General features: G+C 62.5%; 53 protein-coding genes and 1 pseudogene (2 of these 54 cut by a window edge). 21 read left to right on the top strand and 33 right to left on the bottom strand.

Annotated elements, in window-relative coordinates; all coding sequences use genetic code 11:
• Positions 1–1,263 carry the 5' portion of an NAD(P)H-dependent oxidoreductase gene (locus tag P3C39_RS23020; protein WP_275954315.1) on the bottom strand. 66 nt of this gene lie to the left of the window's left edge, so only the first 1,263 of its 1,329 coding nucleotides appear in the window; the start codon lies at positions 1,261–1,263; its stop codon lies off the left edge, out of view.
• Between the two features lie 365 nt (positions 1,264–1,628).
• Between P3C39_RS23020 and P3C39_RS23015 the strand changes: the two genes are divergently transcribed.
• A complete protein-coding gene (locus tag P3C39_RS23015) occupies positions 1,629–2,528 on the top strand; it encodes a hypothetical protein (protein ID WP_024503030.1) in 900 nt (299 codons plus the stop codon).
• Between the two features lie 36 nt (positions 2,529–2,564).
• Here the strand turns inward: P3C39_RS23015 and P3C39_RS23010 are convergent, their stop codons facing one another.
• Positions 2,565–3,353 (bottom strand): 3-hydroxybutyrate dehydrogenase, encoded by a 789-nt coding sequence (locus tag P3C39_RS23010; protein ID WP_275954316.1) that lies wholly within the window; start codon positions 3,351–3,353, stop codon positions 2,565–2,567.
• A gap of 223 nt (positions 3,354–3,576) precedes the next feature.
• On the opposite strand from P3C39_RS23010, the gene P3C39_RS23005 reads away from it, so the two are divergent.
• Together P3C39_RS23005 and P3C39_RS23000 are read left to right on the top strand one after the other, a co-directional pair.
• Complete coding sequence (locus P3C39_RS23005; protein ID WP_027163143.1) at positions 3,577–4,323, top strand: acetoacetate decarboxylase; 747 nt, start codon at positions 3,577–3,579, stop codon at positions 4,321–4,323.
• A 47-nt stretch (positions 4,324–4,370) separates the two neighbouring features.
• A pseudogene (locus P3C39_RS23000) lies at positions 4,371–5,529 on the top strand (patatin-like phospholipase family protein).
• A gap of 426 nt (positions 5,530–5,955) precedes the next feature.
• Here the strand turns inward: P3C39_RS23000 and P3C39_RS22995 are convergent.
• Together P3C39_RS22995 and P3C39_RS22990 are read right to left on the bottom strand one after the other, a co-directional pair.
• Positions 5,956–7,557, bottom strand: coding sequence for an inorganic phosphate transporter (locus P3C39_RS22995; protein ID WP_063170349.1), 1,602 nt, complete (start codon positions 7,555–7,557; stop codon positions 5,956–5,958).
• Positions 7,558–7,681: 124 nt separating this feature from the next.
• The gene (locus P3C39_RS22990; RefSeq protein ID WP_024503025.1) at positions 7,682–8,215 is read right to left on the bottom strand and encodes a TetR/AcrR family transcriptional regulator; all 534 of its coding nucleotides are present in this window, start codon (positions 8,213–8,215) and stop codon (positions 7,682–7,684) included.
• A gap of 145 nt (positions 8,216–8,360) precedes the next feature.
• Here P3C39_RS22990 and P3C39_RS22985 point away from each other — a divergent pair, with 145 nt between their 5' ends.
• The gene (locus P3C39_RS22985) at positions 8,361–9,692 is read left to right on the top strand and encodes an efflux RND transporter periplasmic adaptor subunit (RefSeq protein WP_027163144.1); all 1,332 of its coding nucleotides are present in this window, start codon (positions 8,361–8,363) and stop codon (positions 9,690–9,692) included.
• Positions 9,689–12,772, top strand: a complete 3,084-nt coding sequence (locus P3C39_RS22980) for an efflux RND transporter permease subunit (RefSeq protein WP_013529306.1) — start codon at positions 9,689–9,691, stop codon at positions 12,770–12,772. Before P3C39_RS22985 ends, P3C39_RS22980 begins: the two co-directional genes overlap by 4 nt.
• A gap of 199 nt (positions 12,773–12,971) precedes the next feature.
• Here P3C39_RS22980 and P3C39_RS22975 read toward each other — a convergent pair whose 3' ends face one another.
• Positions 12,972–13,427, bottom strand: a complete 456-nt coding sequence (locus tag P3C39_RS22975) for a L,D-transpeptidase (protein ID WP_013529305.1) — start codon at positions 13,425–13,427, stop codon at positions 12,972–12,974.
• Between the two features lie 353 nt (positions 13,428–13,780).
• Between P3C39_RS22975 and P3C39_RS22970 the strand changes: the two genes are divergently transcribed.
• Together P3C39_RS22970 and P3C39_RS22965 are read left to right on the top strand one after the other, a co-directional pair.
• Entirely contained in the window at positions 13,781–14,113 is a 333-nt protein-coding gene (locus P3C39_RS22970) for a hypothetical protein (protein ID WP_024503024.1), read from the top strand.
• A 37-nt stretch (positions 14,114–14,150) separates the two neighbouring features.
• The gene (locus P3C39_RS22965) at positions 14,151–14,318 is read left to right on the top strand and encodes a hypothetical protein (RefSeq protein WP_013529303.1); all 168 of its coding nucleotides are present in this window, start codon (positions 14,151–14,153) and stop codon (positions 14,316–14,318) included.
• 72 nt (positions 14,319–14,390) lie between these two features.
• Here the strand turns inward: P3C39_RS22965 and P3C39_RS22960 are convergent, their stop codons facing one another.
• Positions 14,391–15,092, bottom strand: a complete 702-nt coding sequence (locus P3C39_RS22960; RefSeq protein WP_275954317.1) for a response regulator transcription factor — start codon at positions 15,090–15,092, stop codon at positions 14,391–14,393.
• A 46-nt stretch (positions 15,093–15,138) separates the two neighbouring features.
• On the opposite strand from P3C39_RS22960, the gene P3C39_RS22955 reads away from it, so the two are divergent.
• Positions 15,139–15,912 carry a response regulator transcription factor gene (locus P3C39_RS22955; protein WP_275954423.1) on the top strand — a complete coding sequence of 258 codons (774 nt, stop codon included), beginning with the start codon at positions 15,139–15,141 and terminating at the stop codon, positions 15,910–15,912.
• Positions 15,913–15,979: 67 nt separating this feature from the next.
• Complete coding sequence (locus P3C39_RS22950; protein WP_027163147.1) at positions 15,980–18,067, top strand: ATP-binding protein; 2,088 nt, start codon at positions 15,980–15,982, stop codon at positions 18,065–18,067.
• A 114-nt stretch (positions 18,068–18,181) separates the two neighbouring features.
• Here P3C39_RS22950 and P3C39_RS22945 read toward each other — a convergent pair whose 3' ends face one another.
• From P3C39_RS22945 to P3C39_RS22920, 6 genes are all read right to left on the bottom strand, one after another.
• Positions 18,182–18,592, bottom strand: a complete 411-nt coding sequence (locus P3C39_RS22945; protein ID WP_275954318.1) for a hypothetical protein — start codon at positions 18,590–18,592, stop codon at positions 18,182–18,184.
• A 210-nt stretch (positions 18,593–18,802) separates the two neighbouring features.
• Positions 18,803–20,113, bottom strand: coding sequence for a flavin monoamine oxidase family protein (locus tag P3C39_RS22940; protein ID WP_275954319.1), 1,311 nt, complete (start codon positions 20,111–20,113; stop codon positions 18,803–18,805).
• 98 nt (positions 20,114–20,211) lie between these two features.
• The gene (locus P3C39_RS22935) at positions 20,212–21,270 is read right to left on the bottom strand and encodes a dipeptidase (protein ID WP_013529297.1); all 1,059 of its coding nucleotides are present in this window, start codon (positions 21,268–21,270) and stop codon (positions 20,212–20,214) included.
• Between the two features lie 140 nt (positions 21,271–21,410).
• Positions 21,411–21,710 carry a GNAT family N-acetyltransferase gene (locus P3C39_RS22930; RefSeq protein ID WP_013529296.1) on the bottom strand — a complete coding sequence of 100 codons (300 nt, stop codon included), beginning with the start codon at positions 21,708–21,710 and terminating at the stop codon, positions 21,411–21,413.
• A 2-nt stretch (positions 21,711–21,712) separates the two neighbouring features.
• The gene (locus P3C39_RS22925; RefSeq protein ID WP_027163149.1) at positions 21,713–22,333 is read right to left on the bottom strand and encodes an alpha/beta hydrolase; all 621 of its coding nucleotides are present in this window, start codon (positions 22,331–22,333) and stop codon (positions 21,713–21,715) included.
• Positions 22,334–22,337: 4 nt separating this feature from the next.
• On the bottom strand, positions 22,338–23,270 hold the full coding sequence (locus P3C39_RS22920) for a VOC family protein (RefSeq protein WP_024503019.1): 933 nt from the start codon (positions 23,268–23,270) through the stop codon (positions 22,338–22,340).
• A gap of 226 nt (positions 23,271–23,496) precedes the next feature.
• On the opposite strand from P3C39_RS22920, the gene P3C39_RS22915 reads away from it, so the two are divergent.
• The gene (locus tag P3C39_RS22915) at positions 23,497–25,068 is read left to right on the top strand and encodes an alkaline phosphatase family protein (RefSeq protein ID WP_275954320.1); all 1,572 of its coding nucleotides are present in this window, start codon (positions 23,497–23,499) and stop codon (positions 25,066–25,068) included.
• Between the two features lie 51 nt (positions 25,069–25,119).
• Here the strand turns inward: P3C39_RS22915 and P3C39_RS22910 are convergent, their stop codons facing one another.
• Complete coding sequence (locus tag P3C39_RS22910) at positions 25,120–26,439, bottom strand: PRC-barrel domain-containing protein (RefSeq protein WP_063169140.1); 1,320 nt, start codon at positions 26,437–26,439, stop codon at positions 25,120–25,122.
• A gap of 250 nt (positions 26,440–26,689) precedes the next feature.
• Between P3C39_RS22910 and P3C39_RS22905 the strand changes: the two genes are divergently transcribed.
• Positions 26,690–27,610, top strand: coding sequence for a diacylglycerol kinase family protein (locus tag P3C39_RS22905; RefSeq protein WP_063173814.1), 921 nt, complete (start codon positions 26,690–26,692; stop codon positions 27,608–27,610).
• Positions 27,611–27,639: 29 nt separating this feature from the next.
• Here the strand turns inward: P3C39_RS22905 and P3C39_RS22900 are convergent, their stop codons facing one another.
• Positions 27,640–27,843: a hypothetical protein gene (locus P3C39_RS22900; RefSeq protein WP_013529290.1), complete on the bottom strand. Its 204-nt coding sequence runs from the start codon at positions 27,841–27,843 to the stop codon at positions 27,640–27,642.
• Positions 27,844–28,049: 206 nt separating this feature from the next.
• Here P3C39_RS22900 and P3C39_RS22895 point away from each other — a divergent pair, with 206 nt between their 5' ends.
• Positions 28,050–29,525 carry an HWE histidine kinase domain-containing protein gene (locus P3C39_RS22895; RefSeq protein WP_275954424.1) on the top strand — a complete coding sequence of 492 codons (1,476 nt, stop codon included), beginning with the start codon at positions 28,050–28,052 and terminating at the stop codon, positions 29,523–29,525.
• A 13-nt stretch (positions 29,526–29,538) separates the two neighbouring features.
• Here P3C39_RS22895 and P3C39_RS22890 read toward each other — a convergent pair whose 3' ends face one another.
• The 3 genes from P3C39_RS22890 to P3C39_RS22880 all read right to left on the bottom strand — a co-directional run bounded on the left by P3C39_RS22890 (position 29,539) and on the right by P3C39_RS22880 (position 31,225).
• Positions 29,539–29,997 carry a hypothetical protein gene (locus P3C39_RS22890; RefSeq protein WP_013529288.1) on the bottom strand — a complete coding sequence of 153 codons (459 nt, stop codon included), beginning with the start codon at positions 29,995–29,997 and terminating at the stop codon, positions 29,539–29,541.
• An 11-nt stretch (positions 29,998–30,008) separates the two neighbouring features.
• Positions 30,009–30,335, bottom strand: coding sequence for a DUF883 family protein (locus tag P3C39_RS22885; protein ID WP_013529287.1), 327 nt, complete (start codon positions 30,333–30,335; stop codon positions 30,009–30,011).
• A gap of 128 nt (positions 30,336–30,463) precedes the next feature.
• Entirely contained in the window at positions 30,464–31,225 is a 762-nt protein-coding gene (locus P3C39_RS22880) for a Crp/Fnr family transcriptional regulator (RefSeq protein WP_027163153.1), read from the bottom strand.
• 168 nt (positions 31,226–31,393) lie between these two features.
• Between P3C39_RS22880 and P3C39_RS22875 the strand changes: the two genes are divergently transcribed.
• A complete protein-coding gene (locus tag P3C39_RS22875; RefSeq protein WP_027163154.1) occupies positions 31,394–31,765 on the top strand; it encodes a response regulator in 372 nt (123 codons plus the stop codon).
• A 13-nt stretch (positions 31,766–31,778) separates the two neighbouring features.
• On the opposite strand, the gene P3C39_RS22870 is transcribed toward P3C39_RS22875, so the two are convergent.
• Together P3C39_RS22870 and P3C39_RS22865 are read right to left on the bottom strand one after the other, a co-directional pair.
• Complete coding sequence (locus tag P3C39_RS22870; RefSeq protein WP_013529285.1) at positions 31,779–32,330, bottom strand: RNA polymerase sigma factor; 552 nt, start codon at positions 32,328–32,330, stop codon at positions 31,779–31,781.
• Positions 32,331–32,333: 3 nt separating this feature from the next.
• Positions 32,334–32,537 (bottom strand): NepR family anti-sigma factor, encoded by a 204-nt coding sequence (locus tag P3C39_RS22865; RefSeq protein ID WP_032809255.1) that lies wholly within the window; start codon positions 32,535–32,537, stop codon positions 32,334–32,336.
• A 213-nt stretch (positions 32,538–32,750) separates the two neighbouring features.
• Here P3C39_RS22865 and P3C39_RS22860 point away from each other — a divergent pair, with 213 nt between their 5' ends.
• The 6 genes from P3C39_RS22860 (at position 32,751) to P3C39_RS22835 (ending at position 36,231) form a co-directional block, all read left to right on the top strand.
• On the top strand, positions 32,751–33,545 hold the full coding sequence (locus P3C39_RS22860) for a response regulator (protein WP_013529283.1): 795 nt from the start codon (positions 32,751–32,753) through the stop codon (positions 33,543–33,545).
• Between the two features lie 227 nt (positions 33,546–33,772).
• Positions 33,773–33,940 carry a DUF1328 domain-containing protein gene (locus tag P3C39_RS22855; protein WP_013529282.1) on the top strand — a complete coding sequence of 56 codons (168 nt, stop codon included), beginning with the start codon at positions 33,773–33,775 and terminating at the stop codon, positions 33,938–33,940.
• Between the two features lie 179 nt (positions 33,941–34,119).
• A complete protein-coding gene (locus P3C39_RS22850; protein ID WP_063169141.1) occupies positions 34,120–35,151 on the top strand; it encodes a sensor histidine kinase in 1,032 nt (343 codons plus the stop codon).
• 123 nt (positions 35,152–35,274) lie between these two features.
• Positions 35,275–35,454: a hypothetical protein gene (locus P3C39_RS22845; RefSeq protein ID WP_275954321.1), complete on the top strand. Its 180-nt coding sequence runs from the start codon at positions 35,275–35,277 to the stop codon at positions 35,452–35,454.
• A 121-nt stretch (positions 35,455–35,575) separates the two neighbouring features.
• Positions 35,576–35,902 (top strand): hypothetical protein, encoded by a 327-nt coding sequence (locus tag P3C39_RS22840; protein ID WP_275954322.1) that lies wholly within the window; start codon positions 35,576–35,578, stop codon positions 35,900–35,902.
• 83 nt (positions 35,903–35,985) lie between these two features.
• Entirely contained in the window at positions 35,986–36,231 is a 246-nt protein-coding gene (locus P3C39_RS22835) for a YMGG-like glycine zipper-containing protein (protein WP_013529278.1), read from the top strand.
• Between the two features lie 95 nt (positions 36,232–36,326).
• Here P3C39_RS22835 and P3C39_RS22830 read toward each other — a convergent pair whose 3' ends face one another.
• From P3C39_RS22830 to xylF, 4 genes are all read right to left on the bottom strand, one after another.
• Positions 36,327–37,955, bottom strand: coding sequence for a CHASE domain-containing protein (locus P3C39_RS22830; RefSeq protein WP_275954323.1), 1,629 nt, complete (start codon positions 37,953–37,955; stop codon positions 36,327–36,329).
• Between the two features lie 94 nt (positions 37,956–38,049).
• Positions 38,050–38,883, bottom strand: a complete 834-nt coding sequence (locus P3C39_RS22825; protein WP_275954324.1) for an ATP-binding cassette domain-containing protein — start codon at positions 38,881–38,883, stop codon at positions 38,050–38,052.
• An 11-nt stretch (positions 38,884–38,894) separates the two neighbouring features.
• The gene (locus tag P3C39_RS22820; RefSeq protein WP_275954325.1) at positions 38,895–40,247 is read right to left on the bottom strand and encodes a sugar ABC transporter permease; all 1,353 of its coding nucleotides are present in this window, start codon (positions 40,245–40,247) and stop codon (positions 38,895–38,897) included.
• A gap of 142 nt (positions 40,248–40,389) precedes the next feature.
• Entirely contained in the window at positions 40,390–41,430 is a 1,041-nt protein-coding gene (gene xylF / locus P3C39_RS22815) for a D-xylose ABC transporter substrate-binding protein (RefSeq protein WP_013529274.1), read from the bottom strand.
• A gap of 269 nt (positions 41,431–41,699) precedes the next feature.
• On the opposite strand from xylF, the gene P3C39_RS22810 reads away from it, so the two are divergent.
• The gene (locus tag P3C39_RS22810) at positions 41,700–42,947 is read left to right on the top strand and encodes an ROK family protein (protein ID WP_275954326.1); all 1,248 of its coding nucleotides are present in this window, start codon (positions 41,700–41,702) and stop codon (positions 42,945–42,947) included.
• Between the two features lie 16 nt (positions 42,948–42,963).
• On the opposite strand, the gene phoB is transcribed toward P3C39_RS22810, so the two are convergent.
• From phoB to P3C39_RS22765, 9 genes are all read right to left on the bottom strand, one after another.
• A complete protein-coding gene (phoB, locus tag P3C39_RS22805) occupies positions 42,964–43,653 on the bottom strand; it encodes a phosphate regulon transcriptional regulator PhoB (protein WP_010911896.1) in 690 nt (229 codons plus the stop codon).
• A 16-nt stretch (positions 43,654–43,669) separates the two neighbouring features.
• Positions 43,670–44,377 carry a phosphate signaling complex protein PhoU gene (phoU, locus tag P3C39_RS22800; protein ID WP_013529272.1) on the bottom strand — a complete coding sequence of 236 codons (708 nt, stop codon included), beginning with the start codon at positions 44,375–44,377 and terminating at the stop codon, positions 43,670–43,672.
• A gap of 26 nt (positions 44,378–44,403) precedes the next feature.
• Positions 44,404–45,222 (bottom strand): phosphate ABC transporter ATP-binding protein PstB, encoded by an 819-nt coding sequence (gene pstB / locus P3C39_RS22795; protein ID WP_013529271.1) that lies wholly within the window; start codon positions 45,220–45,222, stop codon positions 44,404–44,406.
• Between the two features lie 17 nt (positions 45,223–45,239).
• Positions 45,240–46,556 carry a phosphate ABC transporter permease PstA gene (gene pstA, locus P3C39_RS22790; RefSeq protein ID WP_063173197.1) on the bottom strand — a complete coding sequence of 439 codons (1,317 nt, stop codon included), beginning with the start codon at positions 46,554–46,556 and terminating at the stop codon, positions 45,240–45,242.
• Entirely contained in the window at positions 46,553–48,019 is a 1,467-nt protein-coding gene (gene pstC, locus P3C39_RS22785) for a phosphate ABC transporter permease subunit PstC (RefSeq protein ID WP_013529269.1), read from the bottom strand. Before pstC ends, pstA begins: the two co-directional genes overlap by 4 nt.
• A 96-nt stretch (positions 48,020–48,115) precedes the next feature.
• A complete protein-coding gene (locus P3C39_RS22780; RefSeq protein WP_027163159.1) occupies positions 48,116–49,144 on the bottom strand; it encodes a substrate-binding domain-containing protein in 1,029 nt (342 codons plus the stop codon).
• 512 nt (positions 49,145–49,656) lie between these two features.
• Positions 49,657–54,222 (bottom strand): PAS domain-containing protein, encoded by a 4,566-nt coding sequence (locus P3C39_RS22775; RefSeq protein ID WP_275954327.1) that lies wholly within the window; start codon positions 54,220–54,222, stop codon positions 49,657–49,659.
• A 629-nt stretch (positions 54,223–54,851) separates the two neighbouring features.
• Positions 54,852–55,088 carry a hypothetical protein gene (locus tag P3C39_RS22770; RefSeq protein ID WP_013529265.1) on the bottom strand — a complete coding sequence of 79 codons (237 nt, stop codon included), beginning with the start codon at positions 55,086–55,088 and terminating at the stop codon, positions 54,852–54,854.
• Between the two features lie 123 nt (positions 55,089–55,211).
• Positions 55,212–56,126, bottom strand: a complete 915-nt coding sequence (locus P3C39_RS22765) for a DUF2865 domain-containing protein (protein ID WP_127367512.1) — start codon at positions 56,124–56,126, stop codon at positions 55,212–55,214.
• Between the two features lie 305 nt (positions 56,127–56,431).
• On the opposite strand from P3C39_RS22765, the gene P3C39_RS22760 reads away from it, so the two are divergent.
• Positions 56,432–56,644, top strand: coding sequence for a hypothetical protein (locus P3C39_RS22760; RefSeq protein WP_013529263.1), 213 nt, complete (start codon positions 56,432–56,434; stop codon positions 56,642–56,644).
• A gap of 15 nt (positions 56,645–56,659) precedes the next feature.
• Here the strand turns inward: P3C39_RS22760 and P3C39_RS22755 are convergent, their stop codons facing one another.
• On the bottom strand, positions 56,660–56,751 hold the 3' end of the coding sequence (locus P3C39_RS22755) for a hypothetical protein (protein ID WP_224620216.1). 238 nt of this gene lie beyond the right edge of the window; 92 of the gene's 330 nt are visible here — the last part of the coding sequence; its start codon lies beyond the right edge, outside the window — the gene reads right to left on this strand; it ends in the stop codon at positions 56,660–56,662.

Genomic DNA, 56,751 nt, shown 5'->3' with positions numbered 1-56,751 from the left:
CGCCGCGGGCGCTGCATTCGCATAGGTTATGAGTTCGCCCTTCTTGATCGGCGCGGTGACCGAGCCGCCCTGCAGCAGGCCGCAGGGAACGGCCTTGGCGGCGCGCGCCTCAGGCGTCGTCATGATCCAGGCGCGGTAGCAATATTCGCCGATCGCATCGAGCTTCTCGCCGGGCTTCATGTCCTTCTTGGCCACGGCGGCGACTTCGGCCACCGGCTTGGCCAGCGGCACCATGTCGGCCTTGCCGTAGAGCACGACGCGCGCGCAGGTCAGCGGCACCTCGAGCGAGGTCAGGTGATAGGGACGATGGAAAGTGAAATACGGGCCTTTGCCCATCTTCAGATCTTCCATGCGCTCGGAGATGCGCGGATGCGACATGTCGGCAACGACGAAGACGCCGGGCGCGACACCCTTGCCGATCGAATAGTCGACGACGCCGACCTTCGACAGAACGCCGCCATCCTTCTGCGGCACCAGCACCTTGGACAGTTCGCCAAGCGTCGCCGCCGGGCCATGCATGCCGGCCTTGTCTGGAACCAGGCCGGTGGCATTGGCGATTGCCGCCATCTCGACCATGGTCTTGGAGCCGTCGACGAATTCGACCAGCATGCGCACATTCATGTGCCGGCGCTTGGCTTCCTCCTCATAGTCCGGGGGAATAGCGTCGATGTTGAGCGGATTGTTCTTGCCCTTGCCGGCGGCAACGATCGGGTGACCCATGGCCGAGACGAACTCGATCAGCTCCATGCAGGAGGACGGCTCATCGCCGGCGCCCAGTGAATAGGTGACGCCGAGCCGGTCGGCCTCGCTTTTCAGATAGGCGCCGATGGTGACGTCGGCCTCGACATTCATCATCACCAGATGCTTGCCATGCTCCATGGCGCGCAGCCCGATCTCGGCGCCAACGGCGGGAACCCCGGTGGCATCGATGACGACGTCGATCAGATCATTGTTGATGACAAGGTCGGCGTCGTTGGTGACCGCGACCTTGCCGGCTTCCATCGCCGACGTCATAGCCGAAGCATTCGACACTTCGCGCGCATGCCCGGTTTCCTGGAAAGCGATATCGACGGCCTTGCTGGCAGCCGGCAGGTTCAGTTCGGAAATGGCGCCGATCTCGATGCCCGACATATGGGCGACACGAGTGACGATGTCGGTTCCCATCTCGCCCGAGCCGATCAGGCCGATGCGGATAGGCTTGCCCGACTTTGCGCGTTCCTCGAGATCGCGGGCAAGACCCGTCAACGAAACATTGGAAGCCATACCGCTCGTTCCTCCCACAATGCAGGCTTGTTCGATTGCCTGACGCGTATTGAACATCTGTATTTCTGTCAAGACTAATGTCCAAAATCGATGTCCTTTTGGCACGCCTTCGCGGAGGCGCGGTGACCCCAGGCAATGGCGGCTGCATATCGGAGTGCATGTCGACAGGCAGGCGCGGCGACGAGTTTCCTGACGCACGGAACGAGAAGACCGGTCCATCGCCGTAACGATCGCCATCACGGCGGCCATCTCCAGTGTGGAGAGCCCTACGGAGCTCGAGCACGCGCCGCCTCCACACCTGACTTGTGAGAAAGCAGGCTTCAGCCTAATAAAGCCACAGCTCATTTAGAGCCTGGGGGAATTGTATGAGCTGGAACCCGAGAAGGGTCCTTATCGATCTGCTGAACCAGAACCGGACTGTCAGAGCAGCCAAGGCATTGCGAAACGCCTTGATTGAACGCAACTTCCGTGGACGCGGTGTTGCGGAAGGCCTGAAATTCGCCGACGAAGTGCGGCGAACCGGTGGCCGGAGATTTTGTTTTGTCATTGCCTTCAATACCCCTTGGGTCATCGACGCGATGGCGCGCTCCTGGGAGCTGTATTCGTCCGGAATGACGCTGGTCGTTGTCGACAACTCTTCAAAGCAATCGGCTCGCACCCGTATCGAGGAAATCTGTCGAGCGCGAGGCGTCGCCTACTTCAGCTTGCCCCGAAACTGGGAGCGTCATCCTAACCGGTCGCACGGAACATCCATGAACTGGATCTTCCACAATATCATCCGGCCGATGCAGCCGGAGCTGTTCGGCTTTCTGGATCACGACTGCTTTCCGATCATCCCCGTGGACATTCCCGCGGCGATGGAAGGAAAAGTCGTCTATGGCTCAAAGCGCCGGTCAACTTCGGATCACCAAGCGTGGTTCTTGTGGGCAGGGTTCTGCTTCTTTCGCTTTAGCGCCCTGGAGAACGTGAACATGGACTTTCACCCCCGCTTCATCCACGGGATGGACACCGGCGGAGGCAATTGGGCTGGGCTCTATCGCCTGCTCGGCGAAAACGATGTCGTGGATGTGCCGGCCACTACGGCTCATCTGAACCTCGGCGAGGCCGACTCCGGTCATCAGATGTTGGGCAGCGCCTTTTTGCATATCGGCGGCGCTGGTTACCGGAAGTCGATTAACACCCAGCAATACCGGCGGCTGATCTCCAACTATGTTTGGGACACCTATCTGCACGGCGATCAGAACCGCCTCGTCAAAGAACTTTGACCAAGCTCATTATAGCCTCTCTCAGCCTATAGCCGGCTACTGTGCCGTCCAGCCGCCGTCCATCGGCAAGGTGGTGCCGGTGACCTGCCTGGCCGCGTCCGAACACAGGAACAGCGTCAGCGCGGCGAGCTCGTCAACGGTGACGAATTCCTTGGTCGGCTGGGCGGCGAGCAGCACATCGTGCTTGACCTGTTCCTCGGTCATGCCGCGCGCCTTCATCGTGTCGGGAATCTGCCTTTCGACCAGCGGCGTCCAGACATAGCCCGGCGCGATCGCATTGACGGTGACGCCGTCGAGCGCTGCTTCCAGCGCTACCGTCTTGGTGAGGCCCGCAATGCCGTGCTTGGCCGACACATAGGCCGACTTGAACGGCGAGGCGACCAGCGCATGCGCCGAGGCGGTGTTGATGATACGGCCCCATTTGCGCGCCTTCATGCACGGCAGTGCCGCCTTGATGGCGTAGAACGCGGCGAGCAGATTGATGCGGATGATGGCTTCCCACTTGTCATCGGGAAACTCCTCGATCGGCGCGACATGCTGGATGCCGGCATTGTTGACCAGGATATCGAGACTGCCGAAGGCAGCCTCGGCCTCACGCACCATGGCGCTGACCGCCGCGCCATCCATCATGTTGGCACCGGAATAGCGGCACTTGACGCCGAAATCCCTCTCGATGCCGGTGCGCTCCTGCTCGATGGCAGCCGCATCGCCAAGGCCGTTGATGGTGACATTGGCGCCTTCGGCGGCAAAGGCGCGGGCGATGGCCAGGCCGATGCCGCTGGTCGAGCCGGTGACGAGGGCGTTCTTCGAAGACAGGAAACCCATGATGATCTCGCAAGAGGTGGGAGGGAACGAACGGGGCCGCCTTTGTGCGCCGCACCATGACAGTGCCATAGCCATATGTCGGTGCGATTACAGGGTTGAGACGGCCGTCGACAGGCCCCTTGGGCGGCTGTCAGGCGGCTGACACGGCACTGTCATGGTGCCGTGCAACATAATCCGGAGCGCATTCGCGCAGTCATTCCTGAACCAAAATGGGGCTACAGCCTTGCAGATCGCCGATGTCGTGAAGCGCGCCTATGCGATGCCGCTGACCAACCCCTCCTTTCCGCCCGGGCCGTACCGTTTCTTCAACCGCGAATACGTCATCATCACCTACCGCACGACGCGCGAGGCGCTAGAGGCTGTCGTGCCGGAGCCGCTGGAGATCGACGAGCCGCTGGTCAAATACGAATTCATCCGCATGCCTGACTCGACCGGTTTCGGCGACTACACCGAGACCGGCCAGGTCATCCCGGTGCGCTACAAGGGCCAGCACGGCGCCTACGTCCATTCGATGTATCTCGACGACGACGCGCCGATCGCCGGCGGCCGCGAACTGTGGGGTTTTCCCAAGAAGCTCGCCAACCCCAAGATCGTGCATGAAGGCGAGGTCATCGTCGGCACGCTGCACTATGGCAGCGTTCTGTGCGCCACCGGCACGATGGGCTACAAGCACAAGGAAGCCGATCACGGCTCTGTCCTCGCTTCGCTGGCCGCGCCCAATTTCCTGATCAAGATCGTCCCGCATGTCGACGGCACGCCGCGCATCTGCGAACTGGTCCGCTACCACCTCACCGACATCACGCTGAAGGAAGCCTGGACCGCGCCCGCCGCGCTCGATTTGCGGCCGCATGTCATGGCCGACGTGGCGCGGCTGCCGGTGCTCGACATCGTATCCGCCGTCCACTTCACCGCCGATCTGACCCTTGGGCTGGGCGAAGTGGTTCACGATTATCTCGCCGACCGCACCTGAGCTGCACAAGCCTTTCAGAGCCCAAACAGAAGTCGGAGACCAAAGCCGTGCTCGAACGCAATCGCAACAAGGAGGCCACTGCCACCATCGCGGAGATCTCGGCGCAGTATGACCGCGTCGCGCTGGTGTTTCAGGGAGGCGGCGCGCTCGGCGCCTACCAGGCTGGGGTGTACCAGGCATTGGCAGAGGCCGGCTGCGAGCCGAGCTGGCTTTCCGGCGTGTCGATCGGCGCCATCAATGCGGCGATCATCGCCGGCAATGAATCGAGCCGCCGGCTGCAGCGCCTCGAGCAATTCTGGCAGACGATTTCGGGTCGCAAGATCTGGGCCTATACGCCGGAAGGCGACATCTACCGTGATATCCGCAATCGCACCAGTTCGTGGATGACCATGGTCATGGGGCAGCCGGGCTTCTTCAAGCCGCGCAATCCTAACCCCTGGATGGAGCAGCCCGGCGCCGAGGGCGCCACCAGCTTCTACGACACGGCCGAGCTGAAGGAGACGCTGCAAAGCCTGATCGACTTCGACATCCTCAACGACGGCAAGAAGCGGTTGAGCGTCGGCGCGGTCAACGTCCGGACCGGCAACTTCGTCTATTTCGACACCGACAAGGTCCGCATCGAACCGAAGCACATCATGGCCAGCGGCGCGCTGCCGCCGGCGTTCCCGTCGATCCGCATCGAAGGCGAATATTACTGGGACGGGGGCATCGTCTCCAACACGCCGCTGCAATATCTGCTCGACCAGGAAGAGGACCGTTCCTCGCTGGTTTTCCAGGTCGACCTGTTCAGCGCGCGAGGCGTCCTGCCGCGCAGCATGCCGGACGTGCTGTCGCGCCACAAGGACATCATGTATTCGAGCCGCACACGGCAAAACACTGACAGTCAAACGCATCCACGGTCTCAAGATGCGCCTGCTCGATGCACTGAAACGGGTGCCGAAGGAGTTGCGGACGCCGGCCGAGGAAGCGCTGATCGAGGACTATTCGGACGCCGGCACCGTCAACATCGTGCACCTGATCTATCAGCACAAGGGCTATGAGGGTCACGCCAAGGACTATGAGTTCTCAGGCACCTCGATGCGCGAGCATTGGGAGACAGGGTTGGAGGACACGCAGCGCACCTTGCGCCATCGTGAGTGGCTGACGATGCCGACCAATGTCGACGGTGTGGCCATCCATGACCTGCATCGCGAAGACCCGACGTAGCCAGGCCGGTTATGCCCAACGGTTCAGCGTTGTTGGCCAGGATTCGTTTGAACGGCCATCGCCAACGCTCGAGATTGGCCGACGCCTCCAAACTTCGTCATCCTTGGGCGAAGCAGGAGCGAAGCTCCGTCGCGGAGACCCTGGGATCCATGCCGTGACCTTTGCCACGGAGTGCAGCGGAGCAGAATTCTGCACCGCGGCAACGCTCAGGAGTCGCGGCATGGATCCTATGGTCTGCGCCGCGTCGCTTCGCTCCCTGCTCCGCCACAGGATGACGAAGCGAAAGGCGTTTCGGCAATTTCCTAGGCATGTTCCACGTCAACAGAAACGAATACGTCTTCACCCCTTGAACGCAGTGCTCACTTAAAGAAAAAAGGCAGCGCCGGTCACCCGGCGCTGCCTTTTGTTCGGAAGCTTACGCTCGGCTCAGAACACCTGGCGGAAGATGATGAACAGCACGAAGGCCAGCGTGATCGAGCACGGCAGCGTCAGCACCCAGGCAAGCAGCAGATTGCGCACCGTCGCCCATTGCAGCCCCGAACCGTTCGCCGCCATCGTTCCGGCAACGCCCGACGACAGGACATGAGTCGTCGACACCGGCAGTCCCAGCCGATCGGCCATGCCGATGGTCACCATCGCCACGAGTTCGGCCGCCGCACCCTGGCCGTAGGTCAGATGGCTCTTGCCGATCTTCTCGCCGACCGTGACGACGATGCGTTTCCAGCCGACCATGGTGCCGAGGCCGAGCGCCAGCGCGACGGCGACCTTCACCCAGATCGGGATGAACTTCGTCGCGTTGTCGACGGCCTTGTGATAGTCGGTGACCGCTTTCAGATCGGCCGCCTCCATCGGCAGCAGCTGCTTCTTGTCGATCAGCTTGAGCGCTTCGCCGATCAAATAGATGTCGTTGCGGGCGTTGCTGACCAGATCGGTCGGCACCGTCTCGACCGAGGCATAGGGCTGCAGGCCAGCCGTCGTGTTGTGGATGTAGGTCTGCAGCGCAACCGTCGTCTGGTCGCTCCATGTCCTGGTGCGCACGGCATCCTGGACGGCGGCCTTGGCATCGGCGACGGTGACGCCGGGCTTGGCATATTTGCCCAGCGCCGTTTCGACGCTGACCGAAGCAGACTTGTAGGCTTCGAGATAGTTGATGTCGGGGGTGCGGTTCAGCGCATACGCCGTCGGCACGACGCCGATCAGGATCAGCATGATCAGGCCCATGCCCTTCTGTCCGTCATTGGAGCCGTGCGCAAAGCTGACGCCGGTGCAGGTGAAGATGAGCAGGCCACGGATCCACCATGGCGGCGGCGTGTTGCCCTTCGGCGCCTCGTAGAGCGCCGGATTGCGCACCAGCAGCTTCATTACATAGAGCAGGATCGCCGCGGCGAAGAAGCCGATGATCGGCGACACCAGCAGGGTGACGCCGACATTGGTCGCCTGCGACCAGTCGACGCCGCTGGTGGCGCTGCCGGCGGGCGCCATGAACTGGTTGGCAAGGCCGACGCCGATGATCGAACCGACCATCGTGTGCGAGCTCGACGCCGGCAGTCCGAGGAACCAGGTGCCGAGATTCCACAGGATCGCCGCCACAAGCAGCGCGAACACCATGGCGAAGCCCGAGGACGAGCCGACCTGCAGGATCAACTCGACCGGCAGCAGCGACAGGATGCCGAAGGCGACCGCGCCGCTGGAGGTGAGAACCCCGAGGAAATTGAAGGCGCCCGACCACATGACGGCGAATTCGGCCGGCATCGAGCGCGTGTAGATGACCGTCGCCACCGCATTGGCGGTGTCATGGAAGCCGTTGACGAACTCGAAGCCGAGCGCGATCAGCAAGGCGATGCCAAGCAGGATCCACGGCACGGTCTTGGCCACCGCAAGATCCTGGCTGAGCGCGTAGCCGACATAGGCGATGCCGACGAGCACCAGCACGCCGAAGGCCGGCAGGAACCACTTCGCGCTGCCCGATTGATCCAGCGGATGATCCGGTCTCGGAATGCCCGCCTCGCTAGAAACTATGTCCACCATGTCCCACTCCAGATGCATTGCAGCAAAGAACTGGGAAGACGCTATGTCCGCACGATGAACCCTGTGTGACGCCGGCGAACGCCGCGTTCACGAACAGGCCCGCCGAAAAGCGGGTGGGCGGCGCCTATTTGGCAATCTCGAGCAGGGACGATACCAACAACTGGCGCTCGTCTTTCGACAGGACATCCGAATCGAAGAGGTTCATGCTGCGCAATCCCTCGATGGCGAGATAGCAGATCAACAGCGATTTGAGATCCGGCGTCTCGCCCTTCAGCCGCTCGAAAAGCTGCCGCTTGAAGGTCTTTATCGGCATCATAAAATCGGGATCCTCGGCGATGGCCGAGAAGATCCAGGACGCCGACGGCTGCTTTTCCTCGCAATCATTGGCCGACAGCCTGATGTAGACGGCCAGGGGATTTTCGTCCTTGTCATTTGTGCTGGCGGCTTCCAGCGCGTGCTCGAACTCGCGCAGATAGCCTTCGACCAAACCTTGCATCAATTTGGCCTTGGTCGGGAAATTGTAGAGGAGCCCTCCCTTCGACACGCCGGCACGGCTGGCGACGGCATCCAGCGACAGGCTGCCTGGTCCGGATTCCCGGGCAACATCAGCCGCCGCGGCGAGAATCTTCTCGCGCGAATTCGGTCTTTGGGCTCTCATGGTGCCTCCCATCGCAAGCTTAGGCCCAATTGACAAGACCGTCCAGACGGTACAGGAAGACCGCCATTATTTGAAATCGGGACCCGCAGTCGGTATGTGTCCCGATATCCGCGCTTCGCGCCGGATTTCGACTGAGGGGACTTCCTTGTTCAAGCGCATACTCCGTATCTTTATCATTGTTCTGGTTCTGGCCCTGCTCGTCGTCGTGGTCGGCGGCATCGTCGGCTTCAACTTCCTGCGCGACAACGGCATCAAGCAGTACTTCGCATCGATGAAGCCGCCGGCGGCAACCGTTTCGACGACCATCGCCAAGCCTTCGGCCTGGACGCCAGGCGTCGAGGCGATCGGCACGGTCAAGGCGGTGCGCGGTGTCGACCTGACGGTCGAGACTACCGGTATCGTCAAGGACATCCTTTTCCATGCCAACCAGAAGGTGGCGGACAATGCGGTTCTGCTGCAACTCGATGACGCCGTCGAGCGCGCCGACCTCGATGCACAGAAGGCGCAAGCCGCGCTAGACCAGACCTCACTTGCCCGCGCCATCGAACTGACCAGGCGTGGCGTTGGCTCCGACTCGACGCTGGACACGGCGCGTGCGGCGGCCTCGGCCTCGGCATCCCAAGTCACCAAGCTGCAGGCCGTGCTCGACCAGAAGCAGCTGACGGCGCCTTTCGGCGGCACGGTGGGTATCCCGAAGATCGATGTCGGCCAGTATCTGGCGCCCGGCACCGCCGTGGTGACATTGCAGGACCTCGACACGATGCGGGTCGATTTCACGGTTCCCGAACAGCAACTCGCCTTGCTCAAGATCGGCCAGACGATTCGATTGGGCTTTGGCGGCGAGGACAGGCCATTCGCAGGCGCCATTCGTGGCATAGACCCGAAGATCGACTCGTCCAGCCGGCTGGTGAACATCCGGGCGGAAGTCGCCAATCCCGATGGCAAGCTGACCCCCGGCCAGTTCGTGCAGGTGCGTGTCGAGCTGCCCGAAGAGCAGAACGTGCTGACCCTGCCGCAGACGGCGCTGACGACAAGTCTCTATGGCGACTACATCTTCGTGGTGCAGCCAGCCAAGCCCGCCGAGACAGCGCCAGCTGCCAAGCCGGAGGAAAAACCCGCTGCGCCGGCAGCCGACAAATCGGCTGACGCCAAGCCTGCGGACACCCAGCCGGCCGATGCCATGAAGCCGGCGGCTGATGCAGCCAAGCCTGCCGCCGATGCGGCAAAGCCAACTGATAAGGCTGCCGATGGGGCCAAGCCGGCGGCGGAAGGTGACAAGCCCGCGCTCGTGCTGTCGCAGGTGTTCGTCAAGCCCGGCCGCCGCAATCAAGGCATGGTCGAGATCGTCGAGGGGCTGAAGGCCGGCGACGAGGTCGTCACCGCCGGTCAGAACCGCCTCTTCAACGGCATGTCCGTCGTTGTGGACAACACCATCGACCCGACCAAATCGGCGAACAAGCAGGCCGGCCAGCAATGAGCTTTTCAGATCTCTTCATTCGCCGGCCTGTTCTTTCGACGGTCCTTGCTTGCATGATCCTGCTCCTGGGTTTCCAGGGCATCTTCAACCTGTCGATCCGGCAGTATCCGAAGGTCGATGAAACGGCCATCACGATCACCACGGCCTATCCAGGCGCCAGCGCCGATCTGATCCAGGGCTTCATTTCCGCCCCGATCGCCCGCGCCGTCGCCTCGACCGAAAACATCGACTACGTCACCTCGTCCAGCCGCCCGTCCTCCAGCACCGTGACGGTGCAGATGAAGCTCGGCTCGAACCCCGACGTCGCGCTGACCGAAGTTCTGTCCAAGGTCCAGGGCGTGCGCGGCACTTTGCCGGACGCGTCGAAGGACCCTGTCATCGTCAAGGGCACCGGCCAGCAGTTCGCGATGATGTACATCTCGATGCAGAATCCGAACATGACGAAGGAGCAGCTGACGGAGTATATCGAGCGCGTCATCAGACCGCGCATGTCGACGGTCGAAGGCGTCGCCGACGTGCAGATCTTCGGCGCCCAGGAATACTCGATGCGCGTCTGGATCGATCCGGTCAAACTTGCGGCGCGCGGCGTGACCGCCTCCGAACTGCTGACGGCGATCAACAATTCCAACTTCCTGTCGGCGCCCGGCAACACCCAGAACGAGTATGTCGTCTCCTCGATCACGGTGCGCTCGACATTGCAGACGCCGGAGGCATTCGCCGAGCTGCCGCTGCGCTCGACCGACGGCAATGTGGTGCGGTTGCGCGACGTGGCTCGCGTCGAACTCGCCGCCGAGAACACCGACACCAGGGTCTCGTTCAACGGTAAGCCAGGCACCTTCCTCGCCATCTTCCCCACGCCGGCGGCCAATCCGCTGACCACGGCGGCTGCGCTCACCAAGCTGGTGCCGCAGATTCAGGAGACACTGCCGAAAGGCATGACGATCGAGGTCGTCTACGACGCGACCGGGCAGATCAGCGCCTCGATTGAAGAGGTGTTCAAGACCATCGGCGAGGCGGTTGCCATCGTCGTCGTCGTCATCCTTCTGTTCCTTGGCTCCTTCCGGTCGGTGATGATGCCGATCATCACCATCCCGTTGTCGCTGATCGGCGTCTGCTTCCTTTTGTTCGCGGTTGGCTACTCGATCAACCTTCTGTCGCTGCTGGCCATGGTGCTGGCGATCGGCCTGGTCGTCGACGACGCCATCGTGGTGGTGGAGAACATCCACCGTCACATGGAAGAAGATCACATGTCGCCGATGCAGGCTGCGTTCAGCGGTATGCGCGAAATCGCATCAGCCATCGTTGCCATGACCATGACGCTGGCCGCCGTGTTCGCACCGCTGGCATTTACCGGCGGCCTGACCGGCGCGCTGTTCCGTGAATTCGCGGTCACGCTCGCCGGCTCGGTGGTGCTGTCGGGTGTCATCGCCATCACCATCACCCCGATGATGTCGGCACGCCTCTTGAAGTCCGGCACGCCGGGCCGTTTCCAGCGCATTGTCGACGGCACCTTCGCGCGCGTCGAGCATGTCTATGAACGCGCCGTCACCGGATCGCTGAACTATCGCCCATTGACGCTGATCATCGTGCTTGCGCTTGTCGGCGTCACCGGCTTCATGTTCACCAAGACCTCGAGCGAACTTGCGCCGGAAGAGGACCAGGGCTTTCTGCTCTCGATTGTGACGGCGCCGCGTTATGCGACGTCCGATTACACCGAGACATACGTCAACCAGATCCTCGGCCTGGTGAAGGATATTCCCGAAACACGGGCGCAGTTCTCGGCCGTCGCCTTCGGCGGCACGACAAACAGCGCCTTCGTCGGCTATGCCTTCAAGGACTGGGCGGAACGCAAGCGCAATTCGAAGGAACTGCAGGCTGACATTACGGCCCGTATCGCCAAAGTGGCCGGTGTCGAGGCCTTCGTCTTCGCACCGCCGACGCTGCCGGGCTCCGGCGGCGGCCTGCCCATTTCCATGGTGGTGCGATCGACCGGCGCTTCCTCGGAAGTGTACGAGGTGGCCGAGCAGATCAAGAACAAGGCGCAGGCCTCCGGCCGCTTCATCGTCGTGCAGAATTCGATGGCCTATGACGCACCGGAGGTGACGGTGACCATCGACCGCGACCGCGCCGCCGCGCTGAACCTGCCGATCGCCGATATCGGCCGCACGCTGACCTTGCTGGTCGGCGGCGCCGAAGTGGCGCAGTTCGACCGCGATTCCAACAGCTACGACATCATCCCGCAGGTGCCGCAGGAGTTCCGCGACGACCCCGACAAGCTCGGCGAATACTTCGTGCGCAGCGTGACCGGCGAGATGGTGCCGCTATCGGCGGTGGTCAAGATTTCGACCAATGCGGCGCCGGCGGCAATCGAGCAGTTCAACCAGCTGAATTCGTCGACGATTTCGGCGCTTCCGCTGCCCGGCGTCACCACCGGCGACGGGCTGAAGGCGCTGGAGGACATCGCCAAGGAGAGCCTGCCCGACACGTTCTTCATCGATTATTCCGGTCAATCGCGACAGGAAAAGGAACAGGGCAACACCATCCTGATCGCTTTCGCGGCCGCAGTTGTCGTCATCTATCTGGTGCTGGCGGCGCAGTTTGAAAGCTTCCGTGATCCGCTGATCATCATGATGGCGGTGCCGTTGTCGATCTTCGGCGCGATCGTGCCGCTCAATCTGGGCCTCGGCACGCTCAACATCTACACGCAGGTCGGCCTGATCACACTGATCGGTCTGATAACCAAGCACGGCATCCTGCTGGTCGAGTTCGCCAACCAGCAGCGTGAAAAGCATGGCATGCGGCGGCGCGATGCCATCATCGCCTCGGCCAAGGTGCGCCTGCGGCCGATCCTGATGACGACGGCGGCGATGGCGCTCGGCGTTGTGCCGCTGATCACGTCCAGCGGCGCTGGTGCCGCGGCCCGCTATTCGATGGGCCTGGTCATCTTCACCGGCATCCTGGTCGGCACCATGTTCACGCTCTTCGTCGTGCCCATGTTCTACACCTTCATCGCCAGCAAGGACCTGCCTCATCTGGCGGAGAAGCCGGACCCCAAGCTGATGCCGGCACTGCCGAGCTAGGACGGTCGAGGGAGTCCCGCCCAGAAATGCGCGGGGCAGATTGATGGAAACAAAAGAAAAGAGGCCGGGAAATTCCCGGCCTCTTTTCTTTTTGGCTGGGCTCGATACCGCCGGTTTGAACTGTACGCAATACCGCAGCGTTTTCCGGAGGGAGCTTTGAGGCGCGGCAGCATGCTGCCACGCCACCGTTTCCAGCCTGCTACTTGACGATGACGATGCTGGTGTTGGTCGCCCCGAAGGTTTCGACGAGCTGGTAGAAATCGGCGGCGTTGTCGGGGTGCAGCCGCACGCAGCCATGCGAAGCCGGCTGGCCGAGGCGCTTGATCGCATAGGTCGCGTGCACCGCATAGCCGCCGCTGAAGAAGACCGAGTGCGGCATCGGGGCGTTGTCGTATTTCTTCGAATACCACATTTCATGCATGCGGGTCGGCTTGAACGAGCCGGTCGGCGTCACATGGGCCCGGTCGCCGGTGGAGACTTTCCAGGCGAAGGTCGGCCGGCCGTCGACGGAGACTTCCATGATCTGCTGCGAAAGCGAAACGCGGGCCACGATCTTGTTGGCGGCATGCGCGGCGCCCGAGCCGAACAGCAGTGCGGCACCGGTCAGAGCGGCGGCGGCGATGTTGATGAGCTTGGCGGAAATGGCGGTATGCATGAAGAAAATCCCCTCTCTCTGCCGGTCCAGCCGGCTCCAATTCGATGGCTGCTTATCCCAACGTCATGTTTCGGAGAGATTTCGCAAAATGCTCATTTGTGTTTCGAATCTGTTTCCACTGGTTAACAAACGGCAACCCCATTAGAGCCGTCGGTGGCCCGCCAGCGAGACCCTAGCAAGACCAAGGTCAGGAACATGGGTATCCGTCGCTAAACGAAAGTGCGAATTAGCAGTATTCGAAAGGACCGCCGTAGATCTCGAAACCAAACTGCAACAAAGCGAGGTTTCAAGCGGCATGATCCGGATACGGGCCGCAAGCAAAGTTGACGCAACGAAAACAGCCGGTAACGAACATGGGAACGAAATCGAACGCGCTGTCCTGGCTTTTCAGGATCAGCATCGCGGCAGCGGTCATCGGCGGCGTCGGCACGGTTGCCGGCACCCCGCTGACAAGCCTCGGCGCGATGACTTCAGGCGAGATTTCGACCCTGCACGCCGCACTGTTTTTCGCCACGGTCTGGATTGTTTCCAGCCTGCGCATCGCCCGGCTAAAGGCCCTCTGGCGGGTCGGCCTTAGGCTGACGGGTTTGCGCGGCGCCTCCGGCAACTTGCTGCCGAGAGGACCGAAGGCCCGCGCCGAGACGGGGGGTTCCGTGGGCGGCGCGGGCGCTTCGGGGGTATCCTGAAGCGACCCGCAACAAACCATTTTGGGGAATTGGTACGATGAAAACGAAATTTGCCGCTTCGGTGCTTTCCGCACTGCTTTACGCCCAGGGCCTGCTCGGCTTTGCCGGCCTTGCCACCGTGCTGCTCAGGGACCGCGCCCACGCTGGCGAGCTGACCATGGGCAGTGACATGCCGGTGGGTCCATCGCTTCTGCTGGTACGCTGAGCGCCAAGAGCGTCGGGGCCGGAGATGGAAAATCCGATGCCCGAAACCAGAGACTGCGTCAGTGCCCGGCAATCAGTCCGCGAATTGCCGCGGCGGATCGAACCGGTAGCCGGCGCCGCGTATGGTGGTGATGGTTTCGGTGTCGAGTTTGCGGCGCAGCCGCACGATGCGCGAATCGATCGAGCGATCGAAGGCATCGGCGTTTTCGGCAGGCGCCGCGGCGATGATGTCGTCGCGCGTCAAAACCTTGCGCGGACTGGCCAGGAACAGCCTGAGCAGCGCCACCTGACCGGGCGAAAGCTGTTCCTCCGTGCCGGAGCGATGCATGACCATCGCCGATCTCAGATCGACGGTCGCGTTCTCCAGCACGATCAGTTCCTGGGTGCCCCTGCCGCGGCGCGAAAGCAGGCCGCCGACACGGGCGGCCAGTTCACGGACATTGAGCGGGCTCTCGACGACGTCGGCCGCACCAAGCTCCAGCGCCAGCACCTTGTCGACAAGATCGGCCGGGCGGCAGATCAGGATGAAATCCGGTCCGCCCTCACCGCCTCCTCCTTGGCCGCCATAACGTCTGAGCAGGTCCCGCCCCTCCGCCTGGCTAAGGCTGTCGCCGACGACGACGACGTCGATGCCCTTTCCCGACAGCAGCGATTCGGCTTCCCAGGGCTGGCGTGCCTGATGCACGTCATGGCCGCGCCGTTCAAGATGGTCGGCGAGTTCGGTCGCGACCACTTCGGCTACCGAAAGGAGCGCAATGACGGATCGTGCGGCCATGTTTTCCAACCGTTCCCTGGCAACCCCGATATGAGTGCTGGACATGATGTTTATACCCAATCTACTTTCCACTGAAAGTGGGAGCGAAAGCATCGTGCGGGCAAGAATTGTCATCGTCGAGGATGAGCCCGACCTGAGGGACGCTGTCGCCGAATACCTTGGCGCCGCCGGATATGACGTGGCCACCGCTGAAAGTGCGGCCGCCGCGCGCAGCCTCGTTGAAACGCAGTCGTTTCATCTTGCCATTCTCGACATCGCCATGCCCGGCGAGGACGGCCTCTCGCTTGGCCGCTGGCTGCGTTCGAAACTGCCGATCGGCATCATCTATGCGACCGCGGCCGGCACCGCGCTCGACCGCATTGTCGGGCTGGAACTCGGTGCCGACGACTACATCGTCAAGCCTTACGAATTGCGCGAAGTGCTGGCCAGGGTGCGCAGCGTGTTGCGCCGGGTCCCCCAGCCGAAGGAGCTCCAGGACAAGAGGGCCGGGACGGATCGCCGTTCCGTTGCCTTCGGCCCCTTCCAGGCCGATCTCGACGGCAGGCTGGTCACCGGCGCCAATGGCGCGGTGATCGACATGGCCAAGAGTGAGTTCGACGTGCTGGAGATTTTCCTCACCCGCGCCAACCGGCTGCTGACCCGCGCCGCTATCTCCGAGGCGATCGGTTTCACCGAAGATCCGGAATCGTCACGCGCGGTCGACATTCGCATCATGCGGCTGCGCAAAAAGATCGAGGCCGATCCCGCCAATCCGAAATTCCTGCGCACGGTGCGCGGCGAGGGCTATATCTTCTCGCTGCCGGCCGGCGACGGCAACTGAGCACCGGGCCAGAAGGATGTAGTTGCTCGCCGGCCGAATTGGCGCGACTCCGGAATGACAGCACAAGATGATCGCTGAAGCAGCAAGCACCGATATGCAAGGGTTCAGGCAGGGCGCGGCGATGGCGGCCGTGCGCGTCGTTCGCCGGCTGCGCGAGGCCGGCGACTGGCAGCGCGAGATGGACGGCATACTGGAAACGCTCTGCCGGGCCATGGATTGCCAGCGCGGCATCCTGTTTCGCTTGCGCGAACTGCCCGGCCAGGGCTTCGCCCAATCCGTCGCCGCCTATTGGATCGACCCTCTTTTCGGCGGCGAACTGGCATCACCGACCGTCATCATGCAATCGATCGTCAATTCCGACCCGCTGCTGGAGCGGCTTGCCGAGGACGAGAGGCAAGGCAAGATCTTCGCCGGTCATACGCGCGACCTCGAAGGCTTCCTGAGGACCGATTTCGAGAAGCAGAACATCAAATCGTTCCTCTCGGTCTCGGTCTTCGCGCACGGCCATCTCTGGGGCACGCTGGCGGTCAATGACTGCATCAACGAGCGTGCATGGACCGACGAGGAAGAGGCGACGCTGCACATCATCGCGCTGGCCATCGGCGACGCCATAGAGCGCTCGCCCTCCGACGCCCACGCCAGCGAGGTCATTCGCCGCACCATGCTGCAGGCCTCGCTCGACGCCATTGTCGTCATCGACGAGACCGGCTCGATCATCGAATTCAATCCGGCCGCCGAGAAGATGTTCGGCTTCCAGCGCAGCGACATCCTCGGCAAGGACCTGCTCGATACGATCGTGCCGATCTACTACCGCAAGGGCTATGCCTCAGGAGCCGAATACATGTCCGGCCGCGGCGCGCCGATGGTCGGCCAGCGGCTCGAGACGGTGACCCAGAATGCCGCCGGCGAAGTGTTCCCGATCGAGCTGACGGCCACCGAGATGCGGGTTGCCGACCGCCGCCTGATCTTCGGCTCCATCCGCGACCTGCGCGACAAATTGCGCGCCGAGGAGGAAATCGGCCGGCAACGCGAGAAGCTGCACCAGAACGAGAAGATGGCGGCCATGGGTTCGTTGCTGGCCGGTGTGTCGCACGAGCTCAACAACCCGCTGGCCGTGGTTGTGGCGCAATCGACGCTGCTGCACGAATTCGCCTCCGATCCGCAAACCAAGGTGCGCGCCGAAAAGGTCCGCGCGGCCGCAGAGCGCTGCGGCCGCATCGTCAAGAGCTTCCTGTCGATGGTCCGCCTCCATCCCGCGGCACAAGCCGAGACCGACCTCAACCAGGTGATCCGGGCGGCACTTGAAGTGACCGCCTATGGCGCGCGCTCAAGCGGCATCATCATCGACACCGATTTCGCCGCAGGCCCGCTGCTGGCCATGGCCGACGCCGACCATGTGACGCAGGTGGCGGCCAATTTCCTCATCAACAGCCAGCACGCTTTGGCTGGCATTGCCGGCGACCGGCTGATCAAGGTGCGGACGTTCCGCAGCGACCGGGATCATCCCTGCTTTTCGGTCGAGGACAATGGGCCCGGCGTGCCCGAAGCGATCCGCGGCCGCATCTTCGAATCCTATTTCACCACCAAGCCGGTCGGCGTCGGCACCGGCATCGGCCTGTCGATCTCGAAATCGATCATCGAGCGGCACAATGGCAATGTCTGGTTCGAGGAAGTGCTCCCGAGAGGCGCGCGTTTCGTCGTCCAGCTGCCGGCCATCGTGGCCGGCCTCGCCACCGCCGGCGACAACCAGCCGCGATCGAGCGGCCTGCGCCATGCCTTGATCATCGACGACGAGCCGGATGTCGCCGGCTCGCTCTCCGACATCCTCGAACTGATGGGCATCAAGTCGCGGATCGTGCCGGTCTGGGAATCGGCCGCCGCCACCTTGAGCGGCCATATGCCGCCGGACATCGTTTTTTCGGACCTGCGCATGCCCGGCGTCAGCGGCATATCGATCTATCGTGAGCTGCTCGCCGAAAAGCCCGATTTGGCGCGACGTTTCGTGCTGGTCACCGGAGACCTGATCGGTGCCAAAGCCGAAATCGAAGCCTTGCCGGCGCACCAGCGACCGCAGATTCTGGAAAAGCCGTTCAGCACGCTGGATGTGCGCAGCGTGCTCTCCGCCATCGCCGAACAGGCGGCCTTGAAAGGATAAAAAAAGAGGCTCCCGGGGGCGGGAGCCAAAAGGAGCGCACTGGAGGGCGCTCGGGGAGGTCAGAGCATGGTCCACAAAACGGGAACGGTTTTCGGGATCATGCTTCGACGGAAATCAGAAAATATTCGGCGTGCCGGTCAACGGCGCGGCATTGGCGATCATGCGGATCGCGCGGCTTTTGTGTGTTCCGGACTGTTCGGCGATGGCGCGCAGGCAATCCATGCTCTCGGCACCCCAGGCCTGGCCCTTGCAGGCGAAGTCGGTCACCGGCACCGGCAGACGCGCGGTCCTGGTCGTCGTCTGCGCGCCGTCGATGAGATTGGCCGGCGGATTCAACGAAGCGAAGGCCGGCCCGATTGTCGGCGTGAACGCCATGCCGACGAAGGCGCAAGCAGCCAGCACCATGAACATCGCCATGGGGTGGTCGCTGGCCCGCTGGCGCAGCGCCAGTTTCGGACGGCGGTCATTGCGCTCTGGAGCCTGAAGGTGCCCCTCGCCGCGGATCGTCTGGATTTTCGCATGCATTACCTTCCCCTTCGCTGAGTTTCTTTTGGCGGTGAAATGAACTTATCCGCGCTTTGTAACGGTGATGGGGTGGCGAAGGATTGGCACTGTAACGAATTCGAAACAGCATTTCGGGCGAAGTCGGGCAAAATCGGGCATGGCTTCGATGGCGCCAGGGCTCGAGGCGCAACTTGACCGATCTTGCCAAACAGTTTTTCGAAAAGATCAGGCTCAGCCCGGAGCTTGAAGCTCGGCAATGATCTTGTGCGCGGCGATGCGCCCGGCAATGATGGCGCCCTCGACATACCCCGGAAACGATGGCGAGAGTTCTGAAGAGGCGAGATACACCGGCGGTGCGCCGGCAAGGATCGTTCGCTCGGCGTCTGTCGCTGTAACATCGACAATAAGATCGCTGTACGCGCCGCCGCTCCAGCGATCTCCTATCCAGTCACGCAAACTGAAATCGATGACGTCACCGGCGTCCGGACCAAGGGCTGCCTCCAGCCGGCCGGTCACCTCCGCACGCAGTTCCGCCTCGCCGAGGTCGCGCCAACGCAGCGCGAGCGAGCCGCCGGCGAACACCACGAGCGCCGCATGCTCCGCATCCTTGCCGGCGTCGCAGGCAAACAGCCCCGGCGGCTCGAGCCACATCACCATGCCGCTCAAATCCCGCGCCCGCCAAAACGGTTTGGCATAGCGCACCAGGATCTTGATAGCCGCGCCGCTTTCCCAGGCGCCGAGCGCCCGCCCCAGTCCGGCCGGCAAAGCGGGGGCAAAGGCGAGCTCCGTCACCGTCGCCGGCGGGACGGCCACCAGAACCGTGCGCGCCTCGACGGCACCCCCGGCCGAAACGACAAGAACACCTTGCGAACTGTGCTCGATGCGCGTGACCGGCTCGCTTAGCCGCAACCGATCGCCAAGGTCGCGGGCCAGATCGTCGGCCAGCGAATGCATGGTTTCGCGCACAGAATATTGCAGTTCCGTCACCTCGTTGGTGACCCGCCGGTCATTGCCGATCAAATACCAGAGAGGAATCTGGTCCAGCGCCATGCACCAGAGACCTTCGATCATCGAACGGAAAGCCATCCTTGCATCGGCCGAATCGTGCTGGCAGGCAAGCCAGTCGGCGACGGTCTGTTCGGCAATCGAGGCATCGTCCGGATCGATCCCGTTCATGCGCTCGCGGATCGCCATCGCGGCATGATAGGTCCGCTCTGCTCGTTGTGCGGACATCGTCGGCTGGGTGATGAAGTCGCCATCGACATAGGTTTCAACCATCGTCTTGCCGCGCGCCTCGACCATGGCCATCAATTCCGGCATGTCCTCGCACAGGAACTGGCCGCCACTATCGATGCGTTCGCCAAGTCCGTTCAGTCGGGACTCGACGCGTCCGCCGACGCGGTCGCGTGCTTCGAGCAGGATGAAATCGATGCCGGCCTTCTTCATCTCAAGCGCCGCCGACAGGCCGGTGAAACCCGCACCGACGATGACGACATCGGTTCGCTCGAATTCGCCGCCCTCATCCGTGAAGGTCTTCAGCATTGCCGGCTATCCACCCAATCGTATCCGGCTTCCACCGACGAACTATGTCCTTGTCGACATATGCCGGCGGGCCGAACACACCATGCCGCAGGCTGTCTCTAACCTATCGTTTTCTCGAGCATATTGAGCCAGTTGCGATAGGCGATTTTTTCGATCAGCGCGCGGCCGAAACCGCGTGCCGCCAATGCATCGATCAGCTTCGGCAGGCCGGCGACATCGCCGATGACGGCCGGGATCATGGCGCCGTCGAAATCGGAGCCAAGACCAACGCCGTCCTCACCCAGCGCCTGCAGCAGCGAATCGATATGGCGCACCATGATATCGAGGCTGGTGTCGGCATTCATGCGACCGTCCTCGCGCAGGAAGCCGGTTGCGAAGTTCAGCCCGACCATGCCGCCGGTTTCGCGGATCGCGCCGAGCTGCCAGTCGGTCAAGTTACGCGAATGGCCGCAGATCGCGTGCACGTTGGAATGGGTCGCCACCAGCGGCGCATCGCTGAGTGCGGCGACATCGCGAAAGCCCTTCTCGTTGAGATGCGACAGGTCGATCATGATCTTCAACTGGTTGCAGGCCTTGACCAGCGCCTTGCCGGCATCGGTCAGGCCAGGGCCGGTGTCGGGCGAAGACGGGAAGCGGAACGGCACGCCGTGGCCAAAGGCGTTCGGACGGCTCCAGACGATGCCGAGCGAGCGCAGGCCGGCTTCATGCAGCACGTCGAGCATGGTGAGCTCGGGATCGATCGCCTCGACCCCTTCGATGTGGAACACCGCGGCGATCGACCCTTGCGCCATGGCATTGCGCACATCGCCGGCGCTGCGGCAGACGGTGAGCGCTCCGGCCCGTTCCAGCCTGAACAGGATCGAGGCCATCGCGATGGTCGAGGTCAGCGCCTCATTGCGCGGAACCTCGGGCGGCAGCGGTTCGGCGGCACCCGGCGCCAGGGGCACGGCGCCGCGCCTGGATTTCTCGACAGGCGGCGGAAAGATGGCGAACATGCCCCCGGCGAAGCCGCCGGCTTTCGCGCGTGGCAGGTCGATATGGCCGCCCGATTTCCCCTCGATGAACAGTTTTTCGACGTCCGTGTCTTTCGACTGATGGAGTCTGAGCAACGTATCGTTGTGGCCGTCGAAGACGGGAACGAGATCTGTTTCGGTCATTGGGGGATCATTCGGTTCGTTTGTCGGCGCGGCTAAGATATATCCTATCTACTTAGGCAGGATGCGCCACCCGCGCAAATGCCAAAGCCGCCCCGGTGGGATGGCAGCCGCTTGCCGCGCCGTTTCCAAGCAACGAATCCCTACCGCTTCAGCACGTCGGCCCATTCCTGATGGCGGCGGAACTGGGCGTTGGCGAACGGGCAGAGCGGGATGATCTTCTTGCCCGCCGCACGCGCATCCTCGACGGCGCGGGTGACAAGCCGAAGCCCGGCACCCTGGCCGCGAAAGACGTCCGGCACTTCGGTGTGGTCGATGATGATCTGGTGCTCACCGATCTTGGTGAAAGTCATCTCGGCCTCGGCGCCATCGGGTCCACGCAGGACGTAGCGGCCCTTGGAACCGCGATCCTCAAGTTCGATCTCAGGCAGTTGGTCAGGCATTGCTATGCTCCTTGGGCAGTATCGGCAAAGAACCGCCGTGCCGCCTCGATCTCGTTTGGCCGCACCTCGTGCCCGCCATCGTGCCATTCCACTGTGACATCGGCGCCGTCGGCACGCAAATAGGCCTCGAGCCGCGTGGTCAGGTTCGGTGGACAGATCGGATCGCGCTTGCCGGCGGTCACCAGGATATGGCGGCCGGCGAGGCTGCCCTTGACCTCAGGTTCGAACGGGATCAGCGGATGCATCAGCACCGACGCGTCGAACAGCGCTGGAACTGCGAACACCACCGAGGCCAGGACATTGGCGCCGTTGGAATAGCCGAGACCCAGCACGGCCGATGGCTTCGCTGCTTCAACATGGGCCTTGACGAAGCCCGCCATCTTGGTCGTCGCCCGCGCCAGGTCGTCCATATCGTAGATGCCCTCGGCGGCGCGGCGAAAGAAGCGCGCGGCACCTTGTTCCGACACATCACCGCGCGGCGAGACGATGGTTGCCTGGGGCGCGAGATCGCGCCCCAGCGACAGAAGCTGATTCTCATCGCCTCCCGTGCCATGGAAGACGAACAGCAATGGACCGCCCGGCGAACCGGGCAGCACCTTGTGGATGTAAGCGTCCTTGCTCATGGCCTCAGCCTTCCAACTTTTGCAGATGCTGTTCGAGATAGGGCCGCAGGTGCTGGTGCTGCGTCGGCAGCTTCAGCGCCTCGCCCAGATGAGCGGTATCCTCGTCGCGATCGAAACCCGGCTCGTTGGTGGCGACTTCGAACAGCACGCCACCCGGTGTGCGGAAATAGATCGCCCAGAAGTAGTCGCGGTCGATCACCGGCGTCACCCCATAGCCGGTGTCCATCAACGCCTTGCGTACTTCCAGCTGCCTGGCGCGGTTCTCGACCGCGAAGGCGACGTGATGGACGGAGCCGGCGCCGAGATCGGCGAAGGCAGTGCTCGGCAGCGATTCGATGTCGATGACATCGGCGCCATTGCCGTTCTTCACCGCCAGCCGCCTGAGATTGCCGGACTTGTCGACTTCCTCATAGCCCATGAACTTCAGCAGCTCTTCCGTGGCGCCGCCATCCTTCAGCCTGAGCGACACGGAATGAAAGCCTCGGATCGCCTCATCCGTGGGAACGCCGCCTTTCGCCCAGGGTGCTCTGCTGTCGCTCTTGCACTCGACCAGCGCGAAGCCGTCACCATCCGGTCCGGCAAAAGCCAGGCGCTTCTCACCGAAGGTTTCTTCGCGCGAGAGGCCGGTGACGCCCTCATCGGCAAAGCGTTTTTCCCAATAGCCAAGCGTGCCTTCCGGCACCGAGTAGACGGTGGTTCCGACTTCCCCGACCCCATGCCGGCCCTTGCCGATGTCGGGGAAGGGGAAATAGGTCATCACCGAACCCGGCGTACCGGCCTCGTCACCGTAATAAAGGTGATAAACATCGGGCGCGTCGAAATTGACGGTCTTCTTGACCCGGCGCTGACCGAGTTTCCTGGTGAAGAAATCGTTGTTCTGGCGGGCATCCCTGGCCATCGACGTGACGTGATGCAGGCCCTTGATCTGGTCGAGCATTGTCTTGCTCCTTCCCTTGGTACATGTGCGGCCCTCGCCGCTGTCCACGCCAATATGAGGACCAGGGCAGTTTCCGCAAAGGCGGCAAACACAGAATGGACTGTGTCATAAAAGTGAACGATGGAACAAGGTTCGTTCACCAATTGGTTCGCAGGTCAGACTTGCGCCATGGCCAGAATTCGGTTCCATAAACGGCGTTCGACATCCCGGGACAAAGGTATCGTGAGTGAGTGGAAAAGCCAGGCGGCCTAACATTCTCCTGATCACATGCGACCAGTGGCGTGGCGATTGTCTGTCCGCCGCCGGTCATCCGGTCGTGCAGACGCCGCATGCCGACGCTTTGGCCGCGGAGGGTGTGCTGTTCAACCGGCATTATGGCGGCGCGGCGCCCTGCTCGCCCGCCCGCGCCTGCCTCTACACCGGCCTCTACCAGATGAACAACCGCGTCTGCCGCAATGGCACGCCGCTCGACGCTCGCCACGGCAACATTGCGCTTTCGGCTCGCGCCCTGGGCTATGATCCGACGCTGTTCGGCTACACCGATGTGTCGCTCGATCCGCGCCTGCTGGCGCCGGGCGATCCGCGGCTGCAAAGCTATGAAGGCGTGCTGCCGGGCTTTACGGTGCGCCAGTTGCTGCCCGAGCATCAGAAGCAATGGCTATCCTGGCTGGAGCTGCAAGGTGTCGACGCCAGCGCCGGATCCCGCGACATCCATCGCCCGGTGGCCGACGGCGCGGTCGGGACCACCGTCAGCAACGCGCCGCCCGTCTACTCCGGGCAACAAACTCCGGCGGCCTTCCTGACCGGCGAATTCGCGCGTTGGCTTGGCGAACAGGAGCACGCCGCGCCGTGGTTCGCGCATGTTTCCTTCATCAGCCCGCACCCGCCCTTCATAGTGCCGGAGCCCTACAACACAATGTACGATCCGGCTGACGGCCCGGCCTTCCGGCGCGCGGCAAGCTGGCAGGAGGAGGCGGAAAACCATCCCTATCTAGCCTATGATCTCGGCCGGCAGAAACAGATGAAATTTCGCCCCGACGCCAGCGGCAAGGTGCGCGACTGGAGCGAAGACGATTTTCGCGTCCTCCGCGCGATCTATTACGGCATGATTTCCGAGGTCGACGCCCAGCTCGGCCGCATCTGGCAAGCGGTCAAGGCGGCCGGCGCGTGGGACGACACCATCATCGTGCTGACCTCGGACCATGCCGAGATGATGGGCGACCATTTCATGCTGGGCAAGGGCGGCTATTTCGACGGCAGCTACCACATTCCGCTGATCATCCGCGATCCGCGCCACGGCAAGGCGGCCGGCGGCAAGGTAGACAGCTTCACGGAAGCGGTCGACATTTTGCCGACGTTTCTCGACCTGCTCGGCGAAGAGCCCGCGCCGCATCTCGACGGCAGGTCGCTGAAGCCGTTCCTGAGCGGGGAAACCCCTGCGGCGTGGCGCGATGCCGCGCATTGGGAGTTCGATTTCCGCTCGGTTGTCGCGGGCGAGGCCGAACGCCATTTCGGCATCGCCTCACGCCAATGCAATCTCGCCGTTATCCGCACGGAGCGTTTCAAATATGTGCATTTCGGCGGCAACCTGCCGCCGCTGCTGTTCGATCTGGAAAACGATCCGGACGAATTGGACAATCTCGCGGCCGACCCCAGCCATCTCGCCGTGCGTCTGGAATTCGCCGAACGGCTGCTCGCCTGGCGAGCCGAACATCTCGACCAATCGCTGGCACTGGCCGAATTGACCGAGAACGGCCTCGTCGGCCATGCCGCTGGCCTGCCTCCATGCCACACATGAACACAGGCCCGCATCGTTGCCGGCGCGGGCCTGTATCCGACTGGGTGGAAACTACCTGACGATCATGCGCTGCTGATCGCGCTTCTCGGCATAGCTGCCCTTGTCATAGGCGGTTTGTGCCTCGAGCTGTTCCTTGGTGAAGGTCGTGTACAGGTATTTGTTGCCCGCCTTGTCGGTCATGAATTTGAGATTATCCATGCCGACCGCGACTTCCTTCTCGCCAATGCCGAGAAAGCCACCGACATCGACGATCACCGCATCGGCCTTCTTGTCGGGCGCAAGCACGACATCGCCGATCTCGCCGACCTTGGCGTCGTTGGCGCCATAGACAGTCGTGCCCTTGAGGTCATCGGCGCGAATCTCACCAACCGGCATCTCGGTCAGCGTCGACTTGTCGATGGCTGCGGTCTTTGTCTGGTCCGGAGCCGAGGCATCGGGGGTCGTGGGCGCCGGAGCCTGTGCCGTCTTGTCGGACGGAGCGACGGCAGGGGCTGCGGCGGGCGCGACTGCTGCCGGCGCATTCGAAGCCGTCGTTGCCGGCGCAGGGTCATAGGCCTTGCGGTTGAAATCCGGCTGCGCCTGCAATTCTTCCTTGGTGGTCTGGGCGACCAGCCAGCGGTCGCCATTCTTCTCGGCCCACTGCGCCTTCGAGAAGTCATAGGTGACGTTCTTGGCGCCAAGGCCTAGGAAACCGCCGACGCCGATGACCAAGTACTGCGCCTTGCCATCCTTGGTCAGCACAATGTCGTTGACGTCGCCGATGTTCTGGGCGTCATCGCCGGTGCCGTTATAGACGTTTTCCCCGATGATGTTGGTGGCGAGATTGCCGTCGGCGCGCTTGACTGGTTCTGCCGAAGCGGCGTTCATGTCGACAGGCTTTTGCGCTGTGTCCGTCGTCGCGGGTGCTGCCGGCGCTGTTGCGTCGGTCGATGCCGCAGGTGCTGGGGTCGGGCTGTAAGGCTTTTTATCGAATTCTGCCTGCGCCGTCAGTTCGTCCTTGGTCGTCTGGGCCACCAACCAGCGGTCGCCATTCTTTTCGGCCCACTGCAGCTTGCCGTAATCGAAAGCAACGCTTTTGGCGCCGACACCCAGAAAACCGCCGACGTCGATGACAACGGATTTCGCCTGCCCATCCTTGTCGAACACGACGTCGCTGACCTTGCCGATGTTTTCGGCATCGTCGCCGGTGCCGTTGTAGACGGACTCACCGATGATGTTGGTGACGATGCTGCCCTCTGCGCGTGCCACAGGAGCGGCGGCGGGCTCCTGGACGGCGGGCGTGGCAGGCGCCGTATTTGTTGCGTTCTGCGCATAGGCGCCGGTCGCGACAAAGGTTGCGAGCGCCGTCGTGGCTAAAAGATTGCGGATCATGGTAGTCTCTCCTCGTGCCTGATCTCACGCGCCGCGTCTCCTTGGGGAACGCGGCATCTGCAGGTTCACAACGTCGTGACCGGGTCAGTTGTTCCGACAAAGCGCTGCGGTCCGGGAACGAAACCACGGAAATTATTGAGCCGCTGGGGTAGTCACCCCGTGGCAAGAGGAACCTTTCTGTCGACGCCGCGTTTCAGCCGTTGGCTGGGTATATCCCGGCCGCCTTTTGGCTGACCTGGTGGAGCGGGGCATGAGATTTGCAGCGGTGCTGAACCGGGACGGCGGCACTTTGCGCACCACCGACCTCGCCGCTTTCTCCGACAGGATGCATCAGACGCTGGAAACGGCAGGCCACTCGCTCAGCATCGAAATTGTCGCCGGCAAGGATGTGGTGGAGACGCTGGACAACGCCGCTTCGCGTCGCTCGGTCGACATCGTGCTGGCGGGTGGCGGCGACGGGACCATTTCCGCCGCGGCCGCCCGACTGATGGGCACGAAGAAGGCGCTTGCCATATTGCCAGCCGGCACCATGAACCTGTTCGCACGCGGGTTGGGCATTCCGCAGTCGCTCGACGGGGCGCTGAAATCCTTCGCCGACGGCGAAATCATTGCTGTCGATGTGGCGACGGCCAATGGCCAACCTTTCGTGCACCAGTTCTCGATCGGCATGCACGCGAAGATGGTGCAACTGCGCCAGAAGATGGAGTTCGGTTCGCGGTTGGGAAAGATCCGCGCCTCGGCCAAGGCGGCTTGGGCAACGATCAACAATCCACCTGCGATGAATGTGACGCTCAGCATCGGCGACGCCGAAATGGCGGCACGCATCACCGGCATCGGCATCACCAACAACTTATTCGGCGAAGGCCATCTGCCTTATGCCGACAATCCTGCGGGCGGCGTGCTCGGTGTCTATGTCACGGTGGCGAAGCAGCGCGCCGAACTGGTCAAGTTCTTCTTCAACATGGCGCGCGGCAAATGGCGCGACAACGAACATGTCGAAATCCACCAGGCGAACAGAACGGTGCTGAAAATCCATTCGGGCAGCAGCAAATTTCGCGCCGTCATGGACGGCGAACTGGTCAGGCTTGACCGTGAAACGGTAATCGAGATCCAGCCTGGCGCACTGAATGTATTGGTTCCGGCGAGCGCGGCCCAGTCGAGAGCCGCCTGATGAGGTGCGACGCAACGGACAGACCGGCTTTACCCGGCAGGAGCCTGCTCGGTGGTGTTGGGCGGTGTGGGGACATGCTGTTCATCGCTGTTAGGCGCCTTGATCAACACACCATAGATCTCGGCAATGCCCCATGCAGCAAACACCAGAAGCAGTGCGGCGATCAGGATCCGAAATCCATGCCAGCCCCATCGCCCCTGCCGCGCCTTGTTTTCTGGAATGATCTTGGCCATGCTCGATCCCTGTCTCATTCTGCACCAACTGGCGCGCCCGGCAAATCATGGTCGGGTAACGGTTCCTCGCTAGGATGGTTCCGGAAAAGCGTGCTGGCCTTGCACCAGCGCAAGCATGCGGCGACGAAGACCGGGACGAGGCAATTGGGGTGATTGGCAAGACGCAAACAGCACCCGATCTGCCGGCCGAAGTTGCGCTAGCAGTCATGGATGTCGACCGGCTGGCCGTGCTGCACGGATTGGAGATGCTGGATACGGCGGCCGACCCCGATTTCGACCACGTCAGCAGCCTTGCCGCAGCGGTGATGCAGGTGCCGATGGCCCTGGTCACACTCGTCGACCTTGAACGGCATTGGTTCAAATCCTGCTTCGGCCTGGACGAGACCGAAACCGCGACCAACGTCTCCTTCTGCGCCCATGCGATTGCCGCGGGCGACGAGCCGATGGTGGTCGTGGATGCAACGGCGGACCCCCGTTTCAAGACCAACCCGCTGGTCACCGGAAAGCACCATGTCCGCTTCTATGCCGGCGCGCCGATGGTCGTGGCAGGTGCCCGCATCGGCACGCTGTGCGTGCTCGACCGCGAGCCGCATGGTTTTCCATCCCGAGCCGAGCTCGACCAGTTGAAGGCGCTCGCCGGCCTCGCCGCCAGCCTGTTCACCCTAAAGGATGCAACCCGCAGCGGCGCGATCGCCGAGGCCGCACTTGCGCGCGAGGAAAAACGACGCGCCATCGCACTCGATGCGGCCTCGCTCGCCAGCTGGGCATGGGATATCCGCACCGATGTCATCGAATGCGACACATTGATGTCGGAGCTGTTCAACCTGCCGCGCTCCAACCGGCTGCGCGCACGCGACATCCTCACCGCCATCGATCCGCGCGACGTCTACCAGACCGAAACCCGCTTTCGCGACGCCTTGACCGGCAGCGACGACTATTTCGGCGAATACCGGGTGAAGGGCTTTCACCCGCCGCGCTGGCTCGCCACGCGCGGCCGTGTGATCGAGCGTGACGGCGACGGCAAGCCGACATTGATCTTCGGCGTCAATTACGACATCTCCGAGCGCAAGCTCGGCGACGAACGGCAACGGCTGCTGCTGCGTGAACTCAACCATCGCGTCAAGAACACTTTGGCGACCGTCCAGGCGCTGGCAACCCAGACCGTGCGCCATGCCCGCCAGCCAAGCCAGTTCCTCGAGGCCTTCGGCGCCAGGCTTCAGGCCTTGGGCATCGCCCACAATCTGTTGTCGGACCGCGAGTGGCGTGGCATCGGCATCAGTGAACTCGTCCAGATCGAGGTCAGACCTTTCGAAACGGCCGAGCAGCCGCGCATGACGATCTCCGGCGACGACCTGCTGCTGTCGCCCGACCAGGCCGTCGGGCTTGGCCTGATCCTGCATGAACTCGCCAGCAACGCGCTGAAATATGGCTCGCTGTCGGTGCCGTCAGGCAGGGTCGACCTCGGCTGGAGGACGCAAGGCAGGAAGGATGCCCGGCGTCTTGTGCTGACCTGGCGCGAAAGCGGCGGGCCGCAAGTCGCTCCGCCGGATCGGCAAGGCTTCGGCTCTATCCTCATTCGCCGCAGCCTGGCCAAGGTCATTTCCAGCGAAGTGACCCATGAATTCCGGCCGGAAGGCGTGTTTGCCGAAATATCGATGCCCCTGGAAGAGCTGTCGAAGTGATCTCCCATCAGCTCTACGTCCGCTCGCTCTCATCCGGATCGTCGGATTTCACATTCTCGCGGTAGATGGCGTAGGCCGCGAGCGCCACGGCCGGCCCCAGAATGGCGCCGAGACCGCCTTTTCCCTTGAGCAGGCTCGGCAGCACGGCGAGTGCGGCGGTGACGCCGATCGCCTTCATGTCGGCATTGCGGCGCTGCGCCCGGCGCCGGGCGCGCGAACCTGCGGATATCCGGTAGATCAGCAGGATAAGTCCGGCGAGCACCAGGAAACCGGCGCCAAACCCCAGCGCGGCGGCAAGCGACCCGTAGCGCATCGCCGTCCAGATATAGGCGGCCCCGACCAGAAAGCCGAGACCGCAAAGCGCAGCGGCCATGGCGATCACATAGACGATTGCCGCCGTGCGCGCCCGATGAACGGCGGCCACGGTTTCCCCCGAGGCGAGGCCCGAGATCAGGGTTGCCAACATTCCCATCTGTAGCGCGACTAGCGACGCGCGATGAGCGCGAAAAGGAAGCCGACGCCAGCGGCGATTGCCAGTGACGTCACCGGCTTTTCACGCACGCTTGCCATCATCTGCGCTTCGATGTCCTTGGCATTGCTGCGCAAGCTGTCAAAGGCTGCTTCGCCCTGCGCGCGCAACTGCTCGACCCCTTCTGTCGCTGCACGGCGCGCGGTGCCATAGCCATGCTCGCCGGTCTTGGCCAGTTGTTTGGTGAGCTTGTCGATGTCGGCCTTCAACTGCCTGATGTCGGCTTCCAGGTCCGCATTTGCACGGGCGTCGGTTGCGGTCTTTCCTGCGGCAGTGGCCATGGCTTAACTCCTTGTGATTGCTCGGTTTCAAACGCGCTGCGCGCCTCATGGTTCCGGCACTGCGGACAAAGTAGCCGAAAACGCATCGGCGCGCACCCGATCCGCCGGCTTCGCAAAAAGACGCTTCCTCAGATTAGTGGCCGGCGCGCCTCGCCCAGTCCTTCCCAGCCGGCGAGCCGCTTGAGCCCTTCATTGTCGGAGACCGCGCAGCCGCCGTCGCGCCAGACGATCAGCTTGCGATCCATCAGCTTGCGGATCGTCTTGTTGGTGTGAACCAGCGACAGGCCGAGCGTATCGGCAATGTGCTGCTGCGTGATCGGTATCTGGACGGATTGGCTGCCATTCAGTCCGACGACCTTGGCCCGGCTGCCGATGAAGGCGATGAGATAGGCGGCGCGCTCGATCGCACTGCGGCGCCCGAGGCTGAGCAGATTCTCGTCCAGCATCCGCTCCTCGCGCGATGCGATCCAGGTGATGTCGTAGGCCAGCCCGGGATGATTGCGGTACAGCTCGTGCAGATATTCGCGCTCGAAAACACACAGCAGCATCGGTGAGAGTGCCTCGACGGAATGCTGCATCTCGCCCATCACACTGCCTTGCAGGCCGATCAGATCCCCGGGCATGAGATAATTGAGGATCTGGCGACGGCCGTCCCGCAGCAGCTTGTAGCGAAACGCCCAGCCGGAGAGCACGGTGTAGAGATGGGCGCTATGGCTTCCCTCCACCAGCACCGTGTCGCCCTTATCGACCGCGAGTTCACCCTTCTTGAATTTGCTGATGAAGGCCAGCTCCTGTTCTTCGAAGTCGCGGAAAACCGGCAACGGCCGCAATGGGCAGTTCTCGCAGGGATATTGGCGGCTGGAGAAAGCGTTATTGTTCTGGACTGACATTTCGCCCCCTTCGAAAGCCCGCTCGACCCCCTTCGAAAGCCGCTCTTGGAGAGCCGCGTTTCAACGCGTTGCAAGGATTGAGGTTCCGCCCGCTGGCCACATGTCTTTTTTAAATGACAGCAAGCCAATTAGCGATCATGACTCCGGCGTTTCAAGGAGTCTTTGCCTGTGCCCACATTGCTTGACGGATTGCGGATTCTCGTTTTGGAGGACGAATTTCTCATCGCCATGGATGTCGAGCAACTTTGCCGCGATCATGGCGCCGATGAGGTGGTGATCGCCCGTGACCTGACCGAGGTCGATGGCCGGGAAGTCGCCACGCGATTCGATGCAGCCATTGTCGACTTGATGCTGGGCGGCGCCTCGACGATCGATTTCGCTTCCGGGCTGCGCGCGGCAGGCATACCTTTCGTGTTTGCGTCCGGCTATTCGGATGCCGATGAAATCAAGGCATCGTTTCCGGGCGTCAGGCTGGTTGGCAAACCCTACTCAGGCGAAGACCTGGTGCAAGCGGTCGCGGCGGCCTGCGGACGCGCTTGAGACGCGATCGCGGTCAGCTCGCCGGCGAACTCGTTACCTGGGCCGAAATCGCGTCCGGACCATACTCGTCCTCACCTGATATTTTCAGGATCTCCTGCAAGCGGGTACGGGCTCGGCTGACGCGGCTCTTGATCGTCCCCACCGCGCAGCCGCAGATCTCCGCGGCCTCCTCGTAGGAGAAACCAGATGCGCCGATGAGGATGATGGCTTCGCGTTGGTCCTCCGGCAACTGCTCCAGCGCCCCGCGAAAGTCCTTAAGGTCGAGTTGGCCGTGCTGGGCCGGATGAACGGCAAGCCTGGCCGTCATGATACCGTCGCTGTCCTGCACTTCGCGCCCGCGCTTGCGCATTTGCGAATAGAACTCGTTGCGCAGGATGGTGAAAAGCCAGGCCTTGAGATTGGTGCCGGGCTGGAAGCTCTCATGCTTGTCCCAAGCCTTGACGAGTGTTTCCTGGACGAGGTCGTCGGCTTTATCGGCATTTTGCGTCAGCGACACAGCAAACGCGCGCAGACTTGGGATTGCCCCAAGCAGATCAGTCTTGAAGCCTTGTGAGACCGCGGCCATGCCTCAGTCCTTCTTCTGTGCGGGTTCAGCCTGTTCCAGTTGGCTAAGCAACTGGGAAAAGCGATCCGGCACATCGTCGGAGACCAGCGCGTCGTAATATTGTTTGAGTTTGCGTCCGATTTCGGAGTTCGGCCCAAGAGCGTCACCAGAACCGTTCCGGCGCCTGCTCTCGGCGCCAGTCAGAATATCTTTCGTCATATCCTTCATTTTGCCCTTGTATTCCCAGCGCTCAAGCCGCTCTTACCGTACTCAACACAACGCAAGCGGCGCCCTCGTCTGGTTGCCCATCCCCACCACAAACGCCACTTCCCGGCTTTTGTTCCGTCGAGGTGGAACTTTTTCAAAAAATCCGCGTTATCAGGGCTTGCAGTCAGCTTGACCTGCTACGCAATCGCGTCATTCTGAGGGAGACGTCTTACCATGAGCTTATCCGCCACCATCGCACCACATCTGCCCTTCCTGCGCCGCTTCTCGCGGGCTGTTTCCGGGTCGCAAGAGAGTGGTGATGCGCTGGTCGCTGCGATGCTTGAGGCCATCATCGCCGATATCGAGATATTTCCCGAAGCATCGAGCGACCGCATCGCGCTGTACAAGGTTTTCGCCAAGCTTTTCACATCGGTCGCCATCCGCGTTCCACAGGAACAGGCGCAATCGGCGTGGGAACAGCGCACCGCCGCCAATCTGAATGCGATTGCACCACGGCCCCGTCAGGCCTTCCTGCTCGTGGCGGTCGAAGGCTTCAGCGAGGAGGAAGCGGCTGAGATCCTTGACGTCGGTGACCAGGAGTTTTCAGAGTTGCTTGCCCAGGCGAGCAACGAGATATCCCGTCAGGTGGCAACCGACGTTCTGATCATCGAGGATGAACCGCTGATCGCCATGGATATCGAAGAAATGGTCGAGAGCCTCGGGCACCGCGTCGTTGGAACGGCGCGCACCCATGCCGAGGCAGTGATGATGTTCGGCAAGACGCGGCCGAAGATGGTGCTGGCCGACATCCAGCTTGCCGACGGCAGTTCCGGCATCGAGGCCGTGAACGAAATCCTGTCATCGACGTCGGTGCCGGTCATCTTCATCACCGCCTTCCCCGAGCGCCTGTTGACTGGTGAACGACCGGAACCGGCCTTCCTGGTCACCAAGCCGTTCAATCCCGACATGGTCAAGGCGCTGATCAGCCAGGCACTGTTCTTTGACCGGCAGGCGAAAGCCGCCGCATAGTCGGGAATTGGGAGTGGAGGAATTGACGAACCCAAGGCGATAGCCTCGCTCCCGAATCTCTCCAGATGATCAATTCGTCACTTCGTGCCGCCTGATGCACCCGGGCGGCGACGTTGAATTCCTGCGCTTCCGCTCGAACGATTTGCAAGCACGGTCTTTTTCGGCAAAGGGTGGGAACAAACCGCAACCACCCACGTTTTCATCGCACCATTCGAAGGAGATGGATCATGCTTTACTGGGCGCTCGTATTTCTCGTCGTTGCCATCATCGCCGGCGCGCTTGGTTTCGGCGGCATCGCCGGTACCTCCGCCGGCATAGCGCAGATATTGTTTTTCATCTTCCTCGCCTTCCTGGTCATTTCGCTTCTTGCGGGCCTGTTCAAACGGGCTTCGTAAGGACGGACGGCCGAACACTGGAAGCCGCACCCCTCAAACGGTTTCCAGCCACCGCCGGGCGGTGTCCCTCAAAGGACGCCGTCCGGCGGACCGTTTTTAGCGGCGGGTTTTCCGGAAACCTGTTTGGAACCCATTCAACGATGAGCCGTTCAGCCTGAATTGGGTGGACAGATTGGCCGATGGGTTCCAGGACCGGAAACAGGAAAGACGCCGTGCAAAGCGATGAAGTCATCGCCCTCCATCCCGCCGACAGCGGCATGCAGCTCGGTCGTGCTCTTCTTCACGCGTTGCACAATGCCGGCATTTCCGTTCTCTACCAGGATCGCGAGATGAAAACCGTATGGGCGCGCAACATGCGTGCGCCCTGGGTTTCGGACACCGCCGACAGCATCGGCATCCTGCCGGAGGCGCAGGCCGACCGCATCGGCGCGGCCAAGCGCGACGTCATTGCATCCGGCAACCCCCAACGTCTCGAGATCAGCGTTCCCGTCGAGGATGGCAGCCGCTGGTTCGAGGTGTGGATCGATGCCGATCACGGCGATGGTGGCACCGTGCAAGGCGTCGTCACCACGATGGTCGAGACGACGGAGCAGAAGCGCCGCGAGCAGACCCTGACGACGCTGTTGCGAGAGGTGAGCCATCGCTCCAAAAACCTGCTGGCGATCATCCAGAGCATAGCCACCCAGACCGGCCGCTACTCCGACAGCATCGGCGATTTCCTGACACGCTTTCGCGGCCGGCTGCAATCGCTGGCCTCGTCCCAGGATCTCGTGACCTCTTCCAACTGGCGGGGTGCAGCACTTCGCGAACTCGTGTCGGGCCAGGTTGGCCGCTATGGCGGCGATCCGGTTCGGAGCCTGAGGTTTCAGGGGGCAAACCCCTATCTCAATCCCAACGCTGCCTTGCATATCGGCCTTGCGATGCATGAACTCGCCGTCAATTCGGTGAGCTACGGCGCCCTGTCGCGGCCCGGCGGGTACGTCAATGTTACAGCCAACCTGACCGCCGACGACACGGGAACCTCCCTGTCCCTGACATGGGCGGAGGCAATCGGCGCCAGTGATGTCAGGCGTAGCGAGAAGCGCTTCGGCAGCGTCGCACTCGAACGGGTCGTGCCGGCGTCACTGAACGGAACGGCGACGCTCGAAATCGCGGCTGGCCGCCTTGAATACCGCCTTGTCGTTCCGCACGGCAATTTCGAGACGGATTGAGCGACCTTCCTTAACCCGCCGTTCACCATAAAAGCAGATGCTGTTTTTCCCGGATACCGCTGGAACTTGTTGCATCACCGAACATTTCCGCAGCAGGATTTGCAGCATGGTGGGAGGAATGCCTTGACGGTTGCCGACATGAACAGACTGGAGCAGGCCGCCCGGACTTCCATGGGCGAGTTTGAGGACTCCGAGGCTTCCGCGCCACCGCTGGCTCCTGTTCCCAACGGAGCTTTGCGCCTTGTTGCGCTGGCCTTGGTGGCGGTGATCATGGCGGTCGCCCTGCACCAACTGGTCTACTAGGCCACCTCGTTTCGGCCGGTGGCCGAATCGGCTGTAGCGCCATCTTATTTCCCCGGCCGATCAAGCCAGCCAGGAACTTTGGCGAATGTAGATCGTTACTATGGCGAGAGGACTTCTCGCCATGGAACATATCGCTGCATTGTTGCTGGTCATCGGTTGCTCGAACACGATGGCCGACTGCCGTGAACTCCAGGTGCCCGTAAGCGTTTTCGCGACGGCCGAGCAATGCGTGGCCGAACACCCATTCGTCTTGGGCGACGTGCAAGGGCAGGCTGACCACATCGTCGCCAAATGTCTTGCGGTCGATCCGGCGCTTGAGGACGACTATGATCAGATCGTCTGGAATGTGCGCGCCGATGGTACGCTTGACGCGTCTTTGGCAATTTCCAGCCTGGTAATGGCATCGAACACGATACGCCCAGAAAAAGACTATCTTCACCAACAATAGATTGCAGCAGCAAAGGCCGTCATTTCATGCTAAATGGCGGCTGGAGCTTACTAAAGTGAGGACACAAAGTGAGGAGTGACTCTATGCGGAAGATGATTATTGCCCTGGTTGCGGTGGTCGCGGTCAGCGGCTGCACCTCGACTGAGAAGGACGTGGTTGGCGGCGGCTTGATCGGCGCCGGTGTCGGCGGCTTGGTCGGCGGCGGTAAGGGCGCGCTGATCGGCGCGGCCGTGGGTGCCGGTTCCGGCCTGCTGGTGCGCAACCTGCGCAACGGCTATTGCCAATATCGCGATCATCGCGGCCGGATCTACACGGCTCGCTGCAACTAATTCGGCGATAATCGAAACGTCGATCCGGAGGCCGGTCCGCCGGCTTCCGGGTTTTTGATGTCTGGATGCTTCCCCCTTGTCGGCAACGGTCGCGCTCAATTGGCGAGTGGAATTTTGATTTCCACGTTCAGCCCATTGGCTTGGTAATCCCGTTTGATCGTACCGCGCAATTCGCGCGTCACGTTGAGGTCGATCAGCTTGGTGCCGAATCCGGTCTCGGCGGGCGCTTCAAGTTTCTTCTGCCCGTTTTCGCGCCAGTTGAGAGCCAGCATCCTGTCGCGCCCTCGGCCTTCGAGCGACCAGTCCACCTTCAGCGCCCCAACGGAATTGCCGGCCTCGCCGTATTTCAGCGCATTCGTCGCCAGTTCGTGGAAGGTCAGGCCGAGCGCTTGCGTCGTGGTTTCGTCGAGCAGCACCTGTGGTCCCGACAACAGCTCATCGGGCAGCTCCTTGCCGAACACCTGACCCAGCTCGATGCGCAGGAGATCGCCAAGATCCGCCTTCTGCCAGCGTGAGCGCGTCAGCATGTCCTGGGAGGCCGCCATCGCCTGCAGCCTAGCCGAGAAGGACGCTGAAAACTCGTTGACGTCGGTCGCCCGCGATGCCGTCTGACGCGCGATCGCCAGCACCCTGGTGATCGAATTCTTGATGCGATGCTTCATCTCCTGCAGCATCAGGTCTTTTTCGATCAGGCTCTTTTCCGTCGTTTCGTGCAATCGCGACGCTGCCTCATAGGCCCGCTCCTGATAGCGCGCCACAAGCGCGATTGCGCCCGCCAACAGCAGGCCGAACAGCCCCAGCATCACCGGAATGGCGCGCGACGACGGCTGCGAGAAGGCGCTTGTCGGCCGGAACAGGACAGTCCATGGCTGTCCGGCGACGATGATCTTTCGCGTGACCAGCAGCCTGTTCCCGAAAGTGGAAGCCGGCGGCGTCTCCGACCGGAACAACAGATTGTCGCCGTTCACGGCACCATCGCCATCATAGATTTCGGTGTTGACCGGCAAAAGCGGCGACCGGCTGAGCGCGGTCTGGAACAGATCGCGAGCCCGAAAGGCCGCATAGAGAAAACCTGATGTCGAGGATCTCGAAGCATTGATGACGTCGGGAGCGGTTTCGACATTGAGCCGCACGAAAACGAAGAAGCCGGTGAACGTCTGCGCGGCGCCCGTGTCCTGGCCCAGCTGCACCAGCCCGCTGGCGTGCTGCTGGTCGTCGGACATCGCCTTTTCGATCGCCGCACGCCGCACCGGTTCGCTGAACATGTCGTAGCCGATGCCGGCCTGATTGGATGAATCCAGCGGTTCGAACAGCACGATAGGGGTGCGCCAGGGTTGCGTGGTATCCGGGTAGATTGGATGACTGACGCCATAATCGTGCAGCATGTCGCGTTCGACCGTCGCCTCGTCGCCCGTCTTTGCCAGCCTGAGGAAGCCGATGCCGCGCAAGCCGGCGAAATTCTTGTCGACATCGAGCGCAGTGAAGAACGCCTTGAACTCACTGCGAGAAATACCGCCATTGCGGGCGTCGAACAGGGCCTGCGTCGAGCGCAGCAGCGACAGATGCAGGTCGATGCGGCTCTCGATCCGGTTGAGCGCATCGTCGGCAGTCGCCTCGAACTTGATGCGCGCGGCTTCCTGCGTGGCGAAGTAGGCAAAACCTGCCATCACCATGCTGATCAGCGCGACGGCGATAAAGGCGATGATCGGGAAAAGCTTCTTCAACGGATCGTGCGGTCCCTGAGCAATGTCGGACCTTTATGCGCAAGTCGCCCTGCCAACACAATGCCAAGGCCAAGCCATCCCTACGGCTGGCATATCACGTGTCCGGCAACCGCGATCTGGCTTGATCTCGGGCCGCGATCTTCAGCGCGCCCGGTCCGGGAATGGCGCCTGGCGGGCATTTGCCCAGAATGATCATGCCCAGCACCTCGTCCTGGGTGACATCAGTGGTGCGGGCGGTGCCGACCACCTGGCCGTTCTTCATGACGCAGACCCGGTCGGCAAGCTCGAACACATCGTGGATGTCGTGGCTGATCAGGAAGATGCCGATGCCGTCGGACTTCAGCTGCTTGACCAGTTCGCCGACCTGCGCCGTTTCCTGCGGACCAAGTGCGGCCGTCGGCTCGTCCATGATCAGGATGCGGGCGTTGAACAGGATCGCACGCGCGATCGCCACCGATTGCCGCTGGCCGCCCGACAGCTTGATCACCGGCTCCTTGAAACGCTGGAACCGGGGATTGAGCCGACCCATCACCTTGCGCGCCTCGGCCTCCATGGCAACGTCGTCGAGCGTTCCCCAGGCGGTCATCAACTCGCGGCCGAGGAACAGATTGGCGGCGGCGTCGACATTGTCGGCCAACGCCAGCGTCTGGTAGATCGTCTCGATGCCGTATTTCTTGGCGTCGCGCGGGTTGGAGATCGATGCCTCCTCGCCGTTGACGAAGATCTGGCCCGAATCGCGCTTGTAGGCGCCGGACAGGATCTTGATCAATGTCGACTTGCCGGCGCCATTATGGCCGAGCAGCGCCACGACCTCGCCGGGGAAAAGATCGATCGAGGCGTCGTCGACGGCGCGGATGCCGCCAAACGCGATCGAGATGTTCCTCATGTCGATCAGCGCGGTGGCTGCAGGAGCAGTCTTGTCAGTCATGGCATGCCCTCCTAGACGCGCTTGCGATAGACGGTGTCGAGCCACACGGCGATCACCAGTACGGCGCCGACGACGATGCTCTGCAGCGGCGAGTCGACACCAAGCAGCACCATGCCGGACTGCAGCGATTGCATCAGCAGGGCGCCGAGCATGGCGCCGATGATCGTTCCCGACCCGCCGGCTAGCGACGTGCCACCGATCACGGCGGCTGCAATGACGAGCAGCTCGTCGAGCGTTCCAAGCACGTTGGTGGCCGAATTCTGCCGGGCCGACGAGATCGCCGCGGCAATCGTGGCCAGCACGCCCATGATCATGAACACCTTCACGGTGATCCAGCGCGTGTTGATGCCGGCGAGATTGGCCGCCTCGGGATTGCCGCCGATGGCGAAGACATAGCGGCCGAAACGGGTGCGGTTGGTGATGAAGGTCATGACCAGCCCGACGGCGACCGCCATCAGCACCGGTATGGCGATACCGTGGGCGATGAACAGGCCGCCTTCGGGAACGGTGATGTTGTTGGCGACCGCATATCTGTTCACGATGCCGATCGGCCAGGGGTAGGAGTTGGCGAGCCAGACCGCACCCATGATGGCGCCGCAGGTGACGACACCGAGCAGCGCCTCGGCCCAGATCGGACGTAGCGGAAAACGGAAACGCTTGCGCTGCACCCGCCCGTTGAACAGCCCAAACACCACGGCGAGGCAGGCGACGATCCCGACAACCCAGCTCCAGGTTGCGCCGATCGATCCCGCCGGCCCGCCGCCCATCAGCTGAAAGGTGGCGTTAAGCGGCGCCACGGTCTGGCCTGATGTGACCCACCAGGCAGCACCGCGCCAGACCAGCAGGCCGCCCAGCGTCACGATAAAGGCGGGCACTTCGAGATAGGCGATGACGAAGCCTTGAAAGGCGCCGATCAACAGGCCGAGCGCCAGGCCGATGACCAGCGCCAGGACCCAGATCCACGGATTGCCGAGTTCGAGCCCGACAAAACGCACCAGGAAATGCACCTGGGCAAATCCCATCACCATGCCGATCAGGCCCTCGGCGGAACCGACCGACAGGTCGATGTTGCGCATGACGATGACCAGCACCATGCCGCAGGCCATGATGGCGACCGCGGATGTCTGCACCGACAGGTTCCACAGATTGCGCGGCGTGAGAAAGGTGCGGCTGTCGAAATCGAGCGGATTGACGCCGAGGCGCAGGCTTGAAATGACATGCAGCCCAATCCAGATGACCAGCAGCGCGCCGATCATGCCGAGCATCCGGGTGTCGATCTCGGTCGCCTTCAGGAACCGGGCGACGGCGCCGAGTTCCGACGCGCGCGCCGTATCGGCCTGCGGGTTGGACGTCGTGTCGGTCATGATTTCCTCCCACCGGCTGGCCGTCTGACGCGCATGCCGGAGCCCAGCCTAGAAGCTATCCGCATGATGCGGAAACACAATTCTTTGAGAAAACGCCGCGGCTTTTGGGCCGCGGCGTTCAGATATTTCGAAGTGGTCCGGATCAGTTACAGGCCGCGACGGTGCCGGCAGCGACACCCGCGCAGACTTCGTCCTTCTTGATCCAGCCAGCGTCGATGACGACGTTGAGATTGTCCTTGGTGATGGCAACCGGAGTCAGGAACAGCGACTTGACGGTGTTGCCGCCCGGCGTCGTGAAGTCCTTGGCGCCGGCGATGTCGCTCGTCTTCTTGCCGTCGGCCAGTTGCGAGGCGATCTCGGCGGCATTCTTGCCGAGCTCGCGCGCGTCCTTCCACACCGACACGGTTTGCGTGCCCAGGGCGATGCGGTTCAGCGCGGCGTGGTCGCCGTCCTGCCCCGAGACCGGCACGGTGCCGGCCAAGCCTTGAGCCGTCAGCGCCGCGACGACGCCACCGGCAGTGCCGTCATTGGCCGCGACCACCGCGTCGACCTTGTTGTCGTTGGCGGTCAGGAACTGTTCCATGTTCTTCTGGGCGTTGGCGGGCAGCCAGCCATCCGTGTAGGCTTCGCCGACATTCTTGATCTTGCCGCTGTCGATGGCTTCCTTGAGCACTTCCATCGAGCCCGAGAACAGGAAGTCGGCATTGGGATCGGCACCGGAGCCCTTGATGAAGACGTAGTTGCCTTCCGGCTTGACCTTGAACACTTCGCGGGCCTGCATGCGGCCGACTTCCTTGTTGTCGAAGGTCAGATAGAAAACATCCTTGTTCTCGATCAACCGGTCATAGCCGACGACCGGAATGCCTTCGTCCAGGGCTTTCTGCACGGCCGGGCCGATGGCCGAAGCATCCTGCGCCAGGATGATCAGGGAATTGGCGCCCTGCGAGATCAGGCTTTCGACGTCCGTAAGCTGCTTGCCGGGATTGGACTGCGCATCGGCGGAGATGTACTTGTCGCCGGCGGCCTCGATCGCCGTCTTCATGGCGGCCTCGTCGGTCTTCCAGCGTTCCTCCTGGAAGTTGGACCACGAAACGCCGACGACTTTGTCCTTCGCCTGCGCGACAGACGCGAGCGTCAGCGACATGGCGGCACCCGCCAGGATGGCGGCTGTGAATCTTTTCATATTATCCTCCCTGCGCCGCGTATGGCGCGACCAAACTGGCCCGAAGGCCGGCACAAAGGCCCTATTTTTTCGAGCCTCGAAAAAATACTGGGCCAACGCCCGAACGCTGTCAACATCGATTCTGATGGATTTTGATGTCGTTTCGAATTTTTTTCGGGCCTCGGAATAAATAAATGACACGGCGCGCGGCTTCTGCCAGTATTTGACCGCGTCACCGACAGCGTTCCAGGGCAGGAAGAACCGCGGCGACCGGGAGGATATGAAAGAGCATGTCGGTCGGAATCCGCCACGACGATTTGCGCCGCCGCAACCGCGCGATGGTGATCGCCGCGGTGCGCCGCGCCGGACAGCCGTCGCGCACCGAGATCGCCGCAACCACAAGCCTCAGCCATTCGACGATCTCGGCGATCTCATCCGACCTGATCGTCGAAGGCATCCTGACCGAAAGCAAGCCGAGCGAGGCCGGCTCGCTCAAACGCGGCCGTCCGCAGGTCGGCCTCAGCCTCAATCCGGAAGCGGCCGCGGTAATGACCGTGGTGCTGTCGCTGAACTTCCTCTCGGTCGCCGTCATCGACTATGCCGGCCAGGTAATATCCGAGGAACAGCGCCGGCTCGACACGCTGACGATGTCGCGCGACTCGCTGATCGGTGAGTGCACGGCAATCGTGCGGCGCCGCCTGGAAGATCCCGACCTGGACGTGCGCAGCATCGCTCGTATCGCGCTGGCCGTCCAGGGCATCACGGACACCCGTGCCCGCGCCATGCTGTGGTCGCCGATCACGCCGCACACCGACATCGCCTTCGCCGACATATTCGAAGAGGAGTTCGGCGTCCCCGCCATTATGGAGAACGACTGCAACATGATGGCGGTGGCGCTGCGCTGGCGCGATCCCGATCGTTACCGCGACGATTTCATCGCTATCCTTTTGTCGCACGGCATCGGCATGGGGCTGGTGCTGAAGGGCGAATTGTTCACCGGCACCCATTCCTCGGGCGGCGAATTCGGCCACATGATTCATCGGCCGAACGGGGCGCTGTGTCGCTGCGGACGGCGCGGCTGCGTCGAAGCCTATGCCGGCAATTATGCCATCTGGCGCAACGCGCGGCAGATGGGCGAGGATGCAGAACCCGTCGCCGATGTCAGCGACGTCGACATGCGCGCCCTGGCTGCCGCCGCCCGCGAGAGGGACGGGCCCGAACGGGAAGCCTATCGCAAGGCCGGCGAAGCGCTCGGCTACGGCCTCGGCAGCCTGTTTGCGCTGATCGATCCGGCGCCGGTCGCCATGGTCGGCGTCAGCGCCGCCGCCTTCGACCTGATCGAGCCGGCATTGCGGCAAGCGATTGCCCAGACCGCCGGCGGCCAGCATTCCAAGTCGATTTCCTTCGACACCGAGCCGAACGAACTGCCGCTGATCCGCGAAGGCTGCGCCATGCGGGCGCTGATCTTCGTCGATCAGGAGATTTTTGCGCCGGGCGTGCAGGCGAGATCCGGTCTCGGCGGCAAGAACGTGGCGTGAGTTCAAACGAGGGAGTTCAGTCCTCGCGAATGGCGTAACCCGCCCCACGGATGGTGCGGATGACATCGGGCATACGGCCGTTGTTGACCGCCTTGCGCAGCCGGCCGACATGCACATCGACCGTGCGTTCGTCGATGTAGATCGTCTCGCCCCAGACATTGTCGAGCAGTTGGCTGCGCGAGAACACGCGGCCTGGATGGCGCATCATGAATTCAAGCAGGCGGAATTCCGTCGGCCCGAGCCGGATCTCGCTCTTCTTGCGATAGACACGGTGCGATTCGCGATCGAGCACGATATCGCCGACCTTCAGCACGCTGGACAGCACTTCCGGCTTGGCCCGGCGCAGCAGCGCCTTGACCCTGGCCATGAACTCCGGCGTCGAGAAAGGCTTGACCAGATAGTCGTCGGCACCGGTCGAGAGGCCGCGCACGCGGTCGCTTTCCTCGCCTCGCGCGGTCAGCATGATGATCGGCAGCCGCTCGGTCTCGGGACGCATCCTTAGCCGGCGGCAGAGTTCGATACCGGAAACCGCAGGCACCATCCAGTCGAGCACCAGAAGGTCTGGAACGTTCTCCTGCAGCCGGATTTCGGCCTCGTCGCCGCGCGTCACCACCTCGACCTGGTAACCTTCGGATTCGAGATTGTAGCGGAGCAGCACGCCTAGCGGCTCCTCATCCTCCACCACCATGATGCGTGGCGCGATCATCGGCTGGTCACCCCTGTCATGCCGCTGGCGCGGACATTGCCGTCTCGTCCTGCTTCGGACGGTTGGCTGGCAACTGCGTGCCGGTCAAAACATAATAGGCATTTTCGGCGATGTTGGTCACGTGGTCGCCGATCCGCTCGAGGTTCTTGGCGCAAAACAACAGGTGCGTGCACGCCGTGATGTTGCGCGGATCTTCCATCATGTAGGTCAGAAGTTCGCGGAACACCGATGTGTATTTGACGTCGATGCGTTCATCATTGTTTCTGAGCGTGGCAAGCGCTGCCGCGTCAGCGGCGGCATACTCGTCGACGACCCCCTGCACCTGGATCAGCACCAGCTGCGCCATCGCGTCGATCGAATGCGAAAGGTCGTGCGGCGTGACGCTCAGCCCGACAGTGCCGACGCGCTTGGCGATGTTCTTGGCAAGGTCACCGATGCGCTCGAGGTCGCCGGCCATGCGGATCGAACCGACTACCGCACGCAGATCGTTGGCCATTGGCTGGCGCTTGGCGATCAGCGTGATAGCACGATCGTCCAGCTCGCGCTGGCGTGCATCCATGATGGCGTCGTCGGAAACCACCCGCTGCGCCAGCGCATTGTCCGAATTGAGCAAAGCCCTGGTCGAGCCACCGACCATCGAGCGGGCGAGATCGCCCATGTCGCGGATCAGCTGGCTGATCTGCTCCAGATCCTCATCGAAAGATGCGACGGTATGTTCACCCATGATCTTCGTCCCTCATATGCCAGAGATCAGCCGAACCGGCCGGTGATGTAGTCCTGGGTGCGTTTGTCGTCGGGGGTGGTGAACATCTTGTCGGTGGCGCCCTCCTCGACCAGATAGCCAAGATGGAACATCGCGGTGCGCTGCGACACGCGCGCTGCCTGCTGCATCGAATGGGTGACGATGACGATCGTATAGTTCTGACGCAGTTCGTCGATAAGTTCCTCGACGCGAGCGGTGGCGATCGGGTCGAGCGCCGAACACGGTTCGTCCATCAGGATCACCTCGGGTGACACGGCGATGGCGCGTGCAATGCACAGGCGCTGCTGCTGGCCACCGGAAAGACCCGTGCCAGGTTCCTGCAAACGGTCCTTGACCTCGTTCCAGATCGCCGCCTTCTTCAGGCTGGACTCGACGATCTGATCCATGTCGGCCTTGCGCTTGGCCAATCCGTGGATGCGCGGCCCATAGGCGACGTTCTCGTAGATCGACTTGGGGAACGGATTGGGTTTCTGGAACACCATGCCGACGCGCGCCCTGAGTTCGACGACATCGATGTTCTTGTCGTAGATGTCCTCTTCGTCGAGCGTGATCTTGCCGGTTACCCGTGCTGAATCGATGGTGTCGTTCATGCGATTGAGGCAGCGCAGGAAGGTGGACTTGCCGCAGCCGGAGGGGCCGATCAGCGCCGTCACCTGGTTCAGGCGGACGTCGAGATCGACGTCGAACAGCGCCTGCTTCTCGCCGTAGAACACGCCGACCTTGTCGCCGCGCATTTTGATCACTTCGTTCGACTTCATCTTGTCGCCCACTGCGTTTTCAAGGGACTGTTCGGTCATGATGTTCATACCAAAATGCCTTTTTTCTACCAGCGCCGCTCGAACCGACGCCGAAGCACGATCGCGGTGATGTTCATGGCCATGAGGAAGACGAGCAGGATGATGATGGCGCCGGACATACGCTCGACGAAGGCGCGTTCGGCCTCGTTCGCCCACATATAGATCTGCACCGGCAGCGCGGTGGCCGGATCGAAAGGCGTCGTCGGTGGATCGGCGACGAAGGCGACCATGCCGATCAACAGCAGAGGCGCGGTTTCGCCGAGCGCGCGCGCAAGACCGATGATAGTGCCGGTGAGGATGCCGGGTGCGGCAAGCGGCAGGATGTGCTGGAACACCATCTGCATCTTGGAGGCGCCAAGGCCGAGAGCTGCCGAGCGGATCGACGGCGGCACCGCGGCAAGCGCGGCGCGCGTCGCGATGATGATCGTCGGCAGCGTCATCAGCGTCAGCACCAGGCCACCGACGAAAGCGGCGGAGCGCGGCATGCCCAGGAAATTGATAAACACCGCGAGGCCGAGCAAGCCGAAGACGATTGACGGCACTGCGGCCAGATTGTTGATGTTGACCTCGATAAGGTCGGTGAAACGGTTCTTCTTGGCGAATTCCTCCAGATAGATGGAGGCGGCGACGCCGATCGGCAGCGCGAGCAGCAGCACGATCACCATCATATAAAACGAGCCGATGATCGCCACGCCCATGCCCGAGGTTTCCGGGCGGCTGGAGGCGCCGTAGGTGAACAGGCCGCTGTTGAAGTGCTCGGCCATCGCGCCCTCGGCCTTGAGCTTGTTCATCCAGGCGATCTGCTGGTCCGAGACCTTGCGTCGCGCTTCCTCGACACTGAGGTCGATCTGGCCCTTGAAAGCCGAGTCGAGATTGGCGGCGGCGAGGATGTTGACGTCGCGTGTCGTGCCGATCACCGAGGGATCGGCGGCAACGATGTCGCGCAACTGGACGCGGGCGCCTTCCGAAAGGAAGCCCTTGAGCTTCTGGATCATCGGCTTGTCATCAGGAGAAATGCCGAGCTTGGCCACCAGCGCGTTTTCTGCGAGCTTGGGATAATTCGCCTTGATCAGAACGCTCGGATCGGTTGCGCGCTTGCCGGAAGGATCGATCACCTTCTCGTCGAACGTGATCGGCAGCGATACCGTCGTCTGCCAGAAGGCGGTGTAGCCTTTCGAGACGATGGTGATCAGCATGATTGCCAGGAACGCCAGGCCTACGGAAATCGCCACGACGCCATAGATGCGGAAACGGCGTTCGGCGGCGTAACGGGCCTTCAGGCCGATGTCGCGGCGCGGATGGGCCGCCGGCCTGACCATCGTATCCATGGGAATGTCGGTCATTCGTACTGCTCCCGATATTTGCGCACGATGTAGAGCGCGACGATGTTCATCACCAGCGTCAGCGTGAACAGCGTCAGCCCGAGCGCGAAGGCGACCAGCGTCTGCGGCGAATTGAACTCGAGGTCGCCGGTGAGCTGGTTGACGATCTTGACGGTGATGGTCGTCATCGCCTCGAACGGGTTGATGGTGAGGTTGGCGGCGACGCCCGCCGCCAGCACGACAATCATCGTTTCGCCGATGGCGCGCGAGGCAGTCAGCAGGATGGCGCCGACGATGCCGGGCAGTGCCGCCGGCAGGATCACCCGCTTGATCGTCTCGGAGCGGGTCGCGCCGAGGCCGAGCGACCCGTCGCGCATGGCGCGCGGCACCGCGGTTATGATGTCGTCTGAGAGAGAGGAGACGACCGGGATCAGCATGACGCCCATGACCAGGCCGGCGGTGAAGATGCTCTGGCCCTGGATGAACGGCGAGCCGCCGGTCAGCGCCGCGGACAGGTCGCGCAGGAACGGCCCAAGCGTGACGACGGCGAAGATGCCGTAGACGATGGTCGGTATGCCGGCCAGCAGTTCAAGCGCCGGCTTGACCACCGAGCGCACCCTGGGCGTTGCGTATTCGGCCATGTAGACAGCCGACATCAGCCCGACCGGCACCGCAACCAGCAGCGCGACGGCGGCGATATAGAGCGTGCCGGCAAGAAGCGGGATCAGGCCGAACTGGCCCTGGCTGCCGCCCGAACCGGCAGCGGCAAAACGCGGATCCCAGACCGTGCCGAAGAAGAAACTCATCGGCGAGACGCTCTCGAAGAAGGTGATCGTCTGGAACAGCATCGAAAGCACGATGCCGACGGTGGTCAGGATGGCGATGGTGGAGGCGGCAAGCAGCCCCCACAGCATCAGCCGCTCGACATTGTTGCGCGCCCTGGCGCGCGGCTCGATCTGCCTGAGCGCATAGAAGGCGCCGGCGATCGAGGAAGCGAGAATGACAATGGCACCGAACAGGCTGAGCCGGTCCTGGACCTTGTTCGCCTCGACGGCGATCGGGATCATGTAATCCTGTGTGTCGCTCGCCAGTGCCACGCCCTTGGCGGCGAGCAGCGGCTGCAACTCGGCAAAGCTGGCAGGCATTGCGGCCAGTGTGCCAGCATCGAGTTTGCGCAGGCCCCTGGCGAGGCTCTTTACCAGGCTGACATCCAGTGCCTCGCTGGCAACCTTGCTGTCGACGGTACGCTCGGGCAAGGCAGCGTGGATGTGCCGGTCAAGATAGACCGAAGAACCGACGGCCCAGACGGCAAGCAGCAAAAGAGCAGGCAGGACGGCGAGCAGGAAGGCCCACCAGCCGTGATAGTGGGCACGCGAATGCGGCTTGACCTTGCCATTGTCCTGGGCCGCGGCACGCTGCCGGCCGATGAAAAAGGCAACCAGGCCGACGGCAACGACGATGGCCAGTACGAGCAAGGACGACATGGACCCACCCCAAGGGAAATTCTAACGCAGCCGCCATTGCGGCCTGCGGTGAAACCGGGGCGCGGATTTGACCCGCACCCCGGTTCGGCAGCTTGATTACATCGACTTTCCGGCGGCGAAAGCGTCACGCTGGGCCTGACGCTCGGCATCCGGAGCAGCAACGAGGCCGTATTCGGCGAGCGGGCTTTCCGGGCCAACCATCTGGTCGTCGAGGAAGAACTCGACATATTCCTTGAGGCCGGGAACGACGCCCAGATGCGCCTTCTTGACGTAGAAGAACAGCGGGCGCGAGACGGGATACTTGCCGCTGGCAATCGTCTCGGTCGAAGGCACGATACCTTCCACGGTGGCGACCTTCAGCTTGTCGGCATTGTTCTCATAGAAGGCGAGGCCGAACACGCCGACGCCGGTCTTGTTGGAGTCGATGCGGGCGAGCGTCTCGGTATAGTCGCCATCGATGTCGACGGCCTTGCCGTCCTTGCGGATGGCAATGCAGGTTTTGCCGATTTCCTTGTCGTCGGCAATGCCGGCGGCCTTGAGAGCAGCCTTGTCACAGCCGGCATCGAGAAGCTTGGTCTCGAACACTTCGCGCGTGCCGTGCTTTTCGCCCGGAATGTAGGCGGCGATGTCCCAGTCGGGCAGCTTCGGATTGACCTGGCTCCACTTGGTGTTCGGATTGTCGACGAGCTTGCCGTCGACGACCAGCTTGGCCGCGAGCGCCTTGTAGATGTCGGCGGGAACCAGCGCCCAGTCCGGGCCCTTGATGTCGGTGGCGAAGACGATGCCGTCATAGCCGATCCGGACTTCCTGGACTTCCTTCACGCCGGCGGCGGCGCAGGACTTGAGTTCGTCCGCCTTGATCGGACGCGACGAGTTGGCGATGTCGATCGTGTCTTCGCCGACGCCCTTGCAGAATTCCTTGATGCCGGCGCCGCTGCCGCCGGATTCGACGACCGGGGTCTTGAAGTTGGTGAACGTTTCGCCGAACTGCTCGGCAACGATCTTGGCATAAGGTAACACGGTCGATGATCCGGCGACCTGGATCTGGTCGCGCGCGGCGGCGAAGCCGGACGACGCGGCGAGCGCAAGCGCAGCGGCCGACGCCGTATAGAGGAATTTCTTCATGTGGCCTGCTCCTGTTCGGAAGATGGTCTCTCGGCGCTCGTCAGTCGGCGCCCGCTGAGGCCAATAGCCTTCGATTATAACAGTCGCATGACAGTTTGATGTCACCCCGGTAACGCGTCATCACGATGAGCAAAACGCCGCCTGGCCGGCACTGAACACGCAGCCCGGCTTTGTCCCCGGAATCAGAGACTTGCTCCGCTTGGGGCCGAGATTGGCCGGCGATTTGGGGTTAGCCGGCCTTTACGAAAAAAAGCCGGACGGGAGCGCGTTGCTCTCAGCCAGACGGTGTCATGGCCGGGCCATCGCCGAAAACAGGTCCGTTGGGGTAGGTTGACGCTGTCTCATGCCGGCGGTCGCTGCTCCCGCCCGTAACTGGAAAGGGAGGAATCGAACGCCGCCATTGTCTCGGCTGGATACAACCTTTGATATGGTGCGATCGCACCATAGTCTTGGCCGCTGGCAGGGCGCGAATCTTCGCCGTATTCCCGGCACTCGGACAGGCAGGACCGGCCCTACCCGGCGTTGCGCTGAGCCTGCCGGCTGGCGCCGACCCAGCGCTCGACCTTCTCGAGCAGCGCCCGGGGACTGATCGGCTTGGGCAGATAGTCGTCCATGCCTGCCTCCAGGCAGCGCTCGCGGTCGCCCTTCAGCGCATGCGCGGTGACGCCGACGATCGGCACATGCGTGCCGGTTTCTTCCTCCAGCCGGCGAATGGCGGCGGTCGCTTCGAGACCGTTCATCTCCGGCATGGAGACATCCATCAGGATCATGCACGGGTTGAGCCGCCCGAAGGCGTCGAGCGCCTTGCGGCCATTGCCGACGATCTCGAAACCATAACCGGTCTCGCCGAGGATCTGGGTGAACACCATCTGGTTCACCTCATTGTCCTCGGCCACCAGTATGTCCAGCCTGTCGCCACCAGCCGCCACCGGTGGCCGGGGGCGAATCGAAGGCGGCTGCAGCAGCGCCCGCTGTTCGGACGGTGCCGAGGGCTGCGGCCGCGTCACATTGCTCGCAGCGACGTCGGCCGCGAGCGGCTGCGGGTCGCTGCCGCCAGTGTTGTGGCGATGCCGCTGGATGGTGGCGACCAGCGTTTCCAGCAGCACCGAAGAGCGCGCCGGCTTGATCAGCTGGGCATCGATGCCGAGATCGCGATAGCTGGTGTTGGCGAGCGACTGGTCGACCGAGGTCAGCATGATGATCGGCGTTCCGGCAAGGCCAGCGGTGTTGCGCACGATCCGCGCCATTTCGGCGCCGCTCATTTCAGGCATCTGGTAGTCGAGCACGACGCAATCGACCGGCACGCCATAGGCGGCAGCGGCGATCAGCACCTTGAGGCCTTCGGCGCCGCTTTCGGCCGCGCAGGAATCGAACGTCCATGATGTCATCTGCTCGGTCAGGATCGCCCTGTTGACGGCATTGTCGTCGACGATCAGCACGCGCGCGCCGGTCACGTCGATCGGCATGATGCGTTGTCCGTTCTGCTGTCCGGCCCTCGGCAGCGTCACCGAGAACCAGAACGTCGAACCCTTGCCTTCGGCGCTTTCGACCCCGATGTCGCCGCCCATCAGCTCGACGAGCCGCGAGGTGATGGCGAGGCCGAGGCCGGTCCCCTCGTGCCGCCGCGTCGATGAAGTGTCGACCTGGCTGAATTTCTCGAACACCAGTTTCAGTTTTTCCTCGGGGATACCGATGCCCGTATCGGTGACCGAGATGGTGAGCTTCGTTCCGGTTGGAACCCTCTCGCCGGTGACGTCGACCAGCACATGGCCCTCATCGGTGAATTTCACCGCATTGCCGAGCAGGTTGGTGACGATCTGCCTGATGCGGCCGACATCGCCGATGAATAGGCTCTCGAGCCGAGGCTCGACACGTACGATCAGCTCGAGGTCCTTCTCCTTGGCGCGCGTCGACACCAGCGTCGCCACGTCCTCGATCGCCTCGGCCAGATTGAAGGGCGCCGGATCGAGCACCAGCTGACCGGCATCGATCTTGGAGAAGTCCAGTATGTCGTTGATGATGGTGAGCAGCGCATTGCCCGACTTCACGATGATGTCGGTAAACGTCTTCTGCTTCGGGTCGAGGTCCGATTTGGCCAGCAGTTCGGCCATGCCGAGCACGCCGTTCATCGGCGTACGTATCTCATGGCTCATATTGGCGAGGAATTCCGACTTGGCGCGGTCGGCGAGCACGGCGCGCTGCCGCGCCTCGCGCAGTTCGGCCTCCCGCATCTTCAGCTCGGTGATGTCGGTGGTCGAGCCGATCAGGTAGAGCGAACCGTCGGAGGCGATCATCGCGCCCTTGCGGGCGAATTGATGCCTGACGCTGCCGTCGGCCAGCGTCACCGTCTCTTCGACCTCCTGAGTTTCGCCGGTGCGCAGCACGGCGAGGTCGCCATTGACGAAGGCCTCGCCATCCGGCCCGAAAATCTCGATGTCGGTCTTGCCGATGGCCTCTTCCTTGCTGAAGCCCGTCAGATCGCACCAACCCTTGTTGACATAGAACTGCCTGAGATCGGAGCGCTTGGCGTAGATCGATACCGGTACATTGTCGATCAGGCTGCGGAACACCTCGTTCTCGCGCATGCTTTCTTCCAGCGCACGCTCGCGTGCCTTGACGTCGGTGATGTCAGTGCTCGAACCGACCAGATGCACCGACCCGTCCAGCGCCACCAGGCGGCTCTTGCGGGTCATCAACTGCCGAACCGTGCCGTCGCGATGGGTGACGGGTTCCTCGACCTCCTTGACGACGCCCGTCACGGCGACTTGCGTGTCGTCATGGCTGTAGCCATCCGCGTCCTGCGCGCCGAACAACTGCCGGTCGGTGCGGCCGATGACATCCTCCTTGGCCAAGCCGGTGATCGCGCACCAGGCCTTGTTGACGAATTCGATGCTCAGGTCCTGCGCCTTGATGAAGGCGGCCACCGGCAACTCGTCCATCACATGCCGGAACAGGTCGATCTGGCGCATGGAATCGCGCAATGCCGCCTCGCGGCTCTTGATCTCGGAGATGTCGACGCGAACGCCGATGAAGGTGCCGTCGTCGGTCCGCATGTCGTAGACCTGATACCAGCGGCCATCGGGATTGTGACGCTCGTAGGAGGAACTGGGCAAGCGGTAGCGGGCGAGGATCGCGTCCAGCCAGCGGTCATGATCGCTGTCGTAGAGCTGGTCGATTTGCGGATCGCCGCTGCAGCGGAAATAGCCGTTCGCATGACCCAGCACGAGTGCTTCGCGGAATGTACAGCCGGGCTGCCACGCCGGCTTCAAGGCCGGCAGCGTATCCTGGATCTTGCGGTTGGCGAAAACGAACCTGTCGTCGCGATCGTAGATGATCACGGCGGCCGGCAAGGATTCCAGCACGTTGGCGAGATGCTTGCGCGCGTCCTGCGCCTCCGTCTCGCGGCGCTTCATGTCGGAAATGTCGAACAGGAAGCCGGCAACGTAGTTGCGGCCGCTGGCCATGCCGACGCGGCTCTTCCTGACGATGCGCGATCGGCTGGCGCCGTCGACCTCGAAATTCTCTTCCACTTCGTACGGCCGCCCGGTGGCAAGGACGTCACGTTCGCTCTGCTCGAAAAGCGCGACCGCGTTCGTTGGGAGGAAATCGCCGCCGGGCTTGCCGAGCATGGCTTGCGGCGTCTGGCCAAACAGAGCGGCGAACGCCTCGTTGACGAAGACGAAACGCAGATGGTCGTCCTTGACGAAGATCGGATCCTTGACGGCGTTGATCACCGCTTCCGCCAGCCGCGCTTTCTCCAGCGCGTCGGCAAGTTCGGCCTCCCGGTCCTTCATGTCGGTGACGTCGACATAGGAGATCAGCCGCTTCCCGCCGGCCAGCGGCGCCATCGACGATATCAGCGTGCGGCCGTCATTGCGCGGGAACTGCCGCGATCCGGCGATCCCGGCCCTGATTTCCGCCTCGCGCTCGGCGACATGCCGCTGCCATGACGCATCGTCGGCACCAAACGGATCGATGTCGCGGCTGGCGTCCATCAGATCGCGGAAGCTGCAGCCGATCTCGGCGCGCCGGGCGTCGATCTGCCAGAAATCATAGAAAGCACGGTTGATGATCTCGGCGCGCATATCGGCGTCGAGCACGAGGACACCGATCGGCATCTGGTCGACCATTGTGCGGAGACTGGCGAAGGTCTCGGCATTCCCGGCATTGGCGTTTTTGATCTCCGCATCGCGCTGCTTGATCTCGGTGACCTCATAGTAGGTCAGCAGCCGCCTGCCCCCGGACAACGCCGTCACCGAAAACATCATCGTCCTGCCGTTGGCATGGACAAATTCGCGCGGCGCGACGGATCCGGCGCGAATCTCGTCCAGGCGAGTAGCGAGGTAGCGCTGCCATTGCTGTTCGTCGATGTCGCCATAGATGCCGCTGCGGCGGTTGAGCTCCATCAACAGGCTGAACGGAGCGCCGACGGCAACAGCGCCGTCTGGAATCCTCGAGAGGTCGCGATAGGCCTTGTTGACGATCAGCGTGTCGAGCCTGGCATCGAGAAGCACGACGCCCATATGCATGGCGTCCATCGTCCGCTCGAGGTCGGCCAGATGCTGGTCGGGCTCGTCATCACCCGATGGTTCCTGCCCCAGATTTTTGAAGGCGCCGGCCAGAGCCGTGACGTTGCGGCCGATGCCGCGATAGCCGGCAAATCTTCCTTTGTCGTCGAACTTTGGAAAGCCTGATGTCAAAACCCAGCGACAGTCGGCGCTGCCAGCCTTGAGCTCATAGACGAAGTCGCGAAAAGGCCGGTGCGCCTGCAGATCCTCCAGATGCGCCGCGCCACTGCGATCGCCGTTCAGGACCTGGTTGAGGAAGTCGAAGCGGAACCGGCCAAGCACGTTTGCCGGATCGATGCCGGTGGCGGCCTGGTAATTTTGCGAAAGCCAGGAGAAGCGCAGTTCGGCGTCCGTTTCCCAGACCCAGTCCGAACCGGCTTCAACGAGTTGGCGAAGCGCATCGTTCGAATCCATGCAAGAGGCGGACGATGAGGCATCGTCGCCATGCACTGTGGATCTGCGAGGCCCGCGCTTGCCGCGCGCGCCGATTGTTTCGTCCGCTTCCGCCATGCCGTCCCCACCCCGAAAACCAAGGCCGAACCCTCCTCCGCGGTTCGTCGGCGGAATCTGCCCGAGAAGCATTAAGGATCCGCTAACCTTAACGGTCGGTTGGACAGGATTGCGCGGCGCGGTCTGCTTCATTCCGCCCGGTTGTCGGCGGGGTCGAACCCGCTATATAAGCAACGGCAGGGGTATTGCTGATGCTTGGACGGATTGTGCCTTTTTTCATGGGGCTGGCGCTGCTTTTCGGCGGCGGTTGCTCGCGCAGTTATGACGGCACGGTCGTCATCCCGAGACCGCTTGATGTCCGGCGATTCTGGGATCGGCCGCCACCGAATGTCGACTATGGGCAATCCGAGGTCGAGAACGGCGCTTTTCCTGTGGCGCCGCAGCCGGACCGGCGTTTTTCCGAGCGCAAGGTCAGCCATGCCGCACCGAGACGGCACCAGACGAGGTTGCCTGCGTCCGCTTCCCTATCGGCGCCAGCGAAACCGCTGACCTGCAGGAACGTCAGCGAGCCTGGCAAGAGAGCTCGCATGGTCTGCGATTAGACCGGAGCGGGTCCCCAAAAGCGGGACCCGGTTTTCGGATGGGATGCGATCAAGACGCGATCCGCGGATAGCTTCGGTGACCCGGCCTCACAGTGAAGCAGCGCCCTTTTTCGGCTCCTTGGCACCGAGCTTGTCGAGTGCAAGACGAACCTGACGCAGATCTTCCTGCCAGCCGTCATCGTCGTCCATCGGACCCTCCGAGGCAGCCCGCTGCAGCCCACGCGCCTCGGATTCGATCTCGCGCAGTTCGGCGATTTTCTGTTCGGTGGTCAGCGAGTCATCTTCGACGATCTCCAGCACCCGCATTTCCCGGAACGTAGCCACGGCGTTTCTCCCGGCTGATGTCGATCACAACGCCGTGAGCGCCTCTCTGTTCCAGCCGGATCAGGCAACCGCATCGCAGCAGGCACGCCGCAGCCGGTGATCGCCAATTGGGGAAGCCGGCGATCATTCGGCCGGGAAAAACGCCGGGCCGACCACGCGCACCGACCGCTTGCCGGCCTCGATCGAAAGGTGCTGGGCGGCACCTGGCGCTTCGGCATCGATTCCAGGGACGGCCGCAACCGTGCCGAGATCCGGCTTCGCCGTCGGCAGCGGAATAATGGCATTGCGCATGTTGGCGGGCGTCACAGTCCTGGCTCGCAGTTCGGTGACCCGCTGGTAGTATCGCTTGACGTCGCATGCCTTGAAATTCGCATCATCGCGATATCTGAAGGCTGCCGGCAGTTCGGTATAAGGCTTGCGCGTGTCGAGCGCGACCATCTGGTCGGTTTCGAGGCTGGCATCGCTCAACGTGTAGAGGTCGACGCTGGGGTCATCGCAGATGTAACGGCATTGATCGGCCGTCTCCTTCAGATCACCGCTGGCGGCGAATTGCGACTTTGGCGCCGGGAAGAAATACCCGTCCGACAGACGCACGCAAAACAGCATCGCATTGCCGCCGAACGTGGTGCTCGCCGATTGGGTGCCGGGCGCGGCGCGCGCAGACCGTTGCTTTGCCGAAGGCGCGCAGCCAAGCGCCACGAGGCGCGCCTGCAGACCCGCCGTGTCGCGGCCTGAATTCCCGGCGGCAGCGATCCGGCGCTGCACATCCGAGCGGCTCCTGGCGAGATCGGCGCAAGCGTTGAAGAGACCACCAAGCGAACTTTTCGCCGTGCACTGGCGCTGTCTCTCGATAGTCTGGATGGCTGCAAGTTGCCGGCGCAGTTGAGCAAGCTCCGGGTTCGCCCCGTTGCTGCGGCCACCCGAAAGCAACTGGCTTCTGATCGCGCCGCAGCTGTCCGCGTAGGACGAAAGCGTCCCGAACAAAACCGCCGCCAGCGAAATCAATGCGAGCATCATGGAAGGCCAGAAACGGATCATCGGACAACTCGGTCCTTTTTGCGGAGAACCCGGAATTACAGTCCATAACTTACACAAGCTTCAGCTATATGAGTAAACCCTAATTATCTCAAGAACTTCAGCTCGAATAAGCTTTTGTCTATTGTATTATGTCATCTCGTGTAAATTCGATATTACATTTTTATTTCAAGATTGAGACGAACCTCAAAGGAAAGCGCAAGCCCGACCCTCGCCGCGGACCTGCAACGAAACGGACCGCCATTATCGCCAGGCGTTCGAAACCTTTGCCCGGTCTTCCGCGTTGAAGGACCAAAGGGAGAACGCAGATGTCGATCCACTTCACCGTCTCGGACCTGACAAGAAACCTGTTTCACTCGCTGGGGCTGGATCAGCGCGCGCCAAGGCCTCTCAATCCCGAACAAAGCCTGTTGCTGGAATGCTATCTGGCCGGTCAGGTTCCGGAATCGGCCTGGAACGACTACGTCTTCGAAACGCCCGATCTTGCCCGGCATGCCGCGGCAAGGCGCAGTCACCATTGAGCCGGCGGCGGGTGCCTACTTGGGAGAGGCGAATTGCAACGTGAACACGTTGCCGGCGATGCCTTGCGCCAGTTTCGCTGAGAAGGTCAGGGGCAGACAATTCTGCA

It is taken from the genome of Mesorhizobium sp. XAP4 (assembly GCF_029269325.1).
Lineage (GTDB): Bacteria > Pseudomonadota > Alphaproteobacteria > Rhizobiales > Rhizobiaceae > Mesorhizobium > Mesorhizobium ciceri.
This window is presented reverse-complemented; position numbering and strand designations above follow the sequence as displayed.

Excerpts from the sequence above, each read along its gene's own strand:
- P3C39_RS23015 (WP_024503030.1), top strand. The coding sequence starts at position 1,629 with ATGAGCTGGAACCCGAGAAGGGTCCTTATCGATCTGCTGAACCAGAAC.
- P3C39_RS23010 (WP_275954316.1), bottom strand. The coding sequence starts at position 3,353 with ATGGGTTTCCTGTCTTCGAAGAACGCCCTCGTCACCGGCTCGACCAGC.
- P3C39_RS22995 (WP_063170349.1), bottom strand. The coding sequence starts at position 7,557 with ATGGTGGACATAGTTTCTAGCGAGGCGGGCATTCCGAGACCGGATCAT.
- P3C39_RS22990 (WP_024503025.1), bottom strand. The coding sequence starts at position 8,215 with ATGAGAGCCCAAAGACCGAATTCGCGCGAGAAGATTCTCGCCGCGGCG.
- P3C39_RS22980 (WP_013529306.1), top strand. The coding sequence starts at position 9,689 with ATGAGCTTTTCAGATCTCTTCATTCGCCGGCCTGTTCTTTCGACGGTC.
- P3C39_RS22975 (WP_013529305.1), bottom strand. The coding sequence starts at position 13,427 with ATGCATACCGCCATTTCCGCCAAGCTCATCAACATCGCCGCCGCCGCT.
- P3C39_RS22970 (WP_024503024.1), top strand. The coding sequence starts at position 13,781 with ATGGGAACGAAATCGAACGCGCTGTCCTGGCTTTTCAGGATCAGCATC.
- P3C39_RS22965 (WP_013529303.1), top strand. The coding sequence starts at position 14,151 with ATGAAAACGAAATTTGCCGCTTCGGTGCTTTCCGCACTGCTTTACGCC.
- P3C39_RS22960 (WP_275954317.1), bottom strand. The coding sequence starts at position 15,092 with ATGGCCGCACGATCCGTCATTGCGCTCCTTTCGGTAGCCGAAGTGGTC.
- P3C39_RS22955 (WP_275954423.1), top strand. The coding sequence starts at position 15,139 with ATGTTTATACCCAATCTACTTTCCACTGAAAGTGGGAGCGAAAGCATC.
- P3C39_RS22950 (WP_027163147.1), top strand. The coding sequence starts at position 15,980 with ATGATCGCTGAAGCAGCAAGCACCGATATGCAAGGGTTCAGGCAGGGC.
- P3C39_RS22945 (WP_275954318.1), bottom strand. The coding sequence starts at position 18,592 with ATGCATGCGAAAATCCAGACGATCCGCGGCGAGGGGCACCTTCAGGCT.
- P3C39_RS22940 (WP_275954319.1), bottom strand. The coding sequence starts at position 20,113 with ATGCTGAAGACCTTCACGGATGAGGGCGGCGAATTCGAGCGAACCGAT.
- P3C39_RS22935 (WP_013529297.1), bottom strand. The coding sequence starts at position 21,270 with ATGACCGAAACAGATCTCGTTCCCGTCTTCGACGGCCACAACGATACG.
- P3C39_RS22930 (WP_013529296.1), bottom strand. The coding sequence starts at position 21,710 with ATGCCTGACCAACTGCCTGAGATCGAACTTGAGGATCGCGGTTCCAAG.
- P3C39_RS22925 (WP_027163149.1), bottom strand. The coding sequence starts at position 22,333 with ATGAGCAAGGACGCTTACATCCACAAGGTGCTGCCCGGTTCGCCGGGC.
- P3C39_RS22920 (WP_024503019.1), bottom strand. The coding sequence starts at position 23,270 with ATGCTCGACCAGATCAAGGGCCTGCATCACGTCACGTCGATGGCCAGG.
- P3C39_RS22910 (WP_063169140.1), bottom strand. The coding sequence starts at position 26,439 with ATGATCCGCAATCTTTTAGCCACGACGGCGCTCGCAACCTTTGTCGCG.
- P3C39_RS22905 (WP_063173814.1), top strand. The coding sequence starts at position 26,690 with ATGAGATTTGCAGCGGTGCTGAACCGGGACGGCGGCACTTTGCGCACC.
- P3C39_RS22900 (WP_013529290.1), bottom strand. The coding sequence starts at position 27,843 with ATGGCCAAGATCATTCCAGAAAACAAGGCGCGGCAGGGGCGATGGGGC.
- P3C39_RS22895 (WP_275954424.1), top strand. The coding sequence starts at position 28,050 with ATGGATGTCGACCGGCTGGCCGTGCTGCACGGATTGGAGATGCTGGAT.
- P3C39_RS22890 (WP_013529288.1), bottom strand. The coding sequence starts at position 29,997 with ATGGGAATGTTGGCAACCCTGATCTCGGGCCTCGCCTCGGGGGAAACC.
- P3C39_RS22885 (WP_013529287.1), bottom strand. The coding sequence starts at position 30,335 with ATGGCCACTGCCGCAGGAAAGACCGCAACCGACGCCCGTGCAAATGCG.
- P3C39_RS22880 (WP_027163153.1), bottom strand. The coding sequence starts at position 31,225 with ATGTCAGTCCAGAACAATAACGCTTTCTCCAGCCGCCAATATCCCTGC.
- P3C39_RS22870 (WP_013529285.1), bottom strand. The coding sequence starts at position 32,330 with ATGGCCGCGGTCTCACAAGGCTTCAAGACTGATCTGCTTGGGGCAATC.
- P3C39_RS22865 (WP_032809255.1), bottom strand. The coding sequence starts at position 32,537 with ATGAAGGATATGACGAAAGATATTCTGACTGGCGCCGAGAGCAGGCGC.
- P3C39_RS22860 (WP_013529283.1), top strand. The coding sequence starts at position 32,751 with ATGAGCTTATCCGCCACCATCGCACCACATCTGCCCTTCCTGCGCCGC.
- P3C39_RS22855 (WP_013529282.1), top strand. The coding sequence starts at position 33,773 with ATGCTTTACTGGGCGCTCGTATTTCTCGTCGTTGCCATCATCGCCGGC.
- P3C39_RS22850 (WP_063169141.1), top strand. The coding sequence starts at position 34,120 with ATGGGTTCCAGGACCGGAAACAGGAAAGACGCCGTGCAAAGCGATGAA.
- P3C39_RS22840 (WP_275954322.1), top strand. The coding sequence starts at position 35,576 with ATGGAACATATCGCTGCATTGTTGCTGGTCATCGGTTGCTCGAACACG.
- P3C39_RS22835 (WP_013529278.1), top strand. The coding sequence starts at position 35,986 with ATGCGGAAGATGATTATTGCCCTGGTTGCGGTGGTCGCGGTCAGCGGC.
- P3C39_RS22825 (WP_275954324.1), bottom strand. The coding sequence starts at position 38,883 with ATGACTGACAAGACTGCTCCTGCAGCCACCGCGCTGATCGACATGAGG.
- P3C39_RS22820 (WP_275954325.1), bottom strand. The coding sequence starts at position 40,247 with ATGACCGACACGACGTCCAACCCGCAGGCCGATACGGCGCGCGCGTCG.
- xylF (WP_013529274.1), bottom strand. The coding sequence starts at position 41,430 with ATGAAAAGATTCACAGCCGCCATCCTGGCGGGTGCCGCCATGTCGCTG.
- P3C39_RS22810 (WP_275954326.1), top strand. The coding sequence starts at position 41,700 with ATGTCGGTCGGAATCCGCCACGACGATTTGCGCCGCCGCAACCGCGCG.
- phoB (WP_010911896.1), bottom strand. The coding sequence starts at position 43,653 with ATGATCGCGCCACGCATCATGGTGGTGGAGGATGAGGAGCCGCTAGGC.
- phoU (WP_013529272.1), bottom strand. The coding sequence starts at position 44,377 with ATGGGTGAACATACCGTCGCATCTTTCGATGAGGATCTGGAGCAGATC.
- pstB (WP_013529271.1), bottom strand. The coding sequence starts at position 45,222 with ATGAACATCATGACCGAACAGTCCCTTGAAAACGCAGTGGGCGACAAG.
- pstA (WP_063173197.1), bottom strand. The coding sequence starts at position 46,556 with ATGACCGACATTCCCATGGATACGATGGTCAGGCCGGCGGCCCATCCG.
- pstC (WP_013529269.1), bottom strand. The coding sequence starts at position 48,019 with ATGTCGTCCTTGCTCGTACTGGCCATCGTCGTTGCCGTCGGCCTGGTT.
- P3C39_RS22780 (WP_027163159.1), bottom strand. The coding sequence starts at position 49,144 with ATGAAGAAATTCCTCTATACGGCGTCGGCCGCTGCGCTTGCGCTCGCC.
- P3C39_RS22775 (WP_275954327.1), bottom strand. The coding sequence starts at position 54,222 with ATGGCGGAAGCGGACGAAACAATCGGCGCGCGCGGCAAGCGCGGGCCT.
- P3C39_RS22765 (WP_127367512.1), bottom strand. The coding sequence starts at position 56,126 with ATGATCCGTTTCTGGCCTTCCATGATGCTCGCATTGATTTCGCTGGCG.
- P3C39_RS22760 (WP_013529263.1), top strand. The coding sequence starts at position 56,432 with ATGTCGATCCACTTCACCGTCTCGGACCTGACAAGAAACCTGTTTCAC.